Source organism: Arthrobacter sp. NPDC057259 (genome assembly GCF_042668995.1).
GTDB lineage: Bacteria > Actinomycetota > Actinomycetes > Actinomycetales > Micrococcaceae > Arthrobacter.
On record NZ_JBHUYA010000002.1, the window covers coordinates 354,815 to 409,785 of the forward strand.

55 protein-coding genes and 1 pseudogene (2 of these 56 running past the window's edge) are annotated in these 54,971 nt (G+C 70.4%); 28 read left to right on the plus strand and 28 right to left on the minus strand.

The window, feature by feature from the left end:
* A protein-coding gene (locus tag ACFUCU_RS05535; protein WP_377971215.1) for an SDR family NAD(P)-dependent oxidoreductase crosses the window boundary here: on the plus strand, window positions 1–143 show its 3' portion. Its footprint begins 643 nt before the window's first position; 143 of the gene's 786 nt are visible here — the last part of the coding sequence; its start codon lies off the left edge, out of view; its stop codon occupies window positions 141–143.
* On the opposite strand, the gene ACFUCU_RS05540 is transcribed toward ACFUCU_RS05535, so the two are convergent.
* The 3 genes from ACFUCU_RS05540 to ACFUCU_RS05550 form a co-directional block, all read right to left on the minus strand.
* A complete protein-coding gene (locus ACFUCU_RS05540) occupies window positions 136–1,200 on the minus strand; it encodes an FUSC family protein (RefSeq protein ID WP_377971217.1) in 1,065 nt (354 codons plus the stop codon). The two genes, ACFUCU_RS05535 and ACFUCU_RS05540, sit on opposite strands and share 8 nt — an antisense overlap.
* 176 nt (window positions 1,201–1,376) lie before the next feature.
* Entirely contained in the window at window positions 1,377–2,960 is a 1,584-nt protein-coding gene (locus ACFUCU_RS05545) for an MFS transporter (protein ID WP_377971219.1), read from the minus strand.
* A 257-nt stretch (window positions 2,961–3,217) separates the two neighbouring features.
* Complete coding sequence (locus tag ACFUCU_RS05550; protein WP_377971221.1) at window positions 3,218–3,709, minus strand: GNAT family N-acetyltransferase; 492 nt, start codon at window positions 3,707–3,709, stop codon at window positions 3,218–3,220.
* Between the two features lie 79 nt (window positions 3,710–3,788).
* On the opposite strand from ACFUCU_RS05550, the gene ACFUCU_RS05555 reads away from it, so the two are divergent.
* Window positions 3,789–4,046 carry a hypothetical protein gene (locus ACFUCU_RS05555; RefSeq protein ID WP_290256956.1) on the plus strand — a complete coding sequence of 86 codons (258 nt, stop codon included), beginning with the start codon at window positions 3,789–3,791 and terminating at the stop codon, window positions 4,044–4,046.
* Between the two features lie 35 nt (window positions 4,047–4,081).
* On the opposite strand, the gene ACFUCU_RS05560 is transcribed toward ACFUCU_RS05555, so the two are convergent.
* Window positions 4,082–5,383 (minus strand): amidohydrolase, encoded by a 1,302-nt coding sequence (locus tag ACFUCU_RS05560; protein ID WP_377971224.1) that lies wholly within the window; start codon window positions 5,381–5,383, stop codon window positions 4,082–4,084.
* An 86-nt stretch (window positions 5,384–5,469) separates the two neighbouring features.
* Window positions 5,470–7,989: an ATP-dependent DNA ligase gene (locus ACFUCU_RS05565; protein ID WP_377971226.1), complete on the minus strand. Its 2,520-nt coding sequence runs from the start codon at window positions 7,987–7,989 to the stop codon at window positions 5,470–5,472.
* Between the two features lie 40 nt (window positions 7,990–8,029).
* On the opposite strand from ACFUCU_RS05565, the gene ACFUCU_RS05570 reads away from it, so the two are divergent.
* Window positions 8,030–9,136: a Ku protein gene (locus tag ACFUCU_RS05570; RefSeq protein ID WP_377971227.1), complete on the plus strand. Its 1,107-nt coding sequence runs from the start codon at window positions 8,030–8,032 to the stop codon at window positions 9,134–9,136.
* A gap of 36 nt (window positions 9,137–9,172) precedes the next feature.
* Here the strand turns inward: ACFUCU_RS05570 and ACFUCU_RS05575 are convergent, their stop codons facing one another.
* From ACFUCU_RS05575 to ACFUCU_RS05605, 7 genes are all read right to left on the minus strand, one after another.
* Window positions 9,173–9,460: a Rho termination factor N-terminal domain-containing protein gene (locus ACFUCU_RS05575; RefSeq protein ID WP_377971229.1), complete on the minus strand. Its 288-nt coding sequence runs from the start codon at window positions 9,458–9,460 to the stop codon at window positions 9,173–9,175.
* Between the two features lie 150 nt (window positions 9,461–9,610).
* Window positions 9,611–9,916 (minus strand): hypothetical protein, encoded by a 306-nt coding sequence (locus ACFUCU_RS05580; RefSeq protein ID WP_290256952.1) that lies wholly within the window; start codon window positions 9,914–9,916, stop codon window positions 9,611–9,613.
* A 112-nt stretch (window positions 9,917–10,028) separates the two neighbouring features.
* Entirely contained in the window at window positions 10,029–10,307 is a 279-nt protein-coding gene (locus ACFUCU_RS05585) for an HPr family phosphocarrier protein (protein WP_290256951.1), read from the minus strand.
* A gap of 46 nt (window positions 10,308–10,353) precedes the next feature.
* Window positions 10,354–12,396 (minus strand): fructose-specific PTS transporter subunit EIIC, encoded by a 2,043-nt coding sequence (locus tag ACFUCU_RS05590; RefSeq protein WP_377971230.1) that lies wholly within the window; start codon window positions 12,394–12,396, stop codon window positions 10,354–10,356.
* A 2-nt stretch (window positions 12,397–12,398) separates the two neighbouring features.
* The gene (locus ACFUCU_RS05595) at window positions 12,399–13,385 is read right to left on the minus strand and encodes a 1-phosphofructokinase family hexose kinase (RefSeq protein WP_290256949.1); all 987 of its coding nucleotides are present in this window, start codon (window positions 13,383–13,385) and stop codon (window positions 12,399–12,401) included.
* A complete protein-coding gene (locus ACFUCU_RS05600; protein ID WP_377971233.1) occupies window positions 13,382–14,200 on the minus strand; it encodes a DeoR/GlpR family DNA-binding transcription regulator in 819 nt (272 codons plus the stop codon). The genes ACFUCU_RS05595 and ACFUCU_RS05600 overlap by 4 nt, the downstream gene beginning before the upstream one ends.
* 289 nt (window positions 14,201–14,489) lie before the next feature.
* Window positions 14,490–14,753, minus strand: coding sequence for a DUF6458 family protein (locus ACFUCU_RS05605; protein WP_290256947.1), 264 nt, complete (start codon window positions 14,751–14,753; stop codon window positions 14,490–14,492).
* A 371-nt stretch (window positions 14,754–15,124) separates the two neighbouring features.
* Between ACFUCU_RS05605 and ACFUCU_RS05610 the strand changes: the two genes are divergently transcribed.
* The 8 genes from ACFUCU_RS05610 to ACFUCU_RS05645 all read left to right on the plus strand — a co-directional run bounded on the left by ACFUCU_RS05610 (window position 15,125) and on the right by ACFUCU_RS05645 (window position 24,051).
* Window positions 15,125–15,742, plus strand: coding sequence for an alpha/beta hydrolase (locus ACFUCU_RS05610; RefSeq protein ID WP_377971235.1), 618 nt, complete (start codon window positions 15,125–15,127; stop codon window positions 15,740–15,742).
* Between the two features lie 160 nt (window positions 15,743–15,902).
* Window positions 15,903–16,910, plus strand: a complete 1,008-nt coding sequence (locus ACFUCU_RS05615; RefSeq protein WP_377971237.1) for a LacI family DNA-binding transcriptional regulator — start codon at window positions 15,903–15,905, stop codon at window positions 16,908–16,910.
* Between the two features lie 84 nt (window positions 16,911–16,994).
* On the plus strand, window positions 16,995–17,738 hold the full coding sequence (locus tag ACFUCU_RS05620; RefSeq protein ID WP_377971238.1) for an HAD family hydrolase: 744 nt from the start codon (window positions 16,995–16,997) through the stop codon (window positions 17,736–17,738).
* A gap of 58 nt (window positions 17,739–17,796) precedes the next feature.
* The gene (locus ACFUCU_RS05625; protein ID WP_377971240.1) at window positions 17,797–20,127 is read left to right on the plus strand and encodes a glycoside hydrolase family 65 protein; all 2,331 of its coding nucleotides are present in this window, start codon (window positions 17,797–17,799) and stop codon (window positions 20,125–20,127) included.
* 120 nt (window positions 20,128–20,247) lie between these two features.
* Complete coding sequence (locus ACFUCU_RS05630; protein ID WP_377971242.1) at window positions 20,248–21,003, plus strand: class I SAM-dependent DNA methyltransferase; 756 nt, start codon at window positions 20,248–20,250, stop codon at window positions 21,001–21,003.
* Between the two features lie 150 nt (window positions 21,004–21,153).
* Window positions 21,154–22,449 carry a sensor histidine kinase gene (locus ACFUCU_RS05635; RefSeq protein WP_377971243.1) on the plus strand — a complete coding sequence of 432 codons (1,296 nt, stop codon included), beginning with the start codon at window positions 21,154–21,156 and terminating at the stop codon, window positions 22,447–22,449.
* Window positions 22,446–23,099, plus strand: coding sequence for a response regulator (locus tag ACFUCU_RS05640; RefSeq protein ID WP_377971245.1), 654 nt, complete (start codon window positions 22,446–22,448; stop codon window positions 23,097–23,099). The genes ACFUCU_RS05635 and ACFUCU_RS05640 overlap by 4 nt, the downstream gene beginning before the upstream one ends.
* 79 nt (window positions 23,100–23,178) lie before the next feature.
* Window positions 23,179–24,051, plus strand: a complete 873-nt coding sequence (locus ACFUCU_RS05645; protein ID WP_377971246.1) for a hypothetical protein — start codon at window positions 23,179–23,181, stop codon at window positions 24,049–24,051.
* Window positions 24,052–24,186: 135 nt separating this feature from the next.
* Here ACFUCU_RS05645 and ACFUCU_RS05650 read toward each other — a convergent pair whose 3' ends face one another.
* Complete coding sequence (locus ACFUCU_RS05650) at window positions 24,187–25,197, minus strand: isopenicillin N synthase family dioxygenase (RefSeq protein ID WP_377971248.1); 1,011 nt, start codon at window positions 25,195–25,197, stop codon at window positions 24,187–24,189.
* A 381-nt stretch (window positions 25,198–25,578) separates the two neighbouring features.
* Between ACFUCU_RS05650 and ACFUCU_RS05655 the strand changes: the two genes are divergently transcribed.
* The 4 genes from ACFUCU_RS05655 to ACFUCU_RS05670 all read left to right on the plus strand — a co-directional run bounded on the left by ACFUCU_RS05655 (window position 25,579) and on the right by ACFUCU_RS05670 (window position 29,235).
* Complete coding sequence (locus ACFUCU_RS05655) at window positions 25,579–26,952, plus strand: NAD-dependent succinate-semialdehyde dehydrogenase (RefSeq protein WP_377971250.1); 1,374 nt, start codon at window positions 25,579–25,581, stop codon at window positions 26,950–26,952.
* Between the two features lie 175 nt (window positions 26,953–27,127).
* Window positions 27,128–27,946 (plus strand): hypothetical protein, encoded by an 819-nt coding sequence (locus ACFUCU_RS05660; protein ID WP_377971252.1) that lies wholly within the window; start codon window positions 27,128–27,130, stop codon window positions 27,944–27,946.
* Window positions 27,930–28,679 (plus strand): LamB/YcsF family protein, encoded by a 750-nt coding sequence (locus ACFUCU_RS05665; protein ID WP_377971254.1) that lies wholly within the window; start codon window positions 27,930–27,932, stop codon window positions 28,677–28,679. Before ACFUCU_RS05660 ends, ACFUCU_RS05665 begins: the two co-directional genes overlap by 17 nt.
* A gap of 7 nt (window positions 28,680–28,686) precedes the next feature.
* A complete protein-coding gene (locus ACFUCU_RS05670; protein ID WP_377971256.1) occupies window positions 28,687–29,235 on the plus strand; it encodes a GNAT family N-acetyltransferase in 549 nt (182 codons plus the stop codon).
* A gap of 18 nt (window positions 29,236–29,253) precedes the next feature.
* Here the strand turns inward: ACFUCU_RS05670 and ACFUCU_RS05675 are convergent, their stop codons facing one another.
* On the minus strand, window positions 29,254–29,673 hold the full coding sequence (locus ACFUCU_RS05675) for a hypothetical protein (protein ID WP_377971258.1): 420 nt from the start codon (window positions 29,671–29,673) through the stop codon (window positions 29,254–29,256).
* Between the two features lie 67 nt (window positions 29,674–29,740).
* Window positions 29,741–31,051, minus strand: coding sequence for a DUF445 domain-containing protein (locus ACFUCU_RS05680; RefSeq protein WP_377971259.1), 1,311 nt, complete (start codon window positions 31,049–31,051; stop codon window positions 29,741–29,743).
* Between the two features lie 50 nt (window positions 31,052–31,101).
* Here ACFUCU_RS05680 and ACFUCU_RS05685 point away from each other — a divergent pair, with 50 nt between their 5' ends.
* Window positions 31,102–31,989 (plus strand): glycerophosphodiester phosphodiesterase, encoded by an 888-nt coding sequence (locus tag ACFUCU_RS05685; protein WP_377971261.1) that lies wholly within the window; start codon window positions 31,102–31,104, stop codon window positions 31,987–31,989.
* Between the two features lie 24 nt (window positions 31,990–32,013).
* Here the strand turns inward: ACFUCU_RS05685 and ACFUCU_RS05690 are convergent, their stop codons facing one another.
* A complete protein-coding gene (locus tag ACFUCU_RS05690; RefSeq protein WP_290256928.1) occupies window positions 32,014–32,160 on the minus strand; it encodes a hypothetical protein in 147 nt (48 codons plus the stop codon).
* Between the two features lie 93 nt (window positions 32,161–32,253).
* On the opposite strand from ACFUCU_RS05690, the gene soxR reads away from it, so the two are divergent.
* Entirely contained in the window at window positions 32,254–32,754 is a 501-nt protein-coding gene (gene soxR, locus ACFUCU_RS05695; RefSeq protein ID WP_377971263.1) for a redox-sensitive transcriptional activator SoxR, read from the plus strand.
* A gap of 37 nt (window positions 32,755–32,791) precedes the next feature.
* On the opposite strand, the gene ACFUCU_RS05700 is transcribed toward soxR, so the two are convergent.
* Both ACFUCU_RS05700 and ACFUCU_RS05705 read right to left on the minus strand, forming a co-directional pair.
* Complete coding sequence (locus ACFUCU_RS05700; RefSeq protein ID WP_377971265.1) at window positions 32,792–34,384, minus strand: ABC transporter permease; 1,593 nt, start codon at window positions 34,382–34,384, stop codon at window positions 32,792–32,794.
* Window positions 34,377–35,288 carry an ATP-binding cassette domain-containing protein gene (locus ACFUCU_RS05705; RefSeq protein ID WP_377971267.1) on the minus strand — a complete coding sequence of 304 codons (912 nt, stop codon included), beginning with the start codon at window positions 35,286–35,288 and terminating at the stop codon, window positions 34,377–34,379. Before ACFUCU_RS05705 ends, ACFUCU_RS05700 begins: the two co-directional genes overlap by 8 nt.
* 157 nt (window positions 35,289–35,445) lie before the next feature.
* On the opposite strand from ACFUCU_RS05705, the gene ACFUCU_RS05710 reads away from it, so the two are divergent.
* From ACFUCU_RS05710 to ACFUCU_RS05725, 4 genes are all read left to right on the plus strand, one after another.
* Window positions 35,446–35,898 (plus strand): hypothetical protein, encoded by a 453-nt coding sequence (locus ACFUCU_RS05710; RefSeq protein WP_377971268.1) that lies wholly within the window; start codon window positions 35,446–35,448, stop codon window positions 35,896–35,898.
* A complete protein-coding gene (locus ACFUCU_RS05715) occupies window positions 35,895–36,653 on the plus strand; it encodes an AzlC family ABC transporter permease (RefSeq protein WP_377971269.1) in 759 nt (252 codons plus the stop codon). Before ACFUCU_RS05710 ends, ACFUCU_RS05715 begins: the two co-directional genes overlap by 4 nt.
* A complete protein-coding gene (locus ACFUCU_RS05720) occupies window positions 36,650–36,961 on the plus strand; it encodes an AzlD domain-containing protein (RefSeq protein WP_377971270.1) in 312 nt (103 codons plus the stop codon). The genes ACFUCU_RS05715 and ACFUCU_RS05720 overlap by 4 nt, the downstream gene beginning before the upstream one ends.
* Before the next feature lie 79 nt (window positions 36,962–37,040).
* The gene (locus ACFUCU_RS05725) at window positions 37,041–37,418 is read left to right on the plus strand and encodes a hypothetical protein (RefSeq protein ID WP_377971271.1); all 378 of its coding nucleotides are present in this window, start codon (window positions 37,041–37,043) and stop codon (window positions 37,416–37,418) included.
* 62 nt (window positions 37,419–37,480) lie between these two features.
* Here ACFUCU_RS05725 and ACFUCU_RS05730 read toward each other — a convergent pair whose 3' ends face one another.
* From ACFUCU_RS05730 to ACFUCU_RS05740, 3 genes and pseudogenes are all read right to left on the minus strand, one after another.
* The gene (locus ACFUCU_RS05730; protein ID WP_377971273.1) at window positions 37,481–38,407 is read right to left on the minus strand and encodes an NADP-dependent oxidoreductase; all 927 of its coding nucleotides are present in this window, start codon (window positions 38,405–38,407) and stop codon (window positions 37,481–37,483) included.
* A 174-nt stretch (window positions 38,408–38,581) separates the two neighbouring features.
* A pseudogene (locus ACFUCU_RS05735) lies at window positions 38,582–38,663 on the minus strand (YkvA family protein); the annotation flags it as partial.
* 223 nt (window positions 38,664–38,886) lie between these two features.
* Window positions 38,887–39,555, minus strand: a complete 669-nt coding sequence (locus tag ACFUCU_RS05740) for a helix-turn-helix domain-containing protein (RefSeq protein WP_364136106.1) — start codon at window positions 39,553–39,555, stop codon at window positions 38,887–38,889.
* A gap of 84 nt (window positions 39,556–39,639) precedes the next feature.
* Here ACFUCU_RS05740 and ACFUCU_RS05745 point away from each other — a divergent pair, with 84 nt between their 5' ends.
* On the plus strand, window positions 39,640–39,993 hold the full coding sequence (locus ACFUCU_RS05745; protein ID WP_290256914.1) for a thiamine-binding protein: 354 nt from the start codon (window positions 39,640–39,642) through the stop codon (window positions 39,991–39,993).
* Between the two features lie 8 nt (window positions 39,994–40,001).
* Here ACFUCU_RS05745 and ACFUCU_RS05750 read toward each other — a convergent pair whose 3' ends face one another.
* Both ACFUCU_RS05750 and ACFUCU_RS05755 read right to left on the minus strand, forming a co-directional pair.
* Window positions 40,002–40,226 (minus strand): hypothetical protein, encoded by a 225-nt coding sequence (locus ACFUCU_RS05750; RefSeq protein WP_377971276.1) that lies wholly within the window; start codon window positions 40,224–40,226, stop codon window positions 40,002–40,004.
* Window positions 40,223–41,665, minus strand: a complete 1,443-nt coding sequence (locus ACFUCU_RS05755; RefSeq protein WP_377971277.1) for a glycosyltransferase — start codon at window positions 41,663–41,665, stop codon at window positions 40,223–40,225. Before ACFUCU_RS05755 ends, ACFUCU_RS05750 begins: the two co-directional genes overlap by 4 nt.
* 199 nt (window positions 41,666–41,864) lie before the next feature.
* Between ACFUCU_RS05755 and ACFUCU_RS05760 the strand changes: the two genes are divergently transcribed.
* The 5 genes from ACFUCU_RS05760 (at window position 41,865) to ppsA (ending at window position 50,434) form a co-directional block, all read left to right on the plus strand.
* Window positions 41,865–42,959, plus strand: a complete 1,095-nt coding sequence (locus ACFUCU_RS05760) for a hypothetical protein (RefSeq protein ID WP_377971279.1) — start codon at window positions 41,865–41,867, stop codon at window positions 42,957–42,959.
* The gene (locus tag ACFUCU_RS05765; RefSeq protein WP_377971281.1) at window positions 42,953–44,380 is read left to right on the plus strand and encodes a PIG-L family deacetylase; all 1,428 of its coding nucleotides are present in this window, start codon (window positions 42,953–42,955) and stop codon (window positions 44,378–44,380) included. Before ACFUCU_RS05760 ends, ACFUCU_RS05765 begins: the two co-directional genes overlap by 7 nt.
* Window positions 44,377–45,171 (plus strand): glycosyltransferase family 2 protein, encoded by a 795-nt coding sequence (locus ACFUCU_RS05770; protein ID WP_290256909.1) that lies wholly within the window; start codon window positions 44,377–44,379, stop codon window positions 45,169–45,171. Before ACFUCU_RS05765 ends, ACFUCU_RS05770 begins: the two co-directional genes overlap by 4 nt.
* Before the next feature lie 143 nt (window positions 45,172–45,314).
* Window positions 45,315–47,972, plus strand: coding sequence for a cation-translocating P-type ATPase (locus ACFUCU_RS05775; RefSeq protein ID WP_377971282.1), 2,658 nt, complete (start codon window positions 45,315–45,317; stop codon window positions 47,970–47,972).
* Between the two features lie 62 nt (window positions 47,973–48,034).
* The gene (gene ppsA / locus ACFUCU_RS05780) at window positions 48,035–50,434 is read left to right on the plus strand and encodes a phosphoenolpyruvate synthase (RefSeq protein WP_377971284.1); all 2,400 of its coding nucleotides are present in this window, start codon (window positions 48,035–48,037) and stop codon (window positions 50,432–50,434) included.
* A 22-nt stretch (window positions 50,435–50,456) separates the two neighbouring features.
* Here the strand turns inward: ppsA and ACFUCU_RS05785 are convergent, their stop codons facing one another.
* The 4 genes from ACFUCU_RS05785 to ACFUCU_RS05800 are packed head-to-tail and all read right to left on the minus strand — an operon-like array spanning window position 50,457 to window position 53,370.
* Window positions 50,457–50,792, minus strand: coding sequence for a carboxymuconolactone decarboxylase family protein (locus ACFUCU_RS05785; RefSeq protein WP_290256907.1), 336 nt, complete (start codon window positions 50,790–50,792; stop codon window positions 50,457–50,459).
* 12 nt (window positions 50,793–50,804) lie between these two features.
* Window positions 50,805–51,662: an aldo/keto reductase gene (locus tag ACFUCU_RS05790; protein WP_377971286.1), complete on the minus strand. Its 858-nt coding sequence runs from the start codon at window positions 51,660–51,662 to the stop codon at window positions 50,805–50,807.
* Window positions 51,659–52,093: a cupin domain-containing protein gene (locus tag ACFUCU_RS05795; RefSeq protein WP_290256905.1), complete on the minus strand. Its 435-nt coding sequence runs from the start codon at window positions 52,091–52,093 to the stop codon at window positions 51,659–51,661. Before ACFUCU_RS05795 ends, ACFUCU_RS05790 begins: the two co-directional genes overlap by 4 nt.
* A gap of 11 nt (window positions 52,094–52,104) precedes the next feature.
* Entirely contained in the window at window positions 52,105–53,370 is a 1,266-nt protein-coding gene (locus ACFUCU_RS05800; RefSeq protein ID WP_377971288.1) for a multidrug effflux MFS transporter, read from the minus strand.
* 101 nt (window positions 53,371–53,471) lie between these two features.
* Here ACFUCU_RS05800 and ACFUCU_RS05805 point away from each other — a divergent pair, with 101 nt between their 5' ends.
* Entirely contained in the window at window positions 53,472–54,341 is an 870-nt protein-coding gene (locus ACFUCU_RS05805) for a helix-turn-helix domain-containing protein (protein ID WP_377971290.1), read from the plus strand.
* Window positions 54,342–54,351: 10 nt separating this feature from the next.
* On the opposite strand, the gene ACFUCU_RS05810 is transcribed toward ACFUCU_RS05805, so the two are convergent.
* Window positions 54,352–54,971, minus strand: the end of a protein-coding gene (locus ACFUCU_RS05810; RefSeq protein WP_377971292.1) for a heavy metal translocating P-type ATPase. 1,279 nt of this gene lie beyond the right edge of the window; only the last 620 of its 1,899 coding nucleotides appear in the window; the start codon falls outside the window, past its right edge; its stop codon occupies window positions 54,352–54,354.

Here is a 54,971-nt window from a genome sequence, read left to right on the forward strand (position 1 = left end):
AACAGGTGGTCCGTGAGGGCCTGGCGGACAACGCCCGGGGCCGCGGCGTTTCCATCCCCAGCCGGCGCTACAAGGCGCTGATTGCGGCCGCGCGGCTGCTGCCGGCGAAGCTCGTGGCCGGACCGCCCCGCCGGGCTAAGTAGCGGCCCGGCGGCGGATCAACAGCACAACGGCGATCCCCACACAGGCGCCGAGCAGCGTCTCCACCGCCCGTTCGGCCACCAGCAGGTGCGGGTCGGCGGGTGAGGAGAGCTGGGTCATGAGCAGGATCACGGGGGTGAAGAACACCATGGCCAGCCCGTAGTGCCGGGCCATGAACAACTCCGTACCGAACTGCAGCACGATTACCAGCACCGCGACGGCGGCGGTCTCGCTGCCGGGGAACAACCGCAGCGGGGAGCCTGCCCAGGGGAAGAGCACTGCCGCAACCACCAGCAGACCCAGCAGCGTGCCCACAATCCGGTGCAGGCCGCGGTAGACGCTGCTCGGCAGGTCGGCTCCGGCCAGCGGCACAGCCGCCGCTGCCATCGCCCAGTGCGGGTGGCCGCTGCCGCTGAGCACCCCGATGCTGCCGGCCGACCCGACCGCGGCCAGGTAGCGGGCGGCATGGATCCAGGCCGCCCGGCGGCGGGCACCGCGCAGGGGCGGCACGGTCCGTCCCGCCCCGCGCACCCACTTCCGGGTGCGGACCCAGCCGGCGAAGCCGACCAGGATGGAGAACGCCGCGGACCCGGCGCCGATCAGGACCGCAGCCGGTCCCGGAACGGGGGTGGGGATGGACGCGCACGCGCCGAGGGCCAGGAGGCCAAAGAACGGACCGTTCGGTTTCAGGTTCACCCGGTCCGCGAAGAGTGAGCCGACGGCGGCGAGGCCGGACTCCACGGCCACGAGCGTCCAGGAGTGCAGGTGGTTGACCGAGAGCAGCACGCCCACGGCCAGGCCGCCCACCAGGACCAGCGCCGCCTGCAATTGGTGCCGGAGCCTGAGCTGGTGCGGTTCGGAGCGGCCGTACATGCCGGTCAAGGCACCGAAAACGGCGTAGACGATCAGGTCCGCCCGCCCGGCGGCCAGCAGCGCCAGAGAAGGCACTGCGACGCTGAGCGCCACACGCAGCGCCGAGGCGTGGTCCCGGTTGGCCGGTCCCAGCGAGTGCAGACCCTTGGCGTGGCGGATCAGGGAGGACAGCGGCGTGGACAGCAAGCGGACCTCCTGCGGTGTTGCGGTGGGGAAGCGGGTGGGGGAGAGCGGATGGGGGTCGAGGCCGGGACGGCATCGAAGCGGGCCGGGAGCCGCCAAAGGCCCGCCGTGGCCGCCGCCCCGGTGGGGACGGACGGGCCGCGACGGGCCTCGGAGGGCGGGGCGCTGGGCCGGGGTGGCTAGGCCGGTGCGCCGACCTTGCCGCCGTCGGAGTCGCCCGTAGCAACCAGGGGCATATCCATGTGCTCCAGGTCGATCAGCGGGTTCTCGTCCTGGGTGGCGACCAGTTCCCGGGCCTCGGCCTGGGTGTCCACGCTCGGCATGGAGCCGGGCAGCGGCATCTGGGCGGATTCGCGCAGGAAGTAGATGGCGACGGCGCCGATCGCCGAGGTGGCCATCAGGTAGTACGCCGGCATCATGTCGTTGCCGGTGGCCGAGATCAGGGCCGCGACGATGAACGGCGTGGTGCCGCCGAAGATCGCCACCGAGAAGTTATACGCGATGCCCATGGCGCCGTAGCGGCTGGCCGTCGGGAACTGGGCCGGCAGGGCGGAGGCCAGGTTGGCGACGTAGAACGTCACGGGGAACGCGATCAGCGCCAGGCCCGCCAGGGTGGACCAGATCTCGCCGACGCCGATCAGCATGAATGCCGGGGTGGCCAGGACCACGGTGCTGATGGCACCGATCCAGAGCACGGGCCGGCGGCCGATCCGGTCGGAGAGCTTGCCGGTCAGCGGGATGCAGAGGCTCATGACCACCAGGACGGGGATGGTCAGCAGGGTGCCGTGCACCTCGTCGTAGCCCTTGGACTCGGTGAGGTAGGTCGGCATGTAGGAGGTCAGGGCGTAGCCGGCGGTGTTGGCCGCGGCCACCAGGATCATGGCGGTGATGATCGAGCGCCAGTAGGCCTTCACGATGCCCACCGGGCCCTTGGAGGCGGCGTCATCCGCGGCGGAGGCGTCCTTGGAGAGGTTCTCCTGGGCATCCAGGGTGGCCTGGAACTGCGGGGATTCCTCGATCTTGCTCCGGAAGTACACGGCGACGGCGCCGAGCGGGCCGGCCACGAGGAACGGGATGCGCCAGCCCCACTGCTCCATGGTGTCCTGGCCCAGGGTCAGCTGCAGGACGGACACCAGCGCGGCACCGAGGGCGAAGCCCAGGTAGCTGCCCATGTCCAGGAAGCTGGCGAAGAAGCCGCGGCGCTTGTCCGGGGCGTATTCGCTGACGAAGGTGGTGGCGCCGGCGTATTCGCCGCCGGTGGAGAAGCCCTGGATGAGCTTGAAGACCACCAGCAGCACGGCGGCCCAGATGCCGATCTGTGCGTAACCCGGCAGCAGGCCGACGGCGAAGGTGCTCGCCGCCATGATCAGCAGGGTGGCGGCCAGGACCTTCTGGCGGCCCACCTTGTCGCCCAGCCAGCCGAACACGACGCCGCCGAGGGGGCGGGCGATGAACGTGGCAGCGAAGGTGCCGAGCAGGAAGAGGGTTTGGACGGTCTTGTCCGCCTCGGGCAGGAAGACAGGGCCCATGGTGGTGATCAGGTAGCCGAACACGCCGACGTCGTACCATTCCATGGTGTTGCCGACGATGGTTCCGCCGAGGGCCTTCTTCAGCATCGGCTGGTCAACGACGTTGACGTCGGACTCGCGGAGCCGGCGGCGGCGGAGGCGTGGCTTCTTGGCGGCGACGGGTGCGCCAGGGTTGGTTCCGGTGGCGTTGGCTACGCCTGCGGAAGAGTCGGTCGTGCTTCGGTCTTTGGGCATTTGGGAGGCTCCTGTGGAGGTCATTTGCTTGCGACTTCTAGCTGCCCCGCTCTGGGCAGGCTCTCAATTTTACGGGATTTCCGTAGTCATTCCGATTTTTGTGCCGTAGGATGCCCCTTTTTCGGCAGCCGGACGCCCGGGGCGGGCGCGGAGCCGTGGCCGCATATTCCGCGTCATCACTGGGAAGTAAGCAGTGAGCTTATTAGTTTGGTAACAATTGGGCCGCGACCGCCCCGAAGGCCCGGATTTCGGGCGTTTTAGCGCCGTTCCAGCCTGATTTCGGGGAGCTCGAACCAGTCCGTGGGGAGCAGTTTCCGAGTGCCGTCCGGGGTAAAGCCGTGCCGGGCGTAGAAGGCCCGCGCCCGGGGGTTGTCTTCGAGGACCCACAGGTAGGCCGGGCCGGGGCCGACGGCGGCGTGCAGCAGGGCCGCGCCGAGGCCGGAACCGTAGGCGGCCCGCAGCGTGTAGATCGCGTAGAGCTCTTGTTGGTCCGGCCGGTCCTCGTCCCGTCCGGGGCCGCCGTGGGCGAACCCGACGATCCGGCCGCCGTCGTCGAGGGCGATCACCGGCGCGGACGGGCCCACCAGGGAGGGCCGCCGGCTTTCCGTCCGCTCCGGCAAGGAGGCGCGGCGGGCGGCGAAGAACTCCGCCGGGAGGACGTGGGAGTAGCACTCCTCATGGGCCAGCGTGTGCATCTCGACCAGGGCTTCGGCGTCGGCGGGCGTGGCCTGCCGCAGGTGGTATTCCATGCCCCCAGCCTAGAGACATGGCGACGGCGGCAGACCTACCATGGTGGGACGCTTCATTTCATCGCGGAAAGGAAGAGTCATGGCGGATCATCACTCGAAAGAGCAGCTTGAGCCGGAGGTCGCCCAACACCTCACCGAGTCCATGGACAAGGTCCCCGGCCCGGAGATCAAGCGGCCCGCCCCGCCGTCGCCGGCGGACGGCCACCCGTGGCCGGACGGCAGCGGCAAGCACCACCACCCCAGGGACCGCGACTCCGTCCACTCACAGCAGGGCCAGCAGGTGGCCGACGCCGCCATGCACCGCCAAAGCCGGCCGCAGATCCCGCACCACGACTAGGCCGGGTTTCGTTTGCGGCCGCCGCTGGCCCGTCCCTAATCCGTGGCGAGCCAGGCCATCGCGGCGACGACGGCCGCCGTCGTTCCGGTCCTCAGGGTGGGGTCAATGACGGGCGCAAAGTGCGGGGAGTGGTTGGCCGAGATGTCCTGCGTGACCGTCCCGGCAGACTCCGCCGCCGCGTACGCTTCCGGGTCGCTGCCGCCCAGGCCCCAGTAGGTGTAGGGCGTGCCCAGGGCGTCGGGTATCTCGCTGAAGTCCTCGCTGGCGGATTGCCGGTCCAGGCCGGACGCCTGCGCGCCGAAGTGCCGGCGGAAGGCGGCGTCGACCCGGGCCGTGGCCCCGCCGTCGTTATTGGTGAGCGGATAGTGGTCGTAGAACTCGAACTCCGGCTCCTTCGGGGACCCGGAGGCCAGGCACTCGCCGGTTACGATCCGCCGGACCGCGGCGATGATCTGCTCCCGGGTGGCCGGGCTGAAGGTGCGGATGTTCAGTTCCAGCTCTGCCCGGTCGGCGATGATGTTGCTCTTGGCTCCCGCGCTGAGACGGCCGATGGTCAGGACGGCGAACTCTCCGGGTGCCACCTCGCGGGAAACGACCGTCTGCAGCCGCAGGGCAATCGATGCCGCCAGCACTACCGGGTCCACGGCGAGCTGGGGCATGGAACCGTGGCTGCCCCGCCCGTGGAGCGTGATTTTGACGCTGTCCGCGCTGGAGAGGACCGCGCCCGGCCGGGTCCGCACCTGGCCGGCGGGGAACGCCAGGACATGCTGGGCCAGCGCCACGTCCGGCGGAGGAATCAGGTCCGCCAAGCCGGCGTCGACCATCCGCCGCGCCCCGTCCGCCACCTCTTCCGCGGGCTGGAACAGGGCGATGTAGGTGCCGGCCCAGGAGGCTTTGCCTTCCGCTATCAGGCGGGCGGCGCCGAGCAGGCAGGCGACGTGCACGTCGTGGCCGCAGGCGTGGGCCACCGGTACGGTGCCGCCGCGGCCGTCCGCGGCGGTGTCCGTGCTGGCATAGAGCAGCCCGGTGTCCTCCGCCATGGGGAGGGCGTCCATGTCGGCGCGCATCAGCACGGTGGGCCCGTCGCCGTTGCTCAGGATGCCGACGACCCCGGTGGTGCCGATGTTCTCGTGCACCTCGTAGCCGAAGTCCCGCAGCAGGCCGGCCGCCAGGGATGCCGTCCGGGCCTCCTGATGGCCCAGTTCGGGGTGCCGGTGCAGGTCTTTGTAGAGTTCCTCCTGCCATGCCGCGATCCCCGCCGCGCCGGCGGCGATCCGGGCTCCGGGGACCGCGGACTCCGGGGCTTCCTGGTGGTCGTTGCGCCTGGTCTCGCTCATGGTCCGGTCCCTTCATCGCTGGAATGGCTCAGGTTTGGAAAGCTTCAGGTTAGGAAAGCCGCAGGTTTGGAAAGCTTCAGGCCTCGTCAGCCGAATTCGACGACGACGTCGGCCGGATTTTTGTCCAGCCTCCAGCCGCGCCAGACGGGGTGACGGAGCTTCCCGGTGGCCGTCCACTCGCCGAACGTCACCTCGCCCACCAGCTTGGCCGAGACCCAGTGCGCGTCGGCGGCGTCCGCGGCGGGCACCTCGTCGAAGGGTGGCGTCTTGCGCGGGATCGCGTCAAGGGTCCGGCGCATCTCGGCGAGCTCGCGGGTGCTGAAGCCGGTTCCCACGCGGCCGACGTAGCGGAGTCCCGAACCGTCGGGGATCCCCACCAGGAGGGACCCGACGGTGTCGCTCCGGCCGCCGTTGCCCGGCCGCCAGCCGCCCACCACCACCTCCTGGGTCCGCTCGAATTTCAGCTTCAGCCAGGACCGGCTGCGCTGGCCGACGTAGCGGCCGCCCGTGCGCTTGGCCATGATGCCCTCGAGGCCCAGTTCCTGCGCGCTCTCAAGCAGATGCCCGACGTCGGCGTAGATCACCTCGGAGAGCTGCACCGGGCAATCGCCCCGGGATACGGCCGCGAAGAAGGCATCCAGCCGTTTCCGCCGGGATGTCAGGGGGCGGCGGCGCAGGTCCTCGCCGCCGTCGGTGAGCAGGTCGAACAGCATCAGCCGCACCGGGGTGGCGGCCCGCGCCCTGGCCACGTCGCCGGCCTTGGTCAGCTTCATCCGGCCCTGCAGCAGCCCGAAGTCGGGTCGCCCGGACGGGCCGACGGCGATGATCTCGCCGTCGGCGGCGAAGTCCTGCGGCGGCCAGCAGGACCGGTCCGTCAGCTCGGGGTAGCTGGCGGACATGTCGATCCCGTTGCGGCTGATCAGGCGGATCCGCTGCGCGTCGCCGAGCACCAGGGCCCGGACGCCGTCCCACTTCAGTTCGAACTGCCAGTCACTGTCGGTCAGGTCCGCGCGCTTTCCCGGGCTGGCCAGCATGGGGGAGAGCTGGGCCGGGTCCGGGGCGTCGGCCTCCGACGTGCCGCTGTCGCCGTCTTCGCCCGCCCCGCCGTCGTCACCCTCTCCCTGCCCGCCACCGTTCGGCCCGGGGCCGTCGCCGTCATTCGAATCCTCGTGGTGTTCCTTGGCCTCGTCCATCAGGTGGATCAGCCACTGGTCCTTGGCCTGGCCGGTGTGGATGAGGGCGAAGCGCCGGGCCCCACCCAGCCCGCCGCCGTCCTGCCCGGTGAGCGTGGCGATGACCTCCTTGCCGGCGATCCACTTCTCGCACTCGTAGGTTCCGCGGTCCCAGATGCTGACGGTTCCGGCGCCGTACTGGCCCTTGGGGATGGTCCCCTCGAAGCCCGCGTAATCCATCGGGTGGTCCTCGGTCTGCACCGCCAGGTGGTTCTTGGCCTTGGACACGGGCACTCCCTTGGGCAGCGCCCAGGAGACCAGCACGCCGTCGCGCTCCAGCCGGAAGTCGTAGTGCAGCCGGCTGGCGTGGTGTTCCTGGATGACGAAGCTCTCCCGGCGGGTCCCCTCCGCGGCACGGTTGCGGTGCCGCTCGGCGGTGAACGGCTCCGGGGTGGCGGCGGCGTCGCGCTTGGTGCGGTACTTCTCCAGGCGCGGGTCGGTGTCCCCGCCGTCGCCCGGGGCAGCAACACGGGCGCCGCCGTCGTGCTTTCCGGAAATCACGGCGAACGGGTCCTTGCCGGCGGCCACCCGCTTCATCACCTCGCGGTAGTCCAGCTGGTGCAGGGTCGGCGCCGCGAGCTCCCGCCAGGTGCGGGGCGCGGCGACGGTGGGCCGGAGCCGGCCGCGCAGCGAGTACGGGACGATCGTGGTCTTGGCCGCGTTGTTCTGGCTCCAGTCGACCAGGACCTTGCCGGTGCGGAGGGTCTTCTTCATGTCGCTCACGGCCAGGTCCGGGTGGTCGGCCTCGAGGGCCCGGGCCAGCTCGTGGGCGAAGTCGGCGATCTGGTCCGAGCTCTGCGTGCCGTCCAGGGCGGCGTAGAGGTGGATGCCCTTGCTGCCGCTGGTCACGGGCACGGGGTCGAGGCCCACGTCCCGGAGGATGGCCCGGGCCAGGGTGGCCACTTCCACACATTCGGCCAGGCCCGCGCCCTCGCCCGGGTCCAGGTCGAGGACCAGGCGGTCCGGGGGCAGCGGATCGCCGCCGGAATCCACCCGCCACTGCGGCACGTGGATCTCGAGGGCGGCGATCTGGGCCAGCCAGGTGAGGGTGGCCGGATCGTTGACCAGGGGGTACTGGACGATGCGGTCCTTGTGGGTGATGGACGCCCGAGGCACCCAGCCGGGGGTGGAATGGTCCAGGTTCTTCTGGAAGAACATCTCCCCGGGCGCGTCCGCGGTGCCGACGCCGTGCACCCAGCGTTTGCGGGTGGCCGGGCGGTCCGCGGCGGCGGGGATCAGGACGGGTGCGACGGCGGCGTAGTACGCCAGCACGTCGGCCTTGGTGGTGCCGGTCTCCGGGTACATCACCTTGTCCAGGTTGGTCAGCACCAGCTCCCGGCCGTCCACCCGGACCCGTTCCTTGCCCTCAGCCACGGGGCTTCACCTCCGTGCCGGTCTGGTGTTCACTTGAGCCATGAGAGCCATCTGGAAAGGCGCGATAGCGTTCGGCCTGGTCAACGTCCCCGTCAAGGTCTATAGCGCTACCGAGGATCACGACATCAGCCTGCACCAGGTGCACAACGCCGACGGCGGGAGGATCCGCTACCAGCGCCGCTGCGAGGTGTGCAACAAGGTCATCGACTACGAGGACATCGACAAGGCGTACGAGGACGATGGCCGGACGGTGATCCTCAGCCGCGAGGAACTGAAGTCCATTCCGGCGGAGAACAGCCACGAGATCGAGGTGGTGCAGTTCGTCCCTGCCGACCAGCTGGACCCGATGATGTTCGAGAAGAGCTATTACCTGGAGCCGGATGCCAAGTCGCCGAAGGCATACATGCTGCTGCGCCGGGCGCTCGAGGACACGGACCGGGTGGCGGTGGTCCAGTTTGCGCTGCGGGAGAAGACCCGTCTGGGCGCCCTGCGGATCCGCGGCGACGTGCTGGTCCTGCAGAGCCTGCTCTGGGCCGACGAAGTACGCGAGGCCAACTTCCCGGCCCTGGAGACCACCGTCCGGATCTCCGCCCAGGAGCGGGAGATGTCCGCTGCCCTGGTCGATTCGATGGCGGCCGACTTCGATCCGGCGCAGTTCACCGATGACTACCAGCTCCAGCTGCGGCAGCTGATCGACGCCAAGATCGAGCAGGGCGACTCGCTGGACACGGAGGAGACCTTCGGCGCTCCGGCGGCGGAGGCGGGCACCGGCGAGGTGATCGACCTGATGGACGCCCTGAAGCGGAGCATCGAACGCAAGCGCGGCGGCGGGTCCGACGGCGAAGCCTCCGAGGGCTCGTCCGGCGGGTCCGGGGGCGCCACGTCGGGCACGACGAAGACTGCCGCCGCCAAGGCTGGCACCGCCAAGACCGGCACCGCTAAATCCGGCACCGCCAAGACCAGCGCAGCCAAGACCAGCGCAGCCAAACCCGCGGCCGCGAAGACGGGCACCGCGAAGTCGGCCGCCGGCACGTCGGCCGGAACAAAGTCTGTCGGCACCAAGACTGCCGCAGCCAAGACAGGCGCCGCTAAGACCAGCGCCGCCAAGTCCGGGACCGCGAAGACGGCGGCGCGGAAGGGCGCCTAAGCCGGGGGAGGCCGCCCGGGGCAGCGCCGACACCGCCTAGGAGTTCCGCAGAGCGGAGATGAGCTCGCTCTTCTTCTTGGCCGAGTAACCGGTCAGGCCGATTTCCTTGGCGCGCTTCTTCAGTTCCGGGACCGTCCAGTCCTCATAGTCGCCCGAATGGCCGCCCTTGCTGCCCACGTTGGAACGCCCGCGCTTGGCCGCGGCGTTGGAGATCCGTGCCGCCTTCTGCTTGGAGGCGCCGTCCTCGAGGAGCGCCTCATACATCTCGGGGTCCTTGATGCTTGGGCTTTCGGAGCCTTGCGGTGCGCCCTTCTTGGTCGGCATGCCTACCCCTCCTGATCGGTCCTGAACCGTCCTGAATCCGTGCGGTGCCGGAGCCGGCCGGCCCCCTGCGCCCTTTCTGCCCACGCTAACCACGGGCGGAAGCGAACACAAGCATTTCGTCAGCATGCTGACCAATCGTCCGTGGGGCCGCTACATCCGGGAACCGTGGTGACCTGCGCGGCGTCGTCCCAGCCGGAAGCCGAGCCAGAAAGCCAGTGTGAGAAGTCCTGCCCCCACCAGCAGGTAACCCGCACGGGCCAGGTCGTCCATCAGGATGAAGTCGTCCGAGAAGAATGACTGGTCGGCCAGCGGGGCATAGGCAAACCAGCCGGCACTCCGGCGCGGTGCTTGGAGTGCGGCAATCCCGGCGGCGATGGCTGCCATCCCAAGGAGCGGCACTAGGAGCACTTGCCAGCGAAAGCGCGAGCCGGCCGGATGAGATTCCCCCGAAGTCATGGCCCCAGCCTAGCTCCGCCGCCTTGCATCCCAAGGAAGCCCGGGCCTTAAAGCGAAAGGCCGCCGCCCCGTCCCGCGAGGGGAGGGGGCGGCGGCCTTCCGGCGTCGGTGACTACTCGGCGTCGTGGTCCGTTTCGAGGATCTGGACCAGGCGGTCGAGGGCGGCGTCGGCGCCGTCGCCCTCGGCACGCAACACCACAACCTCGCCGTGCGAGGCGCCCAGGCTCATCAGCGAGAGGATGCTGGCGGCGTCCATGGCCTCGTCCGCGGGTTCGCCGAGCCGGGCGATGGTGATGTCCAGATCGAACTCGCCCGCGGCCTCGGCGAAGATGGCGGCCGGGCGGGCGTGCAGGCCCACGCGGCTGGCGATGGTGGCGTTACGTTCGGTCATTGTTGCTCCTAGATTTTCAGCGTGGAAAGGTCTGTGGTGAACCGGCTCAGACGGTGACGGGGACCGGTTCCACCGTATCAACGGTCTTCTTGACTGCCCAGCGCTTCAGCGCGATTACCGACAGGGCGGTAACCACGGTGCCGACGGCGATCGCGACGACGAACATCAGGAAGTTGTCGATGGCGAAGAAGACGAAGAGTCCGCCGTGCGGGGCCTTGGATCCGACGCCGGCCGCCATCGAGATGGCTCCTGTCACCGCGCCGCCGAGCATGCTGGCGGGGATGACGCGCAGCGGGTCGGCCGCGGCGAACGGGATGGCGCCTTCGGAGATGAACGAGGCACCCAGCAGCCAGGCGGCCTTGCCGTTTTCCTGCTCGGCCAGGCTGAAAAGCTTCTTGTTCAGGACGGTCGAGGCCAGGGCCATGGCCAGCGGCGGAACCATGCCGGATGCCATGACGGCGGCCATGATCTGCCACGGGGCCTGGTTGTCGATCGAGGCGGCGCCGAGGCCGGCGACGGCGAAGGAGTAGGCAACCTTGTTGACCGGGCCACCGAGGTCGAAGCACATCATCAGGCCGAGGATCACGCCGAGGGCGATCGCGCCGGCGCCGGTCAGTCCGGAGAGCCAGGAGTTCAGGCCGTTGGTGATGGCCACGATCGGGCCGCCGAGGATGACGAACATCAGGCCGGAGGCCACCAGCGAGGCCACCAGCGGGATGATCACCACGGGCATCAGGCCGCGCAGCCACCGGGCCACCTGCAGGCGGCCGATGACGAGGGCGATGTAGCCGGCCAGCAGGCCGCCGACGATGCCGCCGAGGAAGCCGGCGCCCATGAAGCCTGCGACGGCGCCCGCGACGAAGCCGGGGGCGATGCCCGGACGGTCGGCGATCGCGTAAGCGATGTAACCGGCCAGCGCCGGGACCAGGAAGCCCAGCGAGAGGGCGCCGATCTTGAACAGGACGGCACCGAGGTAGGCGCCGAGCGGGCCCCAGGCGTTGTCCGGGTACTGGGTGGGCAGGTTGAAGAGGGAGTTCTGCAGGACGATGTTGTCCGCGAACTTCGTGATCAGGTAGCCGCCCATGAGGAAGCCGAGAGCGATCAGCAGGCCGCCGCCGGCGACGAACGGGATCATGTAGCTGACGCCGGTGAGCAGGGCCTTCTTCAGCTTCTGGCCGACGTGCTCGCCGCGCTCCTCGGCCTCGTGCTCGGCCTGTTCCTCCGCGCCGAAGTGCGGGACGCGGCGGGCGTTGGGGTTGTCCGCGGCGGCGAGGGCCTCCTGGACCATCTTGTCCGGCTCGTCGATGCCGCGCTTGACCGGGGCGTTGATGACGGGCTTGCCGGCGAAGCGCTCCTTGCCGCGGACGTCGACGTCGACCGCGAAGATCACCGCGTCGGCGGCGGCGATCACGGCCGGGTCCAGCGCCTTGGCGCCCGAGGAACCCTGCGTCTCGACCTGCAGGTCGACGCCGACCTCCTTGGCCGCGGCGACGAGGGAGTCGGCGGCCATGTAGGTGTGCGCGATGCCGGTGGGGCAGGCGGTGACGGCGACGAGGCGCTTGGCCCGCGCAGCACCGGCGGTGCCGGCGGCGCCGGTGGCTGCCGGTTCGCCGGGAGTTGCCGCGTGGGCGGCGGGCTTGTCGGCCAGGGCACCCTCGACCAGCTCCACGACCTCGGCCTGGCTGGACGCGGCGCGGAGGGCGGCGGTGAAGTCCTTTTTGATCAGGGACCGGGCGAGCTTGGAGAGCAGCTTCAGGTGCTCCTGGTCGGCGCCTTCCGGGGCGGCGATGAAGAAGATCAGGTCCGCGGGGCCGTCCTTGGCGCCGAAGTTGACCGGGTTGGAGAGGCGGGCCATGGCCAGCGTGGCCTCCGTGACCGCCGTCGAGCGGCAGTGCGGGATGGCGATGCCGCCGGGCACGCCGGTGGCGGTCTTGGACTCACGGGCGAAGGCGTCGGCGAAGAGGCCCTCGACCTCGGTGGCGCGTCCGTTGGCTGCAACCTTGCCTGCCAGGTGCCGGATCACGTCCTCGGGTGAAGTGCCGAGATTCTGGTCGAGCTCGACCAGTTCGGGAGTGATGAGCTGGGTCACTGTCAATCCTTTGTCAGGGCCGTGATGGTTACGGCATCGGGGGTGGTTTGGTGCACTGCCGGGACTCGGGAGCCGGGCAGGGAGGCGGCGGCGGCACCGTGGGCCACCGCCTGACGAAGGCAATCAGCCGGGGCGGCGCCCTGGCTTGCGGCGAGCAGGTAGCCGGCCAGCGACGAATCGCCGGCGCCCACCGTGCTGACCGCGGTGACCGGCGGGTGCGTGGCGAGCCACGCGCCGTCGGCCGTCACAAGAACCGCACCCTTGGAACCGAGTGTGGCGAGTACGGCGCCCACCCCGGAGCGGACGACGGCGGCGGCGGCCGTGGCGGCTGCCTCCGGATCGGCCTCGAGCTCCTCGGCGGACTTGTCAGTGGCGAAGCCGGCCGCTGCAGCCAGTTCCGCCAGTTCCTCGGCGTTGGGCTTGAGCAGGTCCGGCATGCCGAGGGGGTCGCCGGAGACCGCTGCGGCGAGGGGTTCGCCGGAGGAGTCGACGGCGATGAGGGGTGCCTCGGAGCCGTCGTGGGTGGAGCGCAGCCGCCGGGTGACGGTGGCGTAGAAATCGGCCGGAACTCCGGGCGGGAGCGAGCCGGCCAGGACCACCCAGCTGGCGCCGCGGGCGGAGTCCAGCAGCAGCCCGATCAGGGCCTCCTGCTGTTCGGCGCTCAGCACCGGGCCGGGTTCGTTGATCTTGGTGGTGACGCCGCCGGGTTCGGTGAGGGCCACGTTGCTGCGCAGCGGCTCCCCGATCGGCAGGGCGGCGAAGGGCACCTCGGTATCCCGGAGCCCGGCCAGGACCGGGTCGGCCTCCGCGCCCGGGAGCACGGCGAGGGTCTTCAACCCGGAGGCCACAAGGGCCCGGGAGACGTTGACGCCCTTGCCGCCGGATTCCTGCCGGACGGAGAGGGCGCGCTGGACTTCGCCGCGCTGCAGGGGACCCGGGAGGGCGACGGTTCGGTCCAGGCTGGGGTTGGCGGTGAGGGTGACGATCATGCGACCACCACCTCCACTCCGGCGTCCGAGAGCGCGGCCGCGAGGGCCGGACTGGGATTCGAGTTGGTGATCACGGTGTCCAGATCTTTCAGGGAGGCGAACTGGACCAGCGTTTCCGCGTCCAGCTTGGAGGAGTCGGCCAGCACCACGATGCGGCGTGCCGAGCGGACGAAGGCGGCCTTGACGGCTGCTTCTTCAGGATCGGGAGTACTCAGCCCGAAGGCCGCGGAGATGCCGTTGGTGCCGATGAAGGCGATGTCCGGCCGGATCCGGCCGGCGGCCTCCACGGTGGACTGGCCGACGGCGGCCTGGGTCAGGCCGCGGACCTTGCCGCCGAGCAGGTGCAGGGCGATGCCGGTCTCGCCGGAGAGCCTGGCCGCGATCGGCAGGGCGTGGGTGATGACGACGAGTTCGGCGTCGGCACCATTGCTGCCGGCGCCGGTTCCGGTGGTGCCTGCCGCCGAGCGGGCGGCCAGCATGCCGGCCAGGGCCTCGGTGGTGGAGCCGGCGTCGATCAGGATGCTGCCGGAGCGGTCCTCGGGGATCAGGGCCAGGGCCGCCGCGGCGATCCGGGTCTTCTCCGAGGGTCGCAGGACCGTGCGTTCGAGGATGCTCTCCTCGGTGGTGCTGATCCGTTCAGGGGAGACGGCGCCGCCGTGGACCCGGCGGACGCTGCCGGCGGCCTCGAGGGCGGCCAGGTCCCGGCGCACGGTTTCGGTGGTGATGCTGAAGCGCTCGGCGAGGTCCGTCACGCTGGCCCGGCCGCTGGCGGCCACTAGCTCAACGATCAGTTGCTGGCGTTCCTCGGCGAACACTTGCCCTCCATTGCGGCGTTGACGTGGCTGCGGATCCTGCTGGCCCCGACTTCGGTGACCGCTGTCACATCGAAGTGGAATTGATTGACTTTATCTTTGATCATGTGGCTTTGTCAACGAAAAACCACACGAACAAAGAACGTTGGTGTGGGGGTTTCGGTGGCGGGGCCCGGAGGGGTGGGGCGGATGCTGCTTAAATGCCGGATGCCGGGCCGGACCTGTGGGGTCCGGCCCGGCATCCGGGCGGTGTTATGCGGGTCCTCAGTCCGCCGGGACGGCGGGCCTCGGGCTAGATGCCGGCGTCGCGGCTCTCGTTGCGGGTAATGGTCTCGCCGGTGTTGGGGTCAACCACCGAGCGGGTCTCGCTGACGCGGCGGGTGCGGCTGCGGCCGGGGGAGGCCAGGATCAGCGAGGCGATCAGGCCGATCACGCCGACGATCATCAGGATGTACCCGATCATGGTCTGGTCCACGTTGGGGATCAGTCCGGGGGTGATGGCCCAGGCCAGGATGGCACCGAGGGCGATCAGGAAGATGGAGGATCCGATTCTCATTTCTTGCTCCTTAGGGGTCCGGATGGACGGTGTCACTGGCTGAGTCTGGTGAAGTCCTGTGGTGCAGTCGGTATCGAAGAGTCCGGGTCGCGACTAGGGCCGCCGCCTGAAGGGCCGCGGCCAACGCTAAGCATGCTGTCCATTGTCACGCTACAGCCCGGCACCCCCGGATACAACGATTTCGGCCCCGGTTTGACGGAAAAACCGCAGGTGAGGGCGGTTTTTCGCGTCACTTCCGGGTTTCCGCGCCCCTTCCGGACCGGCGCGGCCCGGACCCGGGGTGCGCCGGTCCAGAAGCGCAGCGGATTTCCGGAACCGGCGCGGCAAGCCCGGTTCGACGGCGCGGCCCGGGTTCTCGCTAGGCTGGCCGGATGGAGACGGTTGCCTGGTCCAGGCCGGAGGCGGAGCGGGAGGGCACCCCGCTGCTGGTGATGCTGCACGGTTACGGCACGGACGAAACCCGGATGTCGAACCTTTTCGGCAGCCTACCGTCCGAGTTCACCTGCGCCGCGCTGCGCGGCCCGAAGGTGATCGGCGACGACTACGGCTGGTTCCTGCTGGACTACTTCCTCACCCACGACTTCTCGGACGTGATTTCCGCCGCCAACCGGGTCTTCGCCTGGATCGACTCGGTCAAGGACCGGCACAGCAGCGTCAGCCTCCTCGGCTACTCCCAGGGCATGGCCATGGCCAGCACCCTGCTGCGCCTGCGACCCGAAGGCTTCCGCGCCGCCGTCGGGCTCTCCGGGTTCGTACTGGAGAACGAACTGCTGGCCATGAGTGAGTCGTTTGAGGCCCGCCCGCCGTTCTTCTGGGGCCGGGACAAGGACGACGTCGTCATCAACGACGCCGCCACCGAACACACGGCCGAATGGCTGGAAGAGCACACCCAGCTCACGGCCCGCAGCTACCCGGGGATGGGGCATTCGATCTCGGCGGCCGAGCTGGTGGACGTGGGGGCGTTCCTGCGGCACTACGTCCTGCGTTGACGGAGCCCGAGCCCGGCGGATAATCCATTCGATGGCCCGAATCCGGGTACTTGCGCCCTGTTTTTATAAGCGTTTACACTCTAATTTGGCCAATTTGATCGGCCCACTACTTGCTGGGGAGAAAGGTCTAGGCCCGTGTCGCATGGCTAAGGCACCGCGCGTGACCATCCAGGACGTGGCAGCCCTCTCCGGGCTCTCGATCTGCACCGTCTCCCGTGCACTCCGCAACCTCCCCAATGTGTCCGAAAAGGCGCAGGCCAAGGTCGCGGACGCGGCAGGCAAGCTGGGCTACCGCGCATCCAGCGCAGCCTCCCGCCTGGCCGGAGGCTCCACCGGCGCCGTCGCCATCATCGTCCCCACCGCAACCGCGTGGTTCTTCGCCCAGGCCGTCGAGGCCGCGGAGGAGGTCTTCGCCGACAGCGGCTACGACACGGTGCTGATCAGCCTCCGGAACCGCCCCAGCGTGCAGCGCAAGCTGTTCGGTGACCTGGCCGGACTGGCCCAGCGCGTGGACGGGGTCCTGCTGCTGAACGTGGCGCTGGACGCCGCCGAGGTCGCGGCCCTGGAGGACTCCGGCCTCGCCGTCGCCAGCGTGGGCATGCAGTCCGTGCCCTGGGACAACGTCGGGATCGACGACGAGGAAGCGGCTCGGAAGGCCACCGGCCACCTCCTGGACCTGGGCCACTGGGACCTGGCAATGCTGGCCGGCACGGAGCCGCCGTCGAGCACCGTGGTCACCGCGGACGCCCGGCGCCGCGGCTTCGAACGGGCGCTCGCGGAGCACGACCTGAGGCTGGACCCGGACCTGGTCCTGGATGCCGGCTCCAGCATCGAGGGCGGCCGCCGGGCCATGACCGGACTGGTCGAGAACCGCAGGCTCCCCTCGGCCGTGTTCGCCGGCTGCGACGAAACGGCCTTCGGTGCGCTGATGGCCCTGCGCGACCTGGGCATGTCGGCGCCGAAAAACGTCTCGATCATCGGGATCGACGACCATCAAATGAGCTGGTTCCTGGGCCTGACCACCGTGGCCCAGCCGGTCGCGGACCAGGGCGCCTTCGCCGCGAACCTGCTGGTGGAGCGCCTGCTCCGGCCGGAACCGCCGGCCCGCACCGCACACCTGCTCGAGACCAAGCTGGTGGAGCGGCGCAGCACCCGCCGACGACGCTGACCACACCCCCGGCCCCGCGGCCGGGCAGCAGACCCCCGCTCCACCCCCGAATCTCTACATCCGTCTGGAAGGACACCCGAACCCATGACTGCCACTTCCCCCGAGGCCCTGCCGGCCGACGCCTTCGCCGGCGCCTCCGCCGTCCTTTTCGACCTCGACGGCGTGCTGACACCCACCGCGGTGGTCCACGAGCGCGCCTGGCAGGAACTCTTCGACGGGTACCTCAAGGACGTCCCCGGGGCGCAGGCCTACCGGGAGAGCGACTACTTCGACCACATCGACGGCAAGCCCCGCTTCGACGGCGTCCGCGACTTCCTGGCCTCCCGGGACATCGTGCTGCCCGAGGGCCCCGCCGACGACGACCCGGCCCATGACACCGTGCACGGCCTGGGTAACCGCAAGAACAAGGTGTTTAACGACATCGTCGCCGCCGGCGGCGTGCAGCCCTACGAGGGCTCGGTGCGCTTCATCGAGGCCGCGCTCCAGCGCGGACTCAAGCTCGCCGTCGTCTCCTCCTCCCGCAACGCGGTCCCGGTGCTGAAGGCCGCGGGACTCTCGGACTACTTCCCGGTGGTGGTCGACGGCGTCGTCGCCCTCTCCGAAGGCCTGCCCGGCAAGCCCAGCCCGGCCACGTACCAGTACGCGGCCCGGCTCCTGGAGCTGCCGAGCGAGGAATGCATTGTTGTCGAAGATGCCGTCTCCGGTGTCCAGGCTGGAAGCGCGGGGAGCTTCCACTCGGTCATCGGCGTGGACCGGGGAGCGGGCCGACAGACCCTGCTCGACGCCGGCGCCACCCTCGTGGTCAGCGACCTCGCCGAGCTGCTCTAGCCCGCAGCCGCCACCCACCCCACCCGCACCAGACCCTCCGCCCCGAAGGACCCCCACCATGGCTCTCATCACCTCGGACCGCGCCAGGTTCCCCAACGACCCCTGGCAACTCGTGGAGACCGCCCACGTCCCCGGCAACGCCGGCACCCTGGAGACCCTGTTCAGCCTCGGCAACGGCCACCTCGGTATCCGCGGCGCGCACTGGGCCGCCGCCGACGCCGAACTGCCCGGCAGCTTCATCAACGGCTTCCACGAAATCTGGGACATCAAGCACGCGGAGAACGCCTATGGCTTCGCCCGCACCGGCCAGCGGATCCTCTACATCCCCGATGCCAACAACTTCGCGGTGGTGATCGACGGCGAGATGCTCAGCCTGGAGGAGTCCACGGTCCTGGACTACCGGCGCAGCGTGGACTTCGCCACCGGCATTTACGAGTGCCGGATCGTCTGGCAGTGCCGGTCCGGGTCCACGGTGACCACCACCGAACGCCGCGCCGTGGGCTATCAGGCCCGCGGCACCCTCGGCATCTCGCTGGAGGTCTCCGCCGACCGCGAGATCTCCGCGGACGTGACCTCCGCCGTCGTCAACCGCCAGGATCAGCCGGTGGAGGACCACTCCGCCCACGACCCGCGCCGCGCCGGCCGGCACGCCGGACGCGTGCTGCTGCCGCTCCGGCTCGACGGCGGCGACGGCTCGCTGCGCCTCTCCTGGGAGGCCGCGGAGTCCCGGCAGCGGCTGGGCATGGCCGTGGACCACTGGACCTCCGCCAACGTCCAGCCCTTCGACACCCAGGTGGACCAGGACGACAGCAGCGTCCGCTACGTCCTGGCCGTCAGCCCGGACCAGCCGTTCCGGCTGGAGAAGAGCGTCAGCTACGCCGTGGCCCGCGGCGCCGACGAGGACCCGGCGGAAACCGCCGAGCGCGAGCTGTTGCCGGTGGCGGCCATCTTCGCCCAGAGCGAGGCGCACTACCGCGAGTACTGGACCACCAGCGACATCGTGGTGGGTGGCCGGTCCGAGCTGCAGCAGGCCATCCGCTGGAACCTCTTCCAGCTGGCCCAGGCCACGGCCTGCGCCGACGTCGCCGGCATCCCCGCCAAGGGCGTCTCCGGCTCCGGCTACGACGGACACTACTTCTGGGACCAGGAGGTCTACCTCCTGCCGTACCTGACCTACACGAACCCGCACAACGCCCGGCAGGTCCTGGAATTCCGGCACGAACTGCTGCCCGAGGCCCGGGTGCGCGCCAAGGAACTTAGCGTGGACGGCGCGCTGTTCCCGTGGCGCACCATCAACGGCCTGGAGGCCAGCGCCTACTACGCCGCCGGCACCGCCCAGTTCCACATCGCCGCCGCGATCGCCTTCGCCACCAACCGCTACATCTGGGCCAGCGGGGACGCGGCCTTCCGCGAAACCCAGGGCTCCGAGCTGCTGATCGAGACCGCGCGGATGTGGGCCTCGCTGGGCTTCTTCGGCAAGGACGGGCTGTTCCACATCCACGGCGTGACCGGCCCGGACGAGTACACCGCCGTCGTCAACGACAACCTCTACACCAACGTCATGGCGCGCTTTAACCTGCGCGCCGCCGCGGCGCTGGACCACCCGGGGATCGACGACGCCGAGCGCGAGCTCTGGGAGCAGGCCGCGAACCGGATGCACCTGCCCTACGACGGCGACCTGCAGGTCTTCTCCCAGGACAACGACTTCATGACCCTGGAGCCGTGGGACTGGAACACCCCGCGCTCGAAGTACCCGCTGCTGCTGAACTTCCACCCGCTGGTGATCTACCGGCACCAGGTGCTCAAGCAGGCGGACACGGTGCTGGCGATGTTCCTGCAGTGGCAGGACTTCAGTGCCGAGGAGAAGCGCCGGGCGTTCGACTTCTACGACCCGATCACCACCGGGGACTCCACCCTGTCCGCCTGCGTGCAGGGGATCATGGCGGCCGAAGTGGGCTACGGCAAGGCCGCGCTGGACCACTTCCTGCACGCGGTCTACATCGACCTGGACGACACCCACGGCAACACGATCGACGGCGTTCACATCGCCTCGACCGGCGGCGTGTGGAGCTCGCTGGTCAGCGGGTTCGCCGGCCTCCGGGACCAGGGCGAGGTGCCCTACTTCGATCCGCGGCTGCCCGCCGAATGGGATTCCCTGGACTTCCACCTGAAGCTCAGCGGCGGCCTGCTGCACGTGCAGCTGGACCACCGGGAACTGCGGCTGGCCATGGTCGAGGGCGGCCCGCTGGAGGTCGACGTGCGCGGTGAACGCCGCACCGTCGGGGCCGACGCCGTGTCCTTCGCCGTGCAGCCGGTGGAGAGCCCCGAGCCGACGGTCTTCCCCGGCCCGGCGACGGCGTCCATCCCGGTAATCCACGCGGCGGGGTAGGGGCTCGGGGGCTAGCTCCTTCCCGCGCCCACTTCCTCGTCGAAACGGCGGGGGCTGAAGCGCGGTCCCGGATCGCCCAGCTTCCTTCCGGACCGGGGTTCCGGGTGCAATAGTGGCGGGATGATCAACCAGCAGCAGCTCTGGGACGCCGACGCCGCCTCCCGCTATGACACACCCGGCGAGGGGATGTTCGCCCCGGAGGTGCTGGAACCGACCGTCGCGGTCCTTGCCGAGCTTGCCGCCGGGGGACGCGCCGTCGAGTTCGCAATCGGAACCGGCCGGGTGGCCCTTCCGCTGGCCGCGGCCGGCGTCCCGGTGACCGGCATCGAGCTCTCCGACGCCATGATCGCAAGGCTCCGAGAGAAGGCCGGCCCGCAGGAGATTCCCGTGGTGCGGGGTGACATGGTGGAGGCCTCGGCGGGGGAGGGGTTCGCCCTGGCCTTCCTGGTCTTCAACACGATCTCCAACCTCCTGACGCAGGAGGAGCAGGTCCGGTGCTTCCGGAACGCCGCAGCCCATTTGGCGCCCGGTGGATGCTTCGTCGTCGAACTCTGGGTGCCGCAGCTGCGCTCGCTGCCGCCCGGCCGCGGGGCGACGGTGGAGGTCAGCGAGCCCGGCTACCTGCTGGTGGACACCTATGACGTGCTCCAACAGCTGGTGGTCTCGCACCATGTGCGGTTCGATCCGGACGTTTCCGGCGGCCGCGACGCTCGGATGGGCCGCACGCCGCACCGGTACATCTGGCCGGCGGAGCTGGACCTGATGGCCCGGCTGGCCGGCTTCGAACTGGAGTCCCGCTGGGCGGACTGGGACCGGAGCGAGTTCACGGCGGACTCCCGGAGCCACGTCTCGGTCTACCGGCTGCCGTCGCGCTGAGGCCTGCACGAAACGGCTGACGACGGCGGCATGGCGGCGACGCCGAGGGCTTACCGGCGCTCATCCCTCCGGTTGAACTTGGTCATCCGGCGGGCGGAACTCGCGCCGCGGAGCGGTAGAACGGCCCCCTGCCCTGCTTAGGGTGGGGGCATGTTCACAAAGATCCCGTCCCTGAGGGTGCTCGCCGCGCCAGCCACGGCCGCGGTGCTGATCCTGGCGCTGGCCGTCCTGGAGGACCGCCACTTCGACCAGAAGAGTGCGCTGCTGCTGGCGCTGGTCACGGCGGTGGCGGTGGCGGAGTTGCTCCCGGCGGCGGCCCTCGGCCTAGTCCTGGTGGCGCTGACGCTGCAGTGCCTCAGGGTCTTCCCGCTCGTCTTCCAGTCCGGGGTCCTGAACTACGCGGTGGTGCCCGTGGCTTTGTTCTTCGCGGTCCTGGGGTGGGGGCAGCGGAGCCGATGGGTCCCGGCGGCGGCCGCCGTCGTGTACGCCGGCATCGTCACGGCAACCTGGTTCACCGACCAGACCTGGATCAACTTCGTCTTCGGCACCCAGATCTACGGCCGGGGACCCCTGCGGACATTGACGTACGCTTTCCTGATTTTCGGGGCCTTCGCCGCACTGAATCTCGCCGCTTGCGCCGCCGGTACCGCCGTGAAGCGGGCCTCCCGGAGCCAGCGGGCGCAGAAGGCCGCGGAGGAACGGCTCCGCCTGACCGCCACGGAACTCGCCGTCGAACAGGAACGCAACCGCATCGCCTCCGAGCTGCATGACGTCCTGGCCCACTCGCTGACCATTATCGTCAGCCAGGCCGACGGGATGCGCTTCATCCACCGGACGGAACCCGAGGCTGTGGACCGGGCCGCCGGGGTCATCGCCGAATCCGCCCGGACCGCGCTGGTCGAAACCCGCCGCCTGGTCGAGCAGTTCTCGCCCGCACCGGCCTGCCCCGCGTCCCACCCCGGGCCGGAACTGCGGGACCTCGCGCGCCGGCTGGGTGACAGCGGCCTGCAGGTCAGGCTCCGGGAGACGGGTGCGCCGTGGCCGGTGGACGGGCACCGGCGACAGGCCATCGTTCGCCTCGCCCAGGAGAGCCTGACCAACGCCTTCAAACACGGGGACCGGAGCCTAGGCGCCGACCTCACCCTGGACTGGGACAACGACGGCCTGGAGCTGCGTGTTCTTTCCATGCTGGGTCCCGACGACGGCGGGCAGCGACCGGAACGGGCGGGGCACGGGATACCGGGGATGCGGGCCCGGGCCGCAGCGGCCGGCGGGCGCCTCGAAACAACCAGGGATGCGCGGAGCTTCAGCGTCACGGCGTGGTTGCCCCGCACCGCGGCGGACCGGAATGAGGCGGATCCCGACGGCCCGGAGGTAATGGCCGAGGATCCTGGCGTCACAGCTCGCGACACAGGCGACCCAGTCCTCGCGGGAGTGAAGCCGTGAGCGCCGCGCCGATCAGGGTGGCCGTCGTGGATGACCAGCCGCTCTTCAGCGCCGGTCTCACCATGATTCTTCGCAGCCAGCCGGACATGGAACTCGTGGGCGAGGCAGTCGACGGCGCGGCCGCCGTCGACCTCGTCCGGGAAGTGGCCCCCGACGTCGTCCTCATGGACATCCGGATGCCCGTGATGGACGGAATCACCGCCACCCGGACGGTCACCAACCACCCGCAGAACGCCACCAGGGTCATCGTCCTGACCACCATCCAGCACGACGAAGCCGTGGTCAGGGCCATCCGGGCCGGTGCCGCCGGGTTCCTCACCAAGGACACCACTCCGGACTTCCTCCTGGCGGCCATCCGCACGGTCCACTCCGGCCACTCGGTGATCGCCCCGGCCCTGACCAACGAGCTGCTGCGTGACTACACGACGCCGGAACCCGGAAATCAGGCTGCGCTCGCGGAGCTTTCAGGCCGGGAACGCGACGTGTTCGGCCTGGCCGCGAAAGGACTCGGCAACGCCGAGATCGCCGCGGAGCTGGTGCTCAGTGAGGCGACGGTGAAGTCCCACGTGGGGGCCATCCTGGGCAAGCTCGCGTTGAAGAACCGGATCCAGCTGGTCGCCTTCGCCTACGAACACCACCTGATCAGCTGAGCCGGGACCGGCGCCCGAACCTTTGCTCCGCCGCACCGGCGGGCCACGCAACTCACAGCCAACAACAAATGGGGGAACCATGAAGAAGCAGATCATCGGCGCAGTCGTCCTGGCCGTCGGTTCGGCAGCCGCGCTGGCGGCGGCCGCCATTCCCGCCGGGTCGGTGACGGCGTCCGCCGAGCCGGTGGCCGGGATCATCCGCCAGGCCGAGGCCTATGCGACGGCGGACCCGGTTGCGGAGAAGGGGATGCAGGAGGCTGTGCGGCGTTGCATGGCCGCCGCCGGCTACGACTACACGCCACCGCTGTCCACGCTCGCTATCGATCTGAACAAGGACATCGGCTACCCGCGGCTGACCGTGGAGGCAGCCAAGGCCAGCGGGTACACCTCCACTCAACCTAGGGGCCCGGGCGAAGCCGCACCCGACTCGGCGGAGGGCCGGCTCTTCGCCGACCCGGCGTTCGTGGGGGCGCTCTCGGGCTCCTCAGACGATGTCGCTAAAACGGGCACCACGGGCGCGCTAAAGGGCGGCTGCCACGGCGACGCCATGACCCGGATCTACGGCAGCCCCGAGAACTACATGCTCGCCACGGGTGTGGCCTACAACTTGGTCCTGCCAGCCACGCTTTCCTCCTCGCAGGATCCGGGCATTGCCGCGGCGGTGAAAGCCTGGACCGACTGCATGAAAGAGACCCCGTACCCCTCCTTCGCCAACCCGGCCCGGGCTGTCGAGGCGGGACGGGCCGCGGGCGGTCAGGAGGAGTTCCGGATCGCGGTCACGGACGCCGTCTGCCGTGACCAGACCGGGTTCCACAAGGCCTTGGACGCGGTCCTGGACAAGTACCTGACCACCCGGATGCAGGAACTGGCCCCGCAGATCGAGCGGGTCAAGGAGATCCGGCGCGCGGCCGCCGCCAACGCCGCGGCCCTGGGATCGGCGTCGTCGAACTAGCCCAACCTCCGCCCGCTTCGACGGCTCCCCGCGGATTCGACGCTTCTAAGCGTCTATCTGGCAGGGAACCGTCGAAACGGCGAGAGCGTGCGCCCCGAGGGTTCGGTCTAGGCGGCGGAAGCGGACCCGCGGAACCTACCCCTGCAGGTCGGCGTGGTGGATGGCCGCGACGTTCGGGTGCGCCCGCAGCCGGTAGCGCAGCGCGTTATCGCCGTAGGTCTCCAGGATGGGGCTGTCGGTCGGGTCCACGGACAGGCCGCGGGCCTTGGCCTGGAACTCCGCGTTCATGGCCAGCTGCGGCATGGTGGCGTCCAGCGCCGGGTTGTAGAAGAACGGCAGCGAGATCCGGTCCGTGCCCCTCGCCGGGGAGATGACCCGGTGCAGCGTGGCCTTGAGGTAGCCGTTGGTGGCCAATTCCAGCATCTCGCCGATGTTCACCACGAACGTCCCGGGCACCTGCGGCGCGTCGATCCACCGGCCCTGGTACTCCACCTGCAGGCCGCCCTTGTCCGGCTCCACCAGCAGGAGGGTGAGGACGCCGCCGTCGCGGTGCGAGCCGACGCCCTGCTTGGGTTCGTCGCCGGATTCGCCCGGGTAGCGGACGATCTTCAGCATCGGGAACGCGCGGTCACCGAAGGCGTCGTCGAAGCTGTCCTCGGGGGCGCCCAGGGACACGGCCAGCGCGCGGAGCAGGTTCAGCGAGATCGTGCTCAGCCGGTCCGTCCAGGCGGCGACCACGTCGCGCATCCCGGGCAGCTCCGCCGGCCACAGGTTCGGGCCCTCGAGGCGCCAGTAGTCGGCAACGCCGTCGCCCGGCTCAACCGCTGGCCGTTCGACGCCGATGTCGATCTGCTCGCGCCAGTCCACTGCCCGGTCCGTGAGCTCGGCGCCCATCCGGGTGTAGCCGCGGAACTGCGGGCTGTGGATGTTCTCCACGGCGAGCTTCTGCTCCTCCGGCAGGTCAAAGAACCGCCGGGACGTCTCGAGCATGGCGTCCACCAGGTCCTGGGGGATGCCGTGGCCGGAAAGGTAGAGGAACCCGACGTTGTGCATGGCGTCGCGGAGTTCGTCCCGGAACCGGGAGGCTTCCTCCGGCCCGGCGTTCAGCCGGGAGTAGTCCAGAACGGGGAGTGATTCGAGTGACACGGTCCTATAGCCCTTCGTGGCGCGATGTGGAAATCGAAGTCCTTAATTTCTTCAACGTTACGACCGGATGCCCGCGGCGGCAGCACTGCATTTCGAAATGCGTCACCGCCTTGTGCGGGCCGGAGCGATGGGGTATTTCCGACGACGGCGGCGCGTCCGGCGGCGCCGCCGGCGCCAACGGCGGACCCGCCACCGGCGTGCAGGAGATCACGGTTGGAATACAGCCGGGGACCGCGCGGTTGCCGCCTAAAGGATGGGCCGCGCACCTGCTGCGGCCAGTCTTCACCCGGGGCGGGGACCGCCGCGCGGCGCCGCATCGGCGTCGTTCGCGGCCCGCGCCCACACCGGCTCAACCCAGCCAGAAACGGAGATGGTGGACCAATGACTGCCTACAAGACAGTGAACCCCGCGACCGGAGAGACGGAAAAGGAATTTCCGCTCGCAACCAAGGAAGAGGTCGAGACGGCGCTCGCCGCCGCTCAGCAGGCTTTCCTCGAGTGGCGCAAGGCGCCGGTAGAGGAACGCACCAAGGTCATCGCCCGGGTCGCCGAGCTGTACCGGGAACGCGAGGACGAACTGGCGCGCCTGATTGCCAAGGAAATGGGCAAGCCCGTGGTCGAGGCCCGCGGCGAGGTCAAGCTGGTCGCCTCGATCTACGACTACTACGCCTCCGAGGGCCCCGAATTCCTCAAGGACGAACCGCTGGAGGTCAAGGGCGGCGGCGACGCACTCGTGCGCTCCACCCCGATCGGCCCGCTGCTGGGCATCATGCCGTGGAACTACCCCTACTACCAGGTGGCCCGCTTCGCCGCGCCCAACCTGGTCCTGGGTAACACCATCCTGCTCAAGCACGCCGGCAGCTGCCCGCAGTCGGCCCTCGCGATCGAAAAGATCTTCCACGACGCCGGGCTGCCGAAGGGCGCCTACACCAACCTCTTCCTGGACAACGACCAGGTGGCGGAGATCATCGCGGACTCCCGCGTCCAGGGCGTGTCCCTGACCGGCAGTGAGCGGGCCGGCGCGGCCGTGGCCGAGGTCGCCGGGCGGAACCTCAAGAAGTACGTCCTCGAGCTCGGCGGCAGCGACCCGTTCATCGTGCTCGACTCCGATGACCTGGACGCCACCGTCAAGGCCGCCGTCGGGGGCCGCATGGGCAACGCCGGCCAGGCTTGCACCGCGTCCAAGCGGTTCATCGTCCTCGAAGACCTCTACGAGCCGTTCGTGGAGAAGTTCACCGAGCGGATGGCCCGGATCAAGCCCGGCGATCCCCAGCAGGAAGACACCCGGTTCGGTCCGCTGTCCTCCCAGAGCGCCGCGGACGGCCTGGTCGAGCAGATCAAGGACGCCGTGGACAAGGGAGCCACCCTGCGCACCGGCGGCCACAAGGTTGACGGCCCCGGCGCCTATGTGGAGCCCACCGTCCTCACCGACGTCACCCCGGAGATGCGGGCGTTCTCCGAGGAGCTGTTCGGCCCGGCCGCCGTCATCTACAAGGTGGCCAGCGTGGAGGAAGCAATCGACCTGGCCAACGGCTCGCCCTACGGCCTGGGCGGATCGGTGTTCAGCGCCGACCCCGCGAAGGCCCAGGACGTCGCCGACCAGCTGGACACCGGCATGGTGTTCATCAACTCGGTGGCCCAGACCCAGGCGGACATGCCCTTCGGCGGCGTGAAGCGCTCCGGCGTCGGCCGCGAGCTGGGCCGCTTCGGCATGGACGAGTTCGTCAACAAGAAGCTCATCCGCACCCCGCGCTAAAACGCCGACGGCGCCGCCGGCCGCCGTGCGAAAAGCTTCGGCGCTGCCGGCCACTCACGGCCGCGGACGGGGGCAACTGCCTCCGTCCGCGGCCGTCGCCGTGCCCGATGCGGGCGTGGCCTAGTCTTTAACCCTGGACAACGTTCAGCACCCTTATGGTTTATGAGAGGCGATGATGGCCAAGCGCAGCAACCCGGCGATGAAGATTGCCCAGCAAGCCGCCCACAGCGCGATGTTCGACGCCGAGGGCAAGCCCAAGCCCGGCGTGCACAACGTGCTCCTGCGGGCCGTGGAGATCCAGCGGCCGCTGGTCCTGGCGAACCTGCGGAGGCTGCAGAAGAAGCACCCGCACGCCAGCGCCGCGCAGCTCGCCGCGATCCTGGAACGCAACTACCTCATGGCCGTCACCGGGGGAGGTGCCCTGGTGGGCGGCTCCGCCGTCGTCCCCGGCGTCGGAACCGTGGCCGCGCTGGGGCTCTCCGCCGCCGCGACCGCCGGCTTCCTGGAGGCCACCGCCCTGTTCGCCACGTCCCTGGCCGAGCTGCACGGCGTGCGGCTGGAGGATCCGGAGCGCGCCAGCACCCTGGTCATGGCGATCATGCTCGGCGAGGAAGGCACCACGCTGCTCAGCTCCCTCAGCGGCCAGGCCGCGGGCCAAGGCAAGGGCCCCACCCAGGCATGGGGTTCCCTGTTCGCCCGGCGCGCCCCGCTGGCCGGCTTCGGTTCGGTCCGCGAGCAGATCCAGCGGGCCTTCCTGCGCAACCTGCTCAAGCGGCAGGGCACCGCGTTCCTTGGCCGGGCGCTGCCGTTCGGCGTCGGCGCCGTGGTGGGCGGCGTCGGCAACCGCATGATGGGCCGCGCCGTGATCGAGAACGCCAAGGAAGCCTTCGGCCCCATGCCGATCACCATTCCCGGCGACCTGCACTCCGCTGACATGAACACGGGCGACGCCGTAACCGGCCTGAAAGGGGCGCGCGGTGGATCTGAACGCTGACCTCGGGGAGTCGTTCGGCTCCTGGACCATGGGCGACGACGCCGCGATGTTCCCGCTGGTCACCAGTGCCAGCGTCGCCTGCGGGCAGCACGCCGGTGACCCGGTGACCATGCTGGACACCTGCCGCGCGGCCTACGAACTCGACGTCCGCGTCGGCGCCCACCTGGGTTACCCGGACCTGGGCGGCTTCGGCCTGCGCGCCATGGACATCAGCTTCGATGACCTGTTCGGCTCGGTGCTGTACCAGCTCGGGGCGCTCGACGGCGTCGCGCACGCCGTGGGTGCCTCCGTGGACTACGTCAAGGTCCACGGCGCGCTGTACGACCGCACGGTCCACGACGAGGAGCAGGCCTCCGCCGTCGTCGCCGCCGTCCAGGCCTACGATCCGGGCCTGCCGGTCCTGGGGCTGGAGGGGTCCGCCCTGCTGCGGCTCGCCGCCGAGGCCGGCAGCCCGGTCTTCCACGAGGCCTTCGCCGACCGCGCCTACCGTCCGGACGGCACCCTGGTACCGCATCTGGAGAACGACGCCTTCATCGAGGATCCGGACGAGATCGTCCGGCGGGCGGTGCGGCTGGCGCTCAAGGGCGAGGTCGAAGCGATCGACGGGACCGTAGTGAAACGCACGCCGCACTCACTCTGCCTGCACGGCGACACCCCCGGCTCGGTGGCTGTGGCCGCCGCCGTCCGCTCCGCGCTGGAGCAGGCCGGCGTCGAGCTGGAATCCTTCGCATAGGAACCGTTTGGACGCCGTCGCGCGCACGCCCCCTGTCCGGACCGCGGACCTGAACGGTCCGGATGCCGCCGCTGTTGGCGGGCTGGTGGCCGCCTACCTATTGCAGACCGAGCGGGAAAAGGCGGCGCAGCTTGGCGGAGCGCCGTTTTCCGGGGTACTTCCGGAGCGGTACCGCCGTGAGGTGGATGACCCGGCGGGAGCCTATGCCGGCGCGAACGTCCTCCTGGCGGACGCGGGGACGGGACCGGCCGGCGTTATCACGGTTCACCGCGCCGGAACGGCCTGGGAGATCAAGCGGATCTGGGTTAGTCCGGCAGCCCGCGGCCTGGGGGTCGGTGCGGCATTACTCGACGCCGCGCTGGAGTTCGCCGACGAGGCCGGGCACGATCCCGTCCGGCTCACGGTGTGGGACTGGCGGGAGGACGCCATTGGGCTCTACCGGAGGCGCGGATTCGTCCCCGTCCCGTCGTGGGAGGACAGGGCCCGGCTCATCTGCATGGAGCGTGCCGCTGCACCCCGAGCTGAGCACTCGCTTGGCAGCTGCGCAGACGATTGAGAAGCCGGCCGGCGGGATCTAAACAGCGGATTCTCCGCTTGACCCCGAGGGGGTGTACCACTCCCACTCGCCGTCGTCGGTGATGCTGCCTCCCATGGCGCCGAACATCCAGGGGGTGATTCCCGTGGGATCGCCGCCGACACGGACAAACATCCCGCGTTTCGTACGGGCGCTGCTGAAGTGAGCGGGCAGATACAGGCCCACTCCCAGGCCACATCCGAGCAGGAAAAACAGGATCGACAGGATGCCGATGGGGTGACGGTCGGTGAGGAACACGTACCCGACCGCCGCCCCGACGCCGACCAGAAGGCCCCAAAAAACCGTCCAGAATGCCGCCCAGAACCGGAGGCTTCTGTTGCTGGGCCGCTGATTGGGATCGTTGTTGCGGTGCAGGCCGGAAGGTGTTCCCTCGGAACCGGCGTCGGACGATCGCTTCACAGAAGCAGTCTAAACGTGCCGAGTGCCCCGCCTGGTGAGGGTCCCGTGCGCCCGTTCGGCCCCGTTCCTACCCGAACACCAAATTCGCGACCGTGAAGATGGCGAGCCCGGCCAGCGCCCCCACCACGGTGCCGTTGATGCGGATGAACTGCAGGTCCTTGCCGACCTGGAGCTCGATCTTCTCCGAGGTTTCCTCCGCGTCCCAGCGCGCCACGGTGTCCGTGATGACGCCGGCAATGTCGGAGCGGTAGTTGTTCACCAGGTACCCGGCGGCGTCGCCCACCCAGGCGTTGACCTTCCCGGCGAGTTCGGGGTCCACCGTGAGGCGGGTGCCGAAGTCGTGGACGGCCGCCTTGAACCGGACCGTCAGCTCGCTGTGCGGATCGTCGACGGCGGTCAGCAGCGCCGCCTTGACGGTGCCCCAGGTGCGGGAGGCGAGCTCGCGGACCTCCGGGTCACCCAGCACCTGGGCCTTGACGCCCTCGGCCCGGGCAATCATCACTGGGTCGTGTTGCAGGTCATGCGCCAGCGACTTCAGGTACGTGTCGATGGAGCGCCGGACCTGGTGCTGGGGGTCGGCCTGCACCGCCTTCGTGAACTTCAGGATCTCCACATACACCTTGTCGCCCACCAGACCGTCCACGAAACTGGGCACCCAGGTGGGGGAGCGGTCCGTGACCACCCGGTTGACGGTCTCGTGGTTGTCCCGGACCCAGTCCACCGTGCGGTCCACCAGGAGGTCCACCAGCGCGTGATGGTGCCCGTCCTCGAAGATCCGCTCCGCGAGCCGCCCCACCGGCGGCCCCCACGGCGGGGCGAGCAGATGCCGGCGCACCATGCCCTCGATGACGGCCTGGACGTCGTCGTCGTTCAACACCGTGAACGCGCCCCGGATCACCGCCGCGCCCTCCTTCGCCACCCGCTCGGCGCCGCCGGGGCCGGAGAGCCAGCCGCCGACCTTGCGGGCGACGTCGACGCTGGCCAGCTTCTCCTTGACCACCTGCTCGGAGAGGAAGTTGGTCTCCACGAACTCGCCCAGCGACGCCCCGATCTGGTCCTTGCGCCGGGGAATGATGGCGGTGTGCGGGATCTTCAGGCCCAGCGGGTACTTGAACAGCGCGGTCACGGCGAACCAGTCCGCCAGCGCACCCACCATGCCGCCCTCCGCCGCGGCGCGGACGTACTCCAGCGCCGGGTACTGCTTCTGCAGGGCGAAGGCGACGACGAACACCACCGCCATCCCGATCAGGAGCGATCCCGCCAGCATTTTCATCTTCCGCAGCGCCGCTGCCTTCGCGGCATCGGCAGGGGAGAGCCGGTGGTTCGCGCCCGCCGCTATGGCGCCGGCACGGGATGGTCGCTCAGAGTTCACCTGCATGTGCCCAGCCTAGCCGGGCCCCCGGACCCCGGGTCCGCTAACGTGTTCGCATGACCATTGAGGAGTCCGCTGCCGCCCGCCCGCTCGTCTACGCCCACCGGGGAGCCAGCGGGGCCTTCGCGGAGCACACCCGCGCCGCCTACCTGCAGGCGATCGCCGACGGCGCCGACGGCGTCGAGTGCGACATCCACCTGACCCGCGACCAGCACGCCGTGCTGCTGCACGACGCCACCCTGGACCGCACCTCCAACGGCACGGGCCCGGTGGCCGAACGCACCCTGGACGAACTCCGCGAGCTCGACTTCAGCTCCTGGAAGGGCGCCCGCATCCCCGAGGCGTACGGGGCGAAGTCCGAGCAGTTCCTGACCCTGCCCGAACTCCTCGACATCCTGCGCACCGCCGGCCGCGAGATCGGCCTGGCCATCGAGTTCAAGCACCCCAGCCCCTACCAGCTCAAGCTCGAGGACCGGGTACTGGAGGTCCTCACCGCCGAGGGCTGGGACCCGGCCACCGGCATGCTGGAGAACATCCGCGTCTCCTTCATGAGCTTCAACCCGGATTCCGTCCGGCACCTGCTGCAGACCGTCCCCGCCGAGGCCATCTGCCAGCTGGTGGACGACGTCGACGTCGACGAAGTGCGGGAGAGGTTCAGCGTCGGCTCCATCACCGGCAACGCGATGGCCAACGTCATGAAGGCTGCCCAGCTCGAGGGCGAGGAACTGCTGGACCAGGGCGCCGTGGGCCTGGCCGGGCCAGGCATCGACTACGTCCGCGAATTCCCGGACACGGTCCGCCGCTGGCTCGAGTCCGGCCGCCGTTTCCGGGTCTGGACCGTCGACGCCCCCGAGGATGTGGACCTCTGCCGGGAGGTTGGCATCCAGGAGATCACCACCAACCGCCCGGCCGAGGTCCTGGAGCGGATCTCCGTCAGCCTGTAGCGGCCGGTCCCCGTTCCACCGCCCCTAGCGGAACTGGGACAGGGAGGACAGGGCGGCGTCCACCGATCGGTTCTCCCACGGCCGGCGCTGGCGCAGGGTTTTTCCCGGGAGGGCCTGGTCCCCTTCGGGGGTGACGGTGGCCTGGCGTGCGGTCTTGCGGGAGGTCCTCATGGTGCTGCTTTCGTTTGTAGCGGTTCTGTCAGGCTCCAGTGAACAACCTCAAGTGAACTTGAGGTCAAGCCGGGCGCGTGCCAGACTGCACGGGTGCCGTCCGCTACTGATTCCCTGCTCTCCGTCGGTGAGGTCGCGTCCCGCGCCGGGATCACCGTGCCGGCCCTGCGCTACTACGAGGACCGCGGCCTGGTGCAGTCCCAACGCACCAGCGGCAACCAGCGCCGCTACAGGCGGACCACCCTGCGCCGTCTGGCCGTGGTGGCGGCCGGCCAGCGGGTGGGGCTGAGCCTGGAGCAGATCAAAGCCGCCCTCGACGGCCTGCCCGCGGACCGGGCCCCGAACCAGGCGGACTGGACCGCCATCAGCCGGGACTGGGCGGGGCTGGTGGCGGAGCGGATCCGCGAACTGGAGGTGCTGGGCGAGTCCCTGGACAGCTGCATCGGCTGCGGCTGCCTGTCGCTGGGCCGCTGCTCCCTGGTCAACCCGGGCGACGAGGCCGCCGCCGAGGGGGCCGGTTCCCGCTGGGCCCGGCGCGCCCGCCGGGCTGCCGGGGCCGACGCTGGTGCAGACCGAGGACCCGGACAGAACTAAGGCCTGGCCCGCAACCCCAGGCGAACTCCGGCGTCGGCTACGCCGCCACGTCCCGCCGCCGCCAGCCCGCGTAGCCCAGCACCGCCAGGACCAGCGCGACGGCGGTCAGCCACGCCAGGGCGGGCACGGCGTCGGCGGTCACCGGCAGCAGCGGCGAATGCCGGAACGGGGAGGCGTCCATCAGCCAGCCCGGGGCGTTCCAGAGCACACCGAACTCGCCCAGGGCCACGAACGCCAGCAGCAGCACCCACACCCCGGCGGCCAGCCGCGGCAGCCAGCCGAACACCGCCAGCGCCAGCCCCGCCAGCACCCAGGCGGCCGGGATCTGGGCCAGGGCCGCCACCGTGGACCGGCCCACCAGCGACGGGTCCTGCACCGTCAGCGCCGCCCCGATGCCGATCGAGACCCCGGCCAGCACCATCAGCACGGCGGACCCGGCCAGAGCGAAGCCGAAGTGGCTGGACGCCCAGCGGGCCCGAGTCGCCGTCGTCGCCAGCAACGCCTCCGCATGGCCCGCGGACTCCTCGGCCCGCAGATGGTTCGCCGCGGAGACCGCATACGCCGCCGCCAGCAGGCCCATGATGCTGATCTCCGCGGCAAGGAAGGCGTCGCGCAGCGCGGCCGCCCCGCCCAACAGCCGGATCAGGTCCTGGGCGTTGGCCGAACTCAGCATCTCCGCGACGTTCCCGATCAGCGATCCCACCACCACCCCGAACACCACGAACGCGATGGCCCACGCCAGCCACACCTTGTACTGCAGCCGCACGGCCAGGGCCCACACCCCGGACACGGACCCCAAGGCCGGGCCGGGGCGTTCGGCCCGCAACCCGGCACCCAGGTCCCGCCGGGCCCGCAACGCGAAGGCCGCCGGAATGAGGACGGCACTGAGCAGGACCGGCAGTACCAGGACCCACCAGTGATCACCGGCGAAGGCCCGGATTTGCTGGTTCCAACCGATGGGGGAGAGCCACGACAGGAACGAAGGTCCGGGTTCGGCCAGGTCGCCCACCGCGCGCAGTCCGTATGTCACCGCGATCACGCCCACGCTGAATCCGTTGGCGGCCCGGGCGCCGGCCGTCAGCTGGGCGGCAACCCCGGCCACGGCGCTGAACGCGAGCCCGGTGGCGGCCCAGCCCAGCCCGAACGCCAGCGACCCCTCAGCGGGCAGCCCGCCTGCGGCCAGCCCCGCGGCGGTCAGCAGCCCCACGCCCAGGCTGCCTGTGAGGGCAATGATGAGCGCGGCGGCCAGCGGGGCGTCACGGCCCAGCCGTCCGCCGCCGAGCAATTCCAGCCGTCCGCTCTCCTCGTCGGCCCGCGTGTGGCGGATCACCAGCACGGCCATCAGGACCGCCAGGATGGCGGTCATGAACGCCGTGTACTTGATCAGGGAGAGCGCGCCGAGGGACGCCGGGTCGTAGATCCGGCCGAACATCGCCACCATCGAGGCCGTGGCGTTGAGCGCGTCCGCCGCCTCTACGCGGCTGCGCACGTCCGGATACAGCTCGGCGCCGGCCCGCGCCGTGGAATAGGCGACGACGGCGAAGCCCAGCACCCAGCCGGGCAGCAGCCAGCGGTCTCGCCGCAGCCCCAGCCGCAGCAGCGTCCCCGTCCCGGCCAGGGTCTCAGGCATCGGAGGAACCCCGGCCAAAGGTTCCCGCCCCGTAGTGGCGCAGGAACAGGTCCTCCAGCGTCGGCGGCTGGCTGGTCAGGGACTTCAGGCCCGCGGCGGTCAGGGCCTGCAGGAAGGGGGCCAGTCCGGCCGGATCCACCTGCGCGCTGACCCGGTGGTTGACCACGGCGACGTCGTGGACCCCGGGCAGCCGGTCCAGCCCCGGCGGGACGGCCGCGACGTCGGCGGTGACGGCGGTCCGGGTCAGGTGCCGCAGCTTCTCCAGTGGGCCGGTCTCCACCACCCGGCCGGCGCGGATGATGCTGACCCGGTCCGAGAGCGCCTCCGCCTCGCTCAGGATGTGGCTGCTCAACAGCACCGTCCGGCCCTGGTCCCGGAGCGCACGGACGCAACCGCGGAACGCCTCCTCCATCAGCGGATCCAGGCCGCTGGTGGGCTCGTCCAGCAAAAACAGCTCGGCGTCCGTGGCCAGGGCCGCCACCAGCGCCACCTTCTGCCGGTTGCCCTTGGAGTAGGCGCGGGTCTTCTTGGTGGGGTCCAGCTCGAATAATTGCAGGAGCCGGTCCCGCTCCGCCCGGTCCTGGCCGCCCTGCAGCCGGCCCAGCAGCTCGATCACCTCGCCGCCTGTGAGGTTCGGCCACAGCGAGACGTCACCGGGGACGTAGACCAGCCGGCGGTGCAGGGACGCCACGTCCTTCCACGGGTCCAGGCCCAGCACCCGCGCCGTCCCGGCGTCGGACCGCAGCAGCCCCAGCAGGAGCCGCAGCGTGGTCGACTTGCCCGAGCCGTTCGGCCCCAGGAACCCATGGACCTCCCCGGCGGCCACGGTGAAGTCCAGGCCGTCCAGCGCCGTCACGGTTCCAAACCGCTTGACCACACCCGCCATTTCCACGACGTTGCCCATAGCCACCACGGTACCCCCGGAGCGGGCTCCCGGATCCCCTGCGGAAGGTCCCGTTTCGCGTGCCGGTTTGCGTGCCCGTTCCCAGCAACGGCGCGGCCGCCGCGTCGCCGGCGGGAGCCCGTTCGTTGGCGCCCCCGCGGTGTGGTTGCATGGATGCATGCCTTTTCGCTGGTCCCCCGGGGCAACCCGAACCCTGTCCGCCGCCGCCCTGAGCGGACTGTTGCTGGCCAGCGCCGCAAAGCACTTCCGGGACCCGGGCTTCTTCGCCCCGCTGGTCCCCTCCTACCTCTGCCGCGACGACTCGGGCACGCAGCGCAACGGCCCGCTGGCGGTCCTCTCCCGGGACGAATGGGTTGCCGCCACGGGACTGCTCGAGGGCGCCGCGGCCGCAGGCCTCCTGCTGCCCCGGACCCGCCGAATCAGCGCCGGCTGCGTCACCGCCCTGTTCACCGCGTTCCTGACAGCCCACGTTGACGCGCTCCATACCGCCCTCGGGCCGGCGGGATCTCCCAAGGCCCGAACGCTGCACGGGATCCGGCTCCCGTTGCAGGCGCCGCTGATCGCCTGGTCCTGGAGCCTGGCGAGGGCGCCCCGGCAGACACGCCGGTGAGGACCGCGCTCACCCCGGCGGTCCGGATCGGGCTGTCCATCAGCGTCGCTACCGGGCTCTACGGCATCTCCTTCGGCGCCCTTTCCGTCGCCTCCGGGCTGGACTTCTGGCAGACCATGGCGCTGAGCCTGCTGCTGTTCAGCGGCGGCTCGCAGTTCGCCTTCATCGGCGTGGTGGCCGGCGGCGGCTCGGGACTGGCCGCCATGGGCGCGGCCACCCTGCTGGGCATGCGCAACGGGATTTACGGCATGCAGTTGAACGCCTTGCTGCAGCCCAAGGGCTGGCGGCGCTTCGCCGCGGCGCAGGTCACCATCGACGAATCCACTGCCACCAGTACCGGCCAGACGGACCCGGACGAGCAGCGCCGGGGGTTTTGGACCGCCGGCGTGGGGGTGTTCGTGCTGTGGAACATCTTCACCGCAGTGGGTGCGCTCGCCGGCAGCGCCATGGGGGACCCCAAGCAGTGGGGGCTCGACGGCGCCGCGGTGGCCGCCTTCCTGGGGCTGCTCTGGCCGCGGCTGAAGGGCCGCGAACCCGTGGCGATCGCCGTCGTCTGCGCGCTCGCCACCGTGCTGGCCGTCCCACTTGTCACCGCCGGGGTGCCCATCCTGGTGGCCGCGCTGGTGGCCGCCGTGTTCGGCTGGTTCAGTTCCGGCCCGCGTGACGAGGGCCTGGAGCCCGACGTCGACCCCTACCCCGGGCGTGAGCACGGGCGCGGGCACGGCGCCGGGGCGGCCACGGGGGAGGGCGCATGACGCTCTGGCTATGGCTGCTGCTCTCCTGCGTGCTTGCCTATGCGTGGAAACTGCTGGGCTACCTGGTGCCCGCCGCGTGGCTGAAAAACCCACGGATTTCCCGCGTGGCCGGGGTGATGACCATCGGGCTCCTCGCCTCCCTGACGGTGGTCAACGCGGTGGCCTCCGGGCAGGCGCTGGCCCTCGACGCAAGGGTGGGCGCGCTGGCCGCGGCCGCACTGGCCCTGCTGCTCAGGGCGCCGTTCCTGGTGGTGGTGCTGGCCGGCGCCGGTGCGGCGGCCGGGTTGCGGCTGCTCGGCTGGGGGTAGCGGCGCCTACTAGTGCGCGCACGCGTGCCCGGCCTTTAGCCCCTAGCCGGTGCCCGGCCGCCGGTGACAGCATCCAGTGATGACCACCAACGAGCCTGACAATGTCGCTGCCCGCGACCCGGAAGGCGCCGATCCGGAGCATTCCACCCCGGAAGGGGCGCGACCGGAAGGGGCACAACCGGACCCGGCACAGCCGGCGAAGGGGCACGACCGTGCGGCCGCGTCCCGCGCCGCCGGCGGCATCCCCACCGGAGCAGTGTCCACCCGCGACCTGCAGGAACTGGCGCGGCGCCGCCGCGAGGCCGAGGAGAAGCTCCAGCAGCACCTCGAGGAGGCCAAGCACAAGCCGGCCCACCACGATGGCGGGCACCACGACACCGGGCAACGCGGCACCGGGCAGCATGATGGCGGCCACCACGACACCGGCGGTCCGGGGGGGGAACCCGGACACGGCTGAGGGCAGGCGCCGGAAACCCGCGCCTGCCCTCAGATCACCCGCCCGTCCGGGCGGAAACGCTGCTACTCGCCGTCGACCGTGACGACGATCTTGCCGCGGGTGTGGCCTTCCATGTTGTCCCGGAAGGCGTCCGCGGTGCGCTCCAGCGGGTAGGTCTTGGCGACCTCCACGCGCAGGCCGCGGCTGTCCACCAGGTCCGCGAGTTCCTGAAGCTGGGTGCCCACCGGGTTCACCCACATCCAGGTTCCGCCGTGCTGTTCGACCTCGGCGTCCGCGATCGAGGCGTGCTTGCCGCCGTCGGCCAGGACGGCCAGGGTCGCGTCGAGGACACCGCCGACGAAGTCGGCCACGATGTCCACGCCCTCGGGGCGGAGGGCGCGGACGCGGTCGGCAAGGCCCTCACCATAGGTGACGGGTTCCGCGCCGAGGGAGCGGAGGAAGTCGTGGTTCTTCTCCGAGGCGGTGGCGATCACGGAGGCGCCCAGGGACTTGGCGATCTGGATGCCCAGGGAGCCGACGCCGCCGGCTCCGCCGTGGATCAGGACGGTCTTGCCTTCGCCCGTGCCGAGCCGGGTCAGGACCTGGTAGGCGGTCAGGCCGGCCAGCGGCAGGCCGGCGGACTCGTTCCAGTCCAGGGTGGCCGGCTTGCGGGCGAGGACCCGCTCCGGGAGCGCGATGTACTCGGCGAAGCTGCCGCCGTGGACGTAGTCCTTGCGGCCATAGGCGATGACCTCGTCGCCGGGCTGGTACTGCGGGGCATCAATGCCCACGGATTCCACCACGCCGGCGACGTCCCAGCCGGGAATCGCGGGGAACTGCAGGTCCATCATGCCGTCGAGTCCGCCGGAGACGATCTTCCAGTCAACCGGGTTCACGGAGGCTGCCCTGACCTTGACCAGGACCATGCCGGGGCCCACCTTGGGCATGGGCTGGTCGGTCAGTTCGAGGACGTCGGGGGTGCCGTATTCGCTGTACGTGATTGCCTTCATGCAGGCGTCAACGGACGCGTCCGGGCCGCTATTCCGCACCGCCGGGGTGAAAGCGGTCTCAGTGGGCGGCACCCATGCCGGCGAGCTTCAGGATGAGCCCCAGGCCTTCGGGCGTGCCGGGCCAGTGCCGACGCACGGCGTCGGGGCCCGCCCGCTTGATCACGGAACGCAGCGCCAAGGCGACGATCACGACGTCGTCCGCGTAGCCGATCACGGGCAGGAAGTCCGGCACCAGGTCGATCGGGGAGAGCAGGTACAGCAGCAACAGGACCAGCCGGACCCGCACCCCCACGGCGACGGTGCCGTCCGCGATCAGCCGTTTCACCAGCCGGAGCAGGTCCGGCAGCAGCCGCAGCGCGTCCCTCATGCTCACGGTGTCGGGGTGCCGGCGCGCGTAGTTCCACAGCAGGACCAGCAGTGCGGCGTAGACCAGCATCAGTCCGCCGATCACGCCGGCGAGGGTTTCCCAGCTCATGGTCTCAACGGTACGTGGCCCCCGAGGGCGACCCGAACCCCACGCCGAACGCCGTGCCGTACTGGGTTCCGGGCACCAGGGTCTGGGGCGGCAGTGGGCGGTCCGGCCGCTCGGCCCGGATGGCGTCCTCGAGCAGCGCCACCGGGCGGCGCCAGGCGTCCGAGCCGGCCTCCATGGTGTCCACAACGCCGATCAGCATGGCCAGCAGCCGGATCATGTCCGCCATGGAGATGTCGCTGCGCAGCGTGCCCTGGCCCTGCCCGCGTCCCAGCAGGATCGCGACCGACTCGATCAGGTCCCCGGTGATCCCGGTCAGCACCCCGCGGCGCCCGGCCACAGCTCCGAGGAGATTGGCCTCATCGCTGGCCACCGCCATCAGTGCTTCCACGATGCGGAACAGGCCCTCGGCGGCATCGGTCCCGGCCAGTGCATCGTCGATCACCGGGTTCACGCGCAGTTTCAGCTGCTGGTGCAACGCGGCGAGGACCAGTTCCTCCTTGTCCGCGAAGTTCCGGAAAAGGGTGGCGGGGCCCACGCCGGCGGTCACGGCGATGGTCTGCAGCGGTACCTCCGGCCCGTGCTCACGGAAGCACTGGCGGGCCGCGGCAATGATCTTATTGACGTTGCGTGCAGCGTCCGCGCGGAGCGGCCTGCGGTCTACTGCCCGGTTCATTTGCTCAGGGTAGCAACGCCGAGGCGGCGCGAACCGGTTACCCGCGGGTTCACATATTTATGACGCGGAGGGCACACTGGAGCCATGCTGCTTGCCTTTTCTGTTGCCCCGTCCGGCCGTCCCCCAGTCGCCCCTACCTCCGGTTCCGCTGCCGCCCCCGAGACGGCTCCCGGCGCGGACGACGCGTCGGTGCACGACGCCGTCGCCGCCGCGGTGCGGATCGTCCGCGAGTCCGGCCTCCCGAACCACACCGACGCCATGTTCACCACCATTGAGGGCGAATGGGACGAGGTGTTCGACGTCGTCAAGCGTGCCACCGAGGCGGTGGGCCGCTACGGCAGCCGCGTGTCCCTGGTGATCAAGGCGGACATCCGCCCCGGCTACACCGGCGAACTGACCGGCAAGCTGGACCGGCTGGAGCGGGCCCTGGGGGAGTAAGCCCCGCCCTAGTCTGCGTCAGGGTAGATGCTGCGACTCTCGGCGCGCTCATTCCGGGTGCGGATCCACTCCGTGGGGTGGACCTTCGGGAGGACTTTCGCCAAGGCCAGGGCCGCGTACATCACGGTGTTGATGGCGACGAAGGTGGCGAGAACGGCGAACCAGTCGGTATGAAGGAGCGATTCCGGAAACAGCGGTCCCGCGGGGACGGCGGACGGGAACGAGGGACTCATGCCTGCTCCGCTTCTTCGGAGGCCCGTGCCGGCGCCGGGGTGAGGTGCTTCCACGTCGCCGTCCTGCCCAGGGCGATGTCCGCCACGCCCTTGAGGTAGACGATGTTGAGGAACATATCGAAGAACAGTTCGGGGAAGAGGGTTGCGGCCAGAAGCCGTGCCCGCCACCCGCCGGACCACACGGTGAGAACCCGCTCTGCCATGAACAGCAGGCCTAACCCGAGCCAGAAGGGGAACCAGATCCAGGCATCGAGGGCGAACACCATCAGGAAGATCAGGAGCAGGTAGGAACCCAGGGCGATCACGCCGTACCCGATTCCCAGTTGCTGGGCCCAGTACCGCATGGTTGGCGGGGTGACGCCGTAGGCTCCGATATTTTCCAGCGCACCGCGTTGCCAGCGGAGCCGCTGGGCCCACAGGGTCCGCCAACCGGGCATCAACTCGGTGACGACAGTGCACTGGGAAGGCGAAATCATCAGCCCGCCCAGAGACTTCAACGCGATGGTCAGCTCATTGTCCTCGGTCAGTGCGGCAGTGTCGTAGACGTCCCCCGGGGTGCCCGGGATCGTAACGCCCCGGTTGGCGGCGACCGTGCGCAGCGCTCGGGACCGGAAAAGCGAGGCGGTTCCGGTGAGCACGAAGACGCGTCCGCGGCGGCGGCTGATTTCGCGCCCGTAGCGCAGGTATTCGTTGCGCTGGAACTGTCCGATCAGACCGTGGCCCTCCTCGCCATAGAAGAGCCCGCCGACCGCCATCAGGGCCCTGTCCGCGGTAAAACGGTCCACGGCGGCCGCAAGGAAGCCGTCATCGAGCATGGTGTCGGCGTCCATGATCATGACGACGTCGTTGTCCCCGAGCCCCGGGAGCAGGCCGGCCAGGACCTGGTTCAGCGCGCCGGCCTTCTTGTGCGTGTTGCCGACCGATTCGATGACCTCCACACCGGCAGCCCGGGCCCGCTCGACGGTCCGGTCAGTGCAGTTGTCCGCCACAACGATCACCCGGTCCGGTGACCTCGACTGCTGCAGCAGGGAGGCGATGGTCTGCCCCACGGAAGCTTCCTCGTTGTGGGCGGGGATCAGGACCGTCACCGTGACCGGGCCGGCGAACTCACCGCGGGTTGCGGCCATCACCACCCGGGGAGCGAGCGGACCGGTGAGGGGGTCCAGCGACCGCCGGGAGCGGTTGACGATCCTCCGGTCCACGGTCGCAACGCCGGCCGCCAGGAGGAGGGCCATCGCCATGGCCGCCAGAAGCACGCGGGGGGCCGGGGCGTCGGTGTTGTAGAGGATGCTCCAAAAACCAAACACCAGTCCCTGGGCGGGGGATTCACTGAGCGCCGGGCCGCCGGCGGCCACGGCAAACCACAGGAGCGCCGCCGCTCCTCCGGCAATGACAGCGATGACAATCCCAACAGCTCGGTTCAGCCTTCCCGCACGCATGCGCACGATAGTACCAGTGGCCCCACCAGCAGCACCTGTCACATGGGGGGGATTTGCGGCTACGGTACCGGGACGCGGGAGCCCGGTCATGCAGATGGCGCCATCCCCGCCGATGGTAAGTAAGCTGAGATTCAATCGGGGGAAGGCGCAGCGGCGCTGGCCGGCTCCCCCGGAGCCAGCCACGAACCGTAAAGGACCCATGAACGCGACCCAGGACCCCCGCCCGCCCAAGGCCGTGCGGATCAGCTCCGGACCGGACGCGCTCGCCCGGCTGGATCCGTTCCTGGCCGACGTCGCGGCCGCCGTCGGGGACGTTCCCGCCCTGCTGTCCCTCACCGCGGACGCCGGATCATGGGCGCCGGCGCCCGGCGCCGGCCGCACCGCGTTCCTCTGGGAACTGCTCGCGTCCGTCACCGCCGTCGACGTCGCGGCCGGCCGCATCCTGGAACCGCACCTGGACGCGGCCGCGATCCTGCAGCAGGCCAGGGACGCGGGGGAGGCCGGCGCCTCCACGGACCTCGAGGGCACCTGGGGTGTCTTCGCCGCGGAGGCACCCGGCCTCAGCCTCACCGCCGCTGAAGAGGGCGGCCGGACTCTGCTGACCGGCGCCAAGCCCTGGTGCTCGCTGGCCGGGCAGCTGGACCGGGCCGTGCTGACCGCGCACCTGCCTGGCGGCGGCCGCGCCGCGTTCGCCGTCGACCTCCACGCTGACGGCGTGAGCGTCGCCGACCCCGGCTGGACCAGCCTGGGGCTGCGGGAAGTTCCCAGCGGCACCGTGAACTTCGACACCGTCCCCGCCACCCCGCTCGGCGGCGAGGGCTGGTACTACCGCCGCCCGGGCTTCGCCTGGGGCGGCATGGGCGTGGCGGCCTGCTGGCTGGGCGGCGCCGTGGCCGTGGCCCGCAGCTACCGGGACGCCCTGAGAGCCGCAGAGGACCGCGGCCGGGCCCCCGACCAGGTGGCCCTCGCGCACCTGGGTGAGATCGACCGCACCCTGGCCGGGCTCACCGCCTACCTGGCCCGCACCGCGGACCGGATCGACGCCGGTGACCTCTCCGGAAGCGGCGCCTGGCCCGAGGCGCTGCGCGTCCGCGGAGCCGTCGCCAGCGCCGTCGAACGCATCCAGGCCCTGGTCAGCCAGAACCTGGGGCCCGGACCGCTGGTCTTCGACGCCGCCTACGGCAAGCGCATGGCGGACCTCGCGCTGTACATCCGGCAGCACCACGCCATGCGCGACGACGCGCAGCTGGGCTCGTTGGTCTTCAAGGGCTTCGAGGGTGACGAGCCATGGTGAGCTTCACGCACCAGGACGCCGGCACCCCTGAAAGCGCCTGGGCCCGATCCGGCGCCGCGGCGCTGCCCGAGCTGCCGCTGAACGACGGCGAGCTCGCCGCCACCGCGTTCCTGGTGCTGGCCGCCCACCCCGACGACGAAACCCTTGGCGCCGGCGGCCTCATGGCCCGGCTGCACGCCCTGGGCGGGGACGTGCGGGTGCTGCTCTGCACCGCCGGCGAGGCCTCTCACCCGGATTCGCCCACAGTGACGCCCGAACGGCTGGCCGAGGTGCGGCTCCGCGAATTCGACGGCGCCCTGGGACACCTGCTGGGCGGCCCCCGACGCCGCTATCTGGGCCTGCCCGACGGCCGGCTCGCCGAGCACCGGGCAGAGATCGAGGCGGCCATCCGGGAGGCAGCCGCGGACACCGGAAGGCCTGCCGAGCGGATCGTTCTCGTGGCGCCCTACCGGCACGACGGCCACACCGACCACGACACCCTGGGCCGGGCCGCCGCGGAAACCGCCGCCGGGCACGGCTACGGCCTGCTGGAGTTTCCCATCTGGTACTGGCTCTGGGCCGCCCCAGAGGACGCGGCCTGGCAGGACTGGCAACGGTTCCCGTTGCGGCCCGAGGACCAGCAGGCCAAGGCCCGGGCGATGGCGGCCCACACCTCCCAGGTGGCCCCGCTCTCGGAGCAGCCCGGGGACGAGGTGCTGCTGCCGCCGGGCTTCCTGGCCCACTTCGAGCGGCACTGGGAAACCTTCGCCTGGCACCAGCCCCGCCCGCCCGCCGCCGGGGACACAGCCATAGATACGGCCGCCCGCGATGCCGGGTCCCACGGCGCAGCCGCCGGCTACGCCGCCGCCGACGCCGAACGGCTCTTCGACGCGGTCCACGGCCGCGACGAGGACCCCTGGGGCTACGCCGGCACCTGGTACGAACAGCGGAAACGGGCGCTGACCCTTGCCGCGCTGCCGGAGCAGAGCTACGAGGCCGGGCTGGAGATCGGCTGCTCGATCGGGACGCTGAGCGTTGAACTGGCCGAACGCTGCGGAACCTTCCTGGCCGTCGACGCCAGCAGCACCGCCTTGGCCCGCGCCGCCGAACGGCTGGAGCACCTGCCCGCCGCGCAGACCCGGCACCTCACTGTCCCGCACGGCTGGCCCGACGGCGGGTTCGACCTGATCGTCGTCTCCGAGGTGGGCTACTACCTCTCCCCGGAGGAGCTGGACGAGCTGTTCCGGCGGGTCGAAGCCTCGCTGCTGCCCGGCGGCACCCTGGTCCTCTGCCACTGGCGGCACCCGCTGGACGGCTGGGTCCTGGACGGTGACACGGTCCACGCTACGGCCCGCGACCGGCTCCGCTGGGCCGGGGCCGGGCTCTACCGGGAACGCGACTTCGTGCTGGAAATCCTCCGGGCGCCGGAGCAGCAGCCATGACCGTCGCCATGACCGCCCGGCGGCGCCCCGCGATCGACACGGTCGCCGTCGTCCTTCCCGTCCACAACGAGGACCAGCACCTGGACCGCGCGCTGTCCGCCGTGCAGGCTGCCGCGGACCAGCTGGCCCGCGCCCGCCCGGAGGTGGTTGTCCTGGTAATGGTGGTGCTGGACTCCTGTACCGACGGTTCCGCGGAGATCGCCGGACGCTACGTCGAGGCCGACCCCCGCTTCCAGATCCTCACCGTCGGGCTCCGCAGCGCCGGGGCCAGCCGGGCGGCGGGCATCCGCACCGCCGTGCTGGGCCGTCCGCGCCGGCATCCGGGCCAGCGCTCCACCCCTGTGCCCTGGCGCGGAAAGACCTGGCTGGCGAATACCGACGCCGACTCCCGGGTCCCGCCGCACTGGTTGGTCCGGCAACTGGAGTTCGCCGACGCGGGGGCGGACGCCGTCCTGGGGTCGGTGGAACCGGACCCGGTGGGCATGGACCCGGACCTGCTGCGCCGCTGGCTGGAGCGGCACCCGTTCGAGGAGAACCACCCGCACATCTACGGGGCCAACTTCGGCGTCCGGGCCTCCGCCTACCTCGCCGCCGGCGGCTTCCCCAAGCAGCAATCGCACGAGGACCGCACCCTGGTCCAGGGCCTGCGCAGCCTGGCGTTCACCGTCCTGGCCACCGACAGCGTCCGGGTGCTGACCTCCGGGCGGACGCAGGCGCGGGCACCGCAGGGCTTCGCGGCGTACCTGCGCTCCCTGGGCCGGCAGGCACCGCCGGCGGCCACCGGCAGCTAGGCGGCCGACGCCGCAGCCGGGGCCTCCAGGCCCCTCCGGAACAGCCGCACGCCGGGGACTTTCGGCCCTAACCCGCGGGCCGGGAGCGGGCGGATCGTCGAATCCATGACACGCCGGGGCGGAGCCGGATCACGGTGCTGCCGATGACGGGCTTGACCTCGGCGGAGGCGGCCCGGCGGCTGGAGCGCACCGGCCCCAACCGGCTGCCGGAGGCCCGGGCCGTGCCGGGGTGGCGGCGGCTGCTGGCTGAACTGACGCACTTCTTTGCCGTCATGCTGTGGGCGGCGGCCGTCCTAGCCTTCATCGCCGGGATGCCGCAGCTGGCCATCGCGATCGTGGTGGTGATTTTGGTCAACGGCGTCTTCGCCTACATCCAGCAGGAACGGGCCCAGCATGCCGCGGCGAAACTGCGCGAGCTGCTGCCGGCCATGGTCTCGGTGCGGCGGGACGGCCGGGTGGTCAAGGTGCACACCACGGAACTGGTCCCCGGCGACGCCGTCGTGCTGGTGGCCGGCGACCGTGTCCCCGCGGACCTGCGCCTCATCCTGGCCGAGGGCTGCTCGGTGGATGAGTCCATGCTCACCGGTGAAAGCGAACCGGTGCCCCGTGCCGCCGGGGAGGTGCTTTACGGCGGCACGTTTCTGGTGGTCGGCTCCGCCGAGGGGCTGGTGGAGGGCACCGGGGCCACCACCCGGCTGGCCGAGATCGCGTCCCTGACCGGCCGCGTCGAACCGCCGCCGAGCCCGCTGGCCCGGGAGCTGCAGCGCATTGTCCGGATCGTGGCCACCGTGGCGCTGGGGATCGGGGCGCTGTTCTTCCTGGTGTCCCTGCTGGTGGGGATCTCCTGGCGGGATGCCTTCCTCTTCGCGATCGGCGTCGCCGTGGCGCTGGTCCCCGAGGGCCTCCTGCCCACGGTCACCCTCTCCCTGGCTATCGGGGCGCAGCGGATGGCCGGCCGCAACGCCCTGGTCCGGAACCTGCAGGCCGTCGAGACGCTCGGCTCCACCACTTTCATCTGCACCGACAAGACCGGCACCCTCACCCAGAACCGGATGAACGCCGTGGAGGTCTGGACCCCTGCCGGGACCCTGGACGTCGCCGGTCAGGGTTACGAACCCGGGGCCTACATCAGCGCTGGCGGAGCCGCCCCCGCCGGCGAGGCGCTTCGGGCCGCCCGGCGTCTTGGCACCGCCGCGCGGGCGGCCTCCGTGGGCCGGGCCGTCCTTCACGAGGGCCGGTGGATCGCCGAGGGGGACCCGATGGAGGCGGCCATCGACGCGCTCGCCACCCGGCTGACGGGCGGTGGGATCGCCCTGACGGCCGAAGAAACGGACGGCGGCGGCGGCGCGGGCATCGGTGCAACGCCGACGCCGGACCGGCGCTTCGCCTTCGACCCCCGCCGGCTGCGCGAGTCCGCGCTCGCCGGGACCACCCTCTACGTCAAGGGCGCGCCCGAGTCCGTCCTGCCCGTCTGCCGCGGCGGCAACGGCGCATCCCGGGAACTGGTGGACCGGATGGCCTCCCGCGGACTGCGGGTCCTCGCCGTGGCCGAGCGGCGGCTGCCCGGCCCCGCCCCCGACGGCGCCACCGCCGATGAGCTGGAGCAGGACCTGGAGCTGCTGGGCCTGATCGGCCTGCACGACCCGCCCCGGGCGGAGGTCCGCGTGTCCCTGCAGGCCGCCCGCGAGGCCGGCATCAAGGTGGCCATGGTCACCGGCGACCACGCCTTCACCGCCGCCGCCATCGCGCGGGAGACCGGGCTGATCGGGTCCCCGGAACTGGTGCTGGAGGGCCACACCCTCCCGGAGGATGACGAGGTGCTCGCCGCGCTCCTGGACCGCGACGGCGTCGTGGTCAGCCGCGTCTCACCCGAGCAGAAGCTCCGCGTCGCCCGGCTGCTGCAGCGCCGCGGCCACGTCCTGGCCATGACCGGCGACGGCGTCAACGACGGTCCCGCCCTGCAGCAGGCGGACATCGGCGTCGCGATGGGACTCAGCGGCACCGACGTCGCCCGCGAGGCAGCAGACCTGGTGCTCCTCGACGACGACTTCGCCACCATCATCGCCGCCGTCGAACAGGGCCGCGCCACCTACGCCAACATCCGCCGCTTCCTGACCTACCACCTGACGGACAACGTCGCGGAGCTGACGCCGTTCGTCTTCTGGGCGCTGTCCGGCGGCCGGTTCCCCTTGGCGCTGAGTGTCCTGCAGATCCTGGCCCTGGACATCGGCACCGACCTGCTGCCCGCCCTGGCCCTGGGAAGTGAGGCCCCAAGCAAGGGCGCCCTGAAGCGGCCACCGGAGCGGCGGCACCTGATGGACCGGGCGCTGATGGTCCGGGTGTTCGGGCTGCTCGGCCCGGTGGAAGCGGTGCTGGAGATGGCCGCCTACACTGCGGTGCTCCTCGGCGCCGGGTGGAGCCCCTGGACGCCGGGGGCCGTGCTGCCGCCGTCGGACGCGTTGATGGCCGCCTCAGGTGCCGCCTTCACCACCGTGGTGCTCGGTCAGTTGGCCAACGCCTTCGCCTGCCGCAGCGCCACCGTCCCGCCGTGGCGGCTGGGCTGGGCCAGCAACCGGCTGCTGCTGTGGGCGGTGCTCGCGGAGCTGGGGCTGCTCACCGTTTTCCTCTTTCTGGGCCCGGTGGCGGATCTGCTGGGCCAGGCGCCGCCGACACCGGGCGGCCTGGCCGTCGCGCTCGCCGCCATCCCCGCGGTGCTGCTGGCGGACTGGGCGTACAAGGCGTTCCGGCACCGCGAGTTCCGGCACCGCCGGGCCGGCGTCCGGGGGGCCCAAAGACTCTGACCCCGCGGGGCCGCCCACAGCAGGATCGGAGCATCGACGGACTACCACCGAGGAGCGACCGCATGCCCGGACACGTGTTGTGGTTTGAGGAGATCGGCATGGCCGATGTGCCCCGGGTGGGAGGCAAGAACGCGTCCCTGGGTGAGCTGATCGGAGCGCTGAAGACCCGCGGCGTGCGGGTGCCGGACGGCTTCGCCACCACGGCGGAGGCCTACCGGCTCTTCATTGACGCCAACGGCATCGAATCCGGGATACGGGAACGCCTGGACGCCTTCCGCGCCGGGACGGCCACGCTGCGCGAGACCGGCGAGGCCATCCGCGAACTCTTTCTCGGCGGTGAATTCCCGCCGGACCTGGCCGAGGCGCTCCGCGACCATTACCGGGAGCTGGGCCGCCGCTCCGGGACGGACCGGCTCTCCGTGGCGGTCCGCTCCAGCGCCACGGCGGAGGACCTGCCGGACGCCAGCTTCGCCGGTCAACAGGAGACCTTCCTCAACGTCGCCGGGGAGCGGGAACTGCTGGACGCCTGCCGCCGCTGCTACGCCTCCCTGTTCACTGACCGGGCCATCAGCTACCGCGAGGTCAAGGGCTTCGACCACCTCGACGTCGCCCTCTCCATCGGCGTGCAGCGGATGGTGCGCTCGGACATCGGCGCCTCCGGGGTGATGTTCTCGATCGACACGGACTCCGGCTTCCCCCGCGCAGCCGTGATCAGCGCCGCCTGGGGCCTCGGGGAAACGGTGGTGCAGGGCAGCATCAACCCGGACAAGTACCTGGTCTTCAAGCCGCTGCTGGGGGAGGCGCCCGCGGCCGCCGGCATCCGCCCGATCATCGAGAAGACCCTCGGCGCCAAGGAACGCAAGATGGTCTACAGCCGGGGCGGCCACGCCCGCACCCGCACCGTGGACACGTCCGAGGCGGAACGCAGCGCCTTTGTCCTGACCGATGAGGAGATCCTCACGCTCGGCCGCTGGGCGGTGACCGTCGAGGAGCACTACGGCCGGCCGATGGACATGGAATGGGCCCGGGACGGGGAAACCGGTGAGCTGTTCATGGTCCAGGCCCGGCCTGAGACCGTCCAGTCGCGCAAGGGCGGGTCCCGGTTCACCGTGCACCGGCTGCTGGAAACCGGGCGGGTCCTGGCCGCCGGGGCGGCGATCGGCGATTCGATCGCGCAGGGCACCGCCTGTGTGATCCGCAGCGCCGCGGACATCGAGGGATTCCGCGACGGCGCCATCCTGGTCACCGAGATGACGGACCCGGACTGGGTGCCGATCATGAAGCGGGCCGCCGGGATCGTCACCGACCACGGCGGACCCACCAGCCACGCCGCCATCGTGAGCCGGGAACTGGGCGTGCCCGCCGTCGTCGGCACCGGGAACGCGACGGCGGTGCTCCAGGAGGGCCAGTCCGTCACGCTGTCCTGCGCGGAGGGGGACCAGGGGCGCGTCTACGCCGGCAGCCTGGCGTTCGAGACCGAGGACGTGGACCTGGGCGAACTGCCGGAGACCCGGACCCGGATCATGGTCAACATCGCCAGCCCAGCCGCCGCGTTCCAATGGTGGCGGCTGCCCGCGGACGGTGTGGGACTGGCCCGGATGGAGTTCATCATCAGCTCCCTGATCCGGGTCCACCCGATGGCGCTGGTCCACCCGGAGCGGGTCACGGACCCTGGCGAGGCCGCGCAGATCCGGGAGCTGACCCGCGGGTATGCGGATCCGCGGGACTACTTCGTGGACGTCCTGGCCCTCGGCATCGCCAAGATCGCCGCGCCGTACCATCCCCGGCCGGTGATCGTGCGGCTCAGCGACTTCAAGACCAACGAATACGCGCACCTGGTGGGCGGGACGGCCTTTGAGGAGGCGGAGGAGAACCCGATGCTGGGCTTCCGCGGCGCCTCACGCTACTACGACGAGCGCTACCGCGAGGGGTTCGCCCTCGAATGCCGGGCGCTGAAACGGGTCCGGGAGCGGCTGGGCTTCGGCAACGTGATCGTCATGGTGCCGTTCTGTCGCACCCCGCAGGAGGCGGACAAAGTGCTGGCGGTGATGGCGGAGAACGGCCTGGTCCGCGGGGAGAACGGGCTGCAGGTGTACATGATGTGCGAAATCCCGGCCAACGTGGTGCTCGCCGGGAAGTTCGCCGCCCGCTTCGACGGGTTCTCCATCGGCTCGAACGACCTGACCCAGTTGGTCCTCGGGGTGGACCGGGACTCGGGGCGGCTGGCGGCGCTCTTCGACGAGCGGGATGAGGCGGTGATGGCGATGATCAGCGAGGCGATCCGCCAGGCGCACGTGGCCGGGATCACGATCGGCATCTGCGGTCAGGGCCCCAGCAACCACCCGGAGTTCGCGCAGTTCCTGGTGGGGGAGGGCATCGACTCGATCTCGCTGAACCCGGACAGCTACCTCAGGACCGTCCCGCTGATCGCCGAGGCGGAGCGGCGGCCAGCGGGCGGGTGAGGAGCGTCAGGCCCGGACCGGCCTACCGCGGGCCACCGCCGCCATAAATGTCAGTTGCCATGCGGAACGCGGCCCAGGCCTTGGGCCACCCGGCGTAGAAGGCCGCGTGGGTCAGCACCTCGGCCATCTCGTCGGCAGTGACGCCGTTCGCCTTGGCCCGGCCGATGTGGTGCTGGAGCGAGCTGTCCAGCACTCCGCTCGACATCAGGGCCGTCACGGTGACGATGCTGCGGATCCGCGGGGAGAGTTGTTCTTCGCGGGCCCAGACCTGACCGAAGAGGACGTCGTCGTTGAGCGCGGCGAACGTCGGGGCGAAATCACCGAGCGTGTCCCGGCCGGCCGTTACTTTTTCAGGCATTGTGGGTCTCCTCTACTTTCCGGAGTAAACGGGGAACGCGGCGTGCTCGCCGTAGTTCTTTTCATCGAGGGTGCGGAGGGTTTCCATGTCCTCGTCCGAGATTGTGAAGGTGAGTTCGGCGTTCGACCGCATGTGGGCCGGGTTAGCGGTCTTGGGCAGTGACACGGCGCCCAGCTGCAGCGTGTAGCGGATGCATAGCTGCGGCACGCTCGCCCCGTATTTCTCGGCGATCGCCGCGATCTGCCGGTTGTTCAGGACCTGGCCGTGGGCGATCGGGGAATAGGCCTCCACCGCGATGCCTCGCGACTGGCAGTAGTCGATCAGATCGGTGGGGGTATTTCCCGCGTGCACGAGGATCTGGTTGACGTGCGGAGCGACGGTTCCGTGGTCGAGGAGGTTCTCCAGATCGGCCTGTAGGAAGTTCGAGACTCCGATCGCGCGGATTTTCCCTGCCCGGTGGGCTTCCTCCAGGGCCCGCCAGGCGGCAAGGTTGCCCTCGGAGTAGTCGCCGCCACGGAAATCATCCCAGGGCTGCGGGGCGTGGATCAGCATGAGGTCGACGTATTCAAGACCCATCTGCTCCAGTGACCGGTCGATGGCGGCGACGGCGCCGGCGTAGTCCTTGATCTCGGCGGCGAGTTTGGTGGAAACGAAGAGTTCGTTCCGCGCCACCCCTGAGGTGCGGAGGCCGTCGCCGACGCCGCGCTCGTTTCCGTAGGCCTGGGCGGTGTCGATGTTGCGGTATCCGATCGCGATGGCCTGGCGCACGGCCTCGGCGGCCTTGTCATCGTCGATGAACCACGTGCCCAGCCCCAGGGTGGGGATCTCGACGCCGTTCGACAGGGTCAGCGTTTCGTTCACAATGGTCATTCTGTTTCTCCGTTCTGGGACAGCCCGCCGTACACCTCGTCGGTGACCGGCTCGAGCCATTCGTTGCTGAGGTCATTGCCCGGGGTGATGAAAGCGACGTGGGAGAACCACGAGTCCGCCTTCGCTCCGTGCCAGTGTTTGGTGCCTGCGGGCACGTGGATGACTGTTCCCGGTTCCAGGCTGACGGGGGCCTCGCCGTCGGCCTGGTACCAGCCGCTGCCTGCGGTGCAGAGGAGGATCTGGTCGCCTCCTCCGTCCGTGCCGTGGTGGATGTGCCAGTTGTTGCGGCACCCCGGCTCGAAAGAGACGTTGCTGACGGGGACCGGGCCCGAGGCGAGGGGCGCCAGATAACTCTGGCCGGTGAAGTACTGCGCATACGCGTCGTTCTTCTGGCCCAGCGGGAAGATTTGGCTAAATTCGCTGCCGTGCATGGTGTTTCCTTTCAGTGATGGGAGTGCTCTGGAACGGGTGTTTCCGGGGAAGGTCCTGCCGCCGGTGCCGGGCGGGACGACCGCGGCAGCAGGACCAGGGCGGTCGCGGCTGCCAGGGTGATCGCGGCGGCGGTCACCAGGCCCAGCGGGAGGATGCTGAGTGATCCGGCGAGTCCGACCAGCGGGGCGGCAACTCCACCGAGAGCGAAGCGTGCGGCGCCGAGGAAGGAGGAGGCGGCGCCGGCGATGGTCGGATAGCCGGCCAGTGCGATGGTGGTCGAGGGCGGGCTGGTGACCGCGGTCCCGCTCACCAGGAGAAGTAGGGAAACCATCACCGCGGGCAAGGGCAGGTGGGTGATACCGGCGGTCAGGATTCCCCCGGCTCCGGCCGCGCACATGGCCAGGCCGATCATGAGGGTCCCGGTGATGCTCCACCGTTCGCTGGACCGGCCGGCGAGGTAGCCGAAAGCCATGAACCCCGCAGAATTCAGGCCGAAGGCCATGGCGTATTGCTGAGGCGAGAGGCCGTAGACGCCCTGCAGGACGTAGGTGGCGCCGCTGAGATAGGCAAACAGCGCCGCATAGACAAACCCTTGAACCACGACAGCGCCGACGAACCCGCGGTCCCGGAACAAAACCCGCATATCGCGGCCCACCTGGCCGAACCCGCCCGGGGTGCGCGACCCCGCGGGCAGCGTCTCGCCAAACCCGACGACGACCCAGGCCAGAATCGCCGCACCAATGACCGCAAGGACCTGGAACAGTCCCCGCCAGTCCATCACCGCGGAGAGCGCACCGCCCACCAAGGGTCCCACGATGGCCGCAAAGCCGCCGATAACGGTCAGCCGGCCGTAAAAGCGGATCAAGCGGCCGCCGTCGTACACATCGCGGCCCGCCGCCTGGGCGATCACGATCCCTACGCCGCCGGCCACGCCCTGGACCAGCCGGGCGAGCACCAGCACCTCAATGGAGGGGCTCATCGCACACAGTGCCGACACGACGACGTACGCGGTCACCCCGATCAGGAGCGGCTTTCGCCTGCCAAAGCGGTCAGAGAGCGGGCCTGCGACCAGCTGCCCCGCCGCCAGCCCCAACAGGCACGCGGTGACCGTCAGCTGTGCCGTGGACGTCTTCGCGCCAAGCTCGGCGGTCAGGGCAGGGAGAGCCGGAAGATAGAGGTCCATGGAGATGGGTCCAAAGACCGTCAGCACCAGCAACAGCGCCGCCAACCACCGGCCATGGCGGCCCGTCTGGTTGAGGGTGGAGGAATCAGTCATGTATCCAGCAAAACCCTTATCGGCAGGCCGAAGAAGTCCCTGTCAAGAGGTGTACTGGCAGGGCATCCCTCCGCCGCGGGGATCGTCGTATCGTCATAAACATGGACAATCGAGCCGAGGTGCGCGAGTACCTCATGTCACGTCGGGCCAAACTCACCCCCGAGCTCGCCGGGATACCCTCCGGCCCGAACCGGCGAGTCAAGGGACTGCGCCGCTCGGAGGTGGCCATGCTCGCAGGCGTCAGCGTGGAGTACTACTCCAAGCTCGAACGCGGAACCATCGCAGGGGCCTCCGCCTCGGTGCTGGACGCCATCTCCGAGGCCCTGCAGCTGAACGACACGGAAAGGGCCCATCTATTTGACCTGGCCCGGGCCGCCGACGGGATTCCCACCTCGGGCCGTTCGCGGCGCCGCGGCATCACCCGGAATCCCGCCCTGCGCCCGAGCCTCCAATGGGCACTTCGTTCCATCACCGACGGTCCCGCCTTTGTCCGGAACGCGCACCAGGACATGGTGGCCACCAACGATCTGGGCCGTGCTTTCTACTCGCCCGTGATTGGCGACGGCGGACGCACACCCAACCTGGCCCGCTTCCAATTCCTGGACCCGGCCTCCAGGGACTTCTATCCCGATTGGGACCTCTTCGCCGACATGTGCGTGGCGATCATGCGGGCGGAAGCCGGCCGGGACCCGCACAACAAGCTCCTCCAGGACCTCGTCGGCGAGTTGTCCACCCGAAGCGACGTCTTCCGCCGGCTCTGGGGGGCCCATGACGTGCGCACCCACGGGTCGGGGACCAAACGCTTCACGCACCCGGTGGTCGGGGAGCTCACCCTGTCCTACGAGGAGCTCGCCGTCACGGCCGATCCCGGCCACGTGCTCCTTGTCTACTCGGCCGAACCCGGGTCACCCTCAGCGGAACGGCTGAGCCTCCTCGCCTCCTGGGCCGCCTCGCAGCCCATCGCCTGGTAACCGGCGCTTTCTACGGTCCCTTCGTCCCCGTGCCCATCCCCGGTGCCGGGTTCCGGCCCGCACTCAGCGCCCGGAGTGCGTTCAGGATGGTGGCCAGGTCCACCACCTCCTGGGACAGGGCACCGGCGATCGCCGGGACGTAGCCCGCGGCGGCCGCCACCATGAGGGCCACGCTCATCGCGATGCCGATCCAAATGCTCTGCAGCGCCACCTTCACGGTGCGCTGGCCGATCCGCACTGCCGAGGCCACCTTGGACAGGTCATCCAGGATGATCACGACGTCGGCCGACTCGCCAGCCGCCGTCGAACCCCGCGCGCCCATCGCGATCCCGACGTCGGCGACGGCGAGGACGGGGGCGTCGTTGACGCCGTCGCCCACCATCATCACCGGCCGCAGCGGCAGGGACCGCACCGCTTCCACCTTGTCCGGGGGCAAACACTCGGCCCGGACGTCCGTGAGGCCGGCCGCGTCCGCGATGTGCTCGGCGGTGGCCAGGGCGTCGCCGGTGAGCATCACGGTCTGCGTGACACCCAGGTGCTGGAGCTCGCCCAGGGTGCGGCGCGCCTCGTCCCGGAGTGGGTCGCTCATCACCAGGCAGCCGACGAATTTTCCGTCCACCCCCACATAGA

Coding starts and splice junctions, on each gene's coding strand:
- ACFUCU_RS05690 (WP_290256928.1), bottom strand. CDS start 32,160: ATGAGGACCTCCCGCAAGACCGCACGCCAGGCCACCGTCACCCCCGAA.
- ACFUCU_RS05705 (WP_377971267.1), bottom strand. CDS start 35,288: ATGGGCAACGTCGTGGAAATGGCGGGTGTGGTCAAGCGGTTTGGAACC.
- ACFUCU_RS05760 (WP_377971279.1), top strand. CDS start 41,865: ATGAACGCGACCCAGGACCCCCGCCCGCCCAAGGCCGTGCGGATCAGC.
- ACFUCU_RS05765 (WP_377971281.1), top strand. CDS start 42,953: ATGGTGAGCTTCACGCACCAGGACGCCGGCACCCCTGAAAGCGCCTGG.
- ACFUCU_RS05750 (WP_377971276.1), bottom strand. CDS start 40,226: ATGAGTCCCTCGTTCCCGTCCGCCGTCCCCGCGGGACCGCTGTTTCCG.
- ACFUCU_RS05725 (WP_377971271.1), top strand. CDS start 37,041: ATGACCACCAACGAGCCTGACAATGTCGCTGCCCGCGACCCGGAAGGC.
- ACFUCU_RS05740 (WP_364136106.1), bottom strand. CDS start 39,555: ATGAACCGGGCAGTAGACCGCAGGCCGCTCCGCGCGGACGCTGCACGC.
- ACFUCU_RS05560 (WP_377971224.1), bottom strand. CDS start 5,383: ATGAGCGAGACCAGGCGCAACGACCACCAGGAAGCCCCGGAGTCCGCG.
- ACFUCU_RS05745 (WP_290256914.1), top strand. CDS start 39,640: ATGCTGCTTGCCTTTTCTGTTGCCCCGTCCGGCCGTCCCCCAGTCGCC.
- ACFUCU_RS05625 (WP_377971240.1), top strand. CDS start 17,797: ATGGCTCTCATCACCTCGGACCGCGCCAGGTTCCCCAACGACCCCTGG.
- ACFUCU_RS05680 (WP_377971259.1), bottom strand. CDS start 31,051: ATGCAGGTGAACTCTGAGCGACCATCCCGTGCCGGCGCCATAGCGGCG.
- ACFUCU_RS05755 (WP_377971277.1), bottom strand. CDS start 41,665: ATGCGTGCGGGAAGGCTGAACCGAGCTGTTGGGATTGTCATCGCTGTC.
- ppsA (WP_377971284.1), top strand. CDS start 48,035: ATGCCCGGACACGTGTTGTGGTTTGAGGAGATCGGCATGGCCGATGTG.
- ACFUCU_RS05660 (WP_377971252.1), top strand. CDS start 27,128: ATGGCCAAGCGCAGCAACCCGGCGATGAAGATTGCCCAGCAAGCCGCC.
- ACFUCU_RS05580 (WP_290256952.1), bottom strand. CDS start 9,916: ATGACTTCGGGGGAATCTCATCCGGCCGGCTCGCGCTTTCGCTGGCAA.
- ACFUCU_RS05550 (WP_377971221.1), bottom strand. CDS start 3,709: ATGGAATACCACCTGCGGCAGGCCACGCCCGCCGACGCCGAAGCCCTG.
- ACFUCU_RS05655 (WP_377971250.1), top strand. CDS start 25,579: ATGACTGCCTACAAGACAGTGAACCCCGCGACCGGAGAGACGGAAAAG.
- ACFUCU_RS05770 (WP_290256909.1), top strand. CDS start 44,377: ATGACCGTCGCCATGACCGCCCGGCGGCGCCCCGCGATCGACACGGTC.
- ACFUCU_RS05570 (WP_377971227.1), top strand. CDS start 8,030: ATGAGAGCCATCTGGAAAGGCGCGATAGCGTTCGGCCTGGTCAACGTC.
- ACFUCU_RS05775 (WP_377971282.1), top strand. CDS start 45,315: ATGACGGGCTTGACCTCGGCGGAGGCGGCCCGGCGGCTGGAGCGCACC.
- ACFUCU_RS05795 (WP_290256905.1), bottom strand. CDS start 52,093: ATGCACGGCAGCGAATTTAGCCAAATCTTCCCGCTGGGCCAGAAGAAC.
- ACFUCU_RS05800 (WP_377971288.1), bottom strand. CDS start 53,370: ATGACTGATTCCTCCACCCTCAACCAGACGGGCCGCCATGGCCGGTGG.
- ACFUCU_RS05585 (WP_290256951.1), bottom strand. CDS start 10,307: ATGACCGAACGTAACGCCACCATCGCCAGCCGCGTGGGCCTGCACGCC.
- ACFUCU_RS05635 (WP_377971243.1), top strand. CDS start 21,154: ATGTTCACAAAGATCCCGTCCCTGAGGGTGCTCGCCGCGCCAGCCACG.
- ACFUCU_RS05620 (WP_377971238.1), top strand. CDS start 16,995: ATGACTGCCACTTCCCCCGAGGCCCTGCCGGCCGACGCCTTCGCCGGC.
- ACFUCU_RS05555 (WP_290256956.1), top strand. CDS start 3,789: ATGGCGGATCATCACTCGAAAGAGCAGCTTGAGCCGGAGGTCGCCCAA.
- ACFUCU_RS05575 (WP_377971229.1), bottom strand. CDS start 9,460: ATGCCGACCAAGAAGGGCGCACCGCAAGGCTCCGAAAGCCCAAGCATC.
- ACFUCU_RS05645 (WP_377971246.1), top strand. CDS start 23,179: ATGAAGAAGCAGATCATCGGCGCAGTCGTCCTGGCCGTCGGTTCGGCA.
- ACFUCU_RS05785 (WP_290256907.1), bottom strand. CDS start 50,792: ATGCCTGAAAAAGTAACGGCCGGCCGGGACACGCTCGGTGATTTCGCC.
- ACFUCU_RS05790 (WP_377971286.1), bottom strand. CDS start 51,662: ATGACCATTGTGAACGAAACGCTGACCCTGTCGAACGGCGTCGAGATC.
- ACFUCU_RS05595 (WP_290256949.1), bottom strand. CDS start 13,385: ATGATCGTCACCCTCACCGCCAACCCCAGCCTGGACCGAACCGTCGCC.
- ACFUCU_RS05805 (WP_377971290.1), top strand. CDS start 53,472: ATGGACAATCGAGCCGAGGTGCGCGAGTACCTCATGTCACGTCGGGCC.
- ACFUCU_RS05700 (WP_377971265.1), bottom strand. CDS start 34,384: ATGCCTGAGACCCTGGCCGGGACGGGGACGCTGCTGCGGCTGGGGCTG.
- ACFUCU_RS05605 (WP_290256947.1), bottom strand. CDS start 14,753: ATGAGAATCGGATCCTCCATCTTCCTGATCGCCCTCGGTGCCATCCTG.
- ACFUCU_RS05610 (WP_377971235.1), top strand. CDS start 15,125: ATGGAGACGGTTGCCTGGTCCAGGCCGGAGGCGGAGCGGGAGGGCACC.
- ACFUCU_RS05545 (WP_377971219.1), bottom strand. CDS start 2,960: ATGCCCAAAGACCGAAGCACGACCGACTCTTCCGCAGGCGTAGCCAAC.
- ACFUCU_RS05710 (WP_377971268.1), top strand. CDS start 35,446: ATGCCTTTTCGCTGGTCCCCCGGGGCAACCCGAACCCTGTCCGCCGCC.
- ACFUCU_RS05720 (WP_377971270.1), top strand. CDS start 36,650: ATGACGCTCTGGCTATGGCTGCTGCTCTCCTGCGTGCTTGCCTATGCG.
- ACFUCU_RS05685 (WP_377971261.1), top strand. CDS start 31,102: ATGACCATTGAGGAGTCCGCTGCCGCCCGCCCGCTCGTCTACGCCCAC.
- ACFUCU_RS05730 (WP_377971273.1), bottom strand. CDS start 38,407: ATGAAGGCAATCACGTACAGCGAATACGGCACCCCCGACGTCCTCGAA.
- ACFUCU_RS05630 (WP_377971242.1), top strand. CDS start 20,248: ATGATCAACCAGCAGCAGCTCTGGGACGCCGACGCCGCCTCCCGCTAT.